General features: G+C 72.4%; 50 protein-coding genes and 1 pseudogene (1 of these 51 running past the window's edge). 32 read left to right on the top strand and 19 right to left on the bottom strand.

Annotation, left to right across the window (positions count from 1 at the left end):
* Window positions 1–320: 320 nt before the first annotated feature.
* Window positions 321–539 carry a hypothetical protein gene (locus ACFV8H_RS20730; RefSeq protein ID WP_375884638.1) on the bottom strand — a complete coding sequence of 73 codons (219 nt, stop codon included), beginning with the start codon at window positions 537–539 and terminating at the stop codon, window positions 321–323.
* A 134-nt stretch (window positions 540–673) separates the two neighbouring features.
* Between ACFV8H_RS20730 and ACFV8H_RS20735 the strand changes: the two genes are divergently transcribed.
* Window positions 674–1,432: a GntR family transcriptional regulator gene (locus ACFV8H_RS20735; protein WP_380401828.1), complete on the top strand. Its 759-nt coding sequence runs from the start codon at window positions 674–676 to the stop codon at window positions 1,430–1,432.
* Window positions 1,433–1,463: 31 nt separating this feature from the next.
* Here ACFV8H_RS20735 and ACFV8H_RS20740 read toward each other — a convergent pair whose 3' ends face one another.
* The 3 genes from ACFV8H_RS20740 to ACFV8H_RS20750 all read right to left on the bottom strand — a co-directional run bounded on the left by ACFV8H_RS20740 (window position 1,464) and on the right by ACFV8H_RS20750 (window position 3,812).
* A complete protein-coding gene (locus ACFV8H_RS20740; RefSeq protein ID WP_380401831.1) occupies window positions 1,464–1,724 on the bottom strand; it encodes a Txe/YoeB family addiction module toxin in 261 nt (86 codons plus the stop codon).
* The gene (locus tag ACFV8H_RS20745) at window positions 1,721–1,993 is read right to left on the bottom strand and encodes a type II toxin-antitoxin system Phd/YefM family antitoxin (RefSeq protein ID WP_380401834.1); all 273 of its coding nucleotides are present in this window, start codon (window positions 1,991–1,993) and stop codon (window positions 1,721–1,723) included. The genes ACFV8H_RS20740 and ACFV8H_RS20745 overlap by 4 nt, the downstream gene beginning before the upstream one ends.
* A 151-nt stretch (window positions 1,994–2,144) precedes the next feature.
* A complete protein-coding gene (locus ACFV8H_RS20750; protein ID WP_380401837.1) occupies window positions 2,145–3,812 on the bottom strand; it encodes a fumarate hydratase in 1,668 nt (555 codons plus the stop codon).
* Between the two features lie 296 nt (window positions 3,813–4,108).
* On the opposite strand from ACFV8H_RS20750, the gene ACFV8H_RS20755 reads away from it, so the two are divergent.
* Both ACFV8H_RS20755 and ACFV8H_RS20760 read left to right on the top strand, forming a co-directional pair.
* Window positions 4,109–4,807, top strand: coding sequence for a DUF1707 domain-containing protein (locus ACFV8H_RS20755; protein WP_380401960.1), 699 nt, complete (start codon window positions 4,109–4,111; stop codon window positions 4,805–4,807).
* A gap of 314 nt (window positions 4,808–5,121) precedes the next feature.
* Window positions 5,122–5,499 (top strand): WhiB family transcriptional regulator, encoded by a 378-nt coding sequence (locus ACFV8H_RS20760; RefSeq protein ID WP_375884878.1) that lies wholly within the window; start codon window positions 5,122–5,124, stop codon window positions 5,497–5,499.
* Window positions 5,500–5,635: 136 nt separating this feature from the next.
* Here ACFV8H_RS20760 and glpX read toward each other — a convergent pair whose 3' ends face one another.
* A complete protein-coding gene (gene glpX, locus ACFV8H_RS20765; protein WP_375884648.1) occupies window positions 5,636–6,676 on the bottom strand; it encodes a class II fructose-bisphosphatase in 1,041 nt (346 codons plus the stop codon).
* A gap of 214 nt (window positions 6,677–6,890) precedes the next feature.
* Between glpX and ACFV8H_RS20770 the strand changes: the two genes are divergently transcribed.
* Window positions 6,891–7,427, top strand: a complete 537-nt coding sequence (locus tag ACFV8H_RS20770) for a DUF4245 domain-containing protein (RefSeq protein WP_380401840.1) — start codon at window positions 6,891–6,893, stop codon at window positions 7,425–7,427.
* Between the two features lie 106 nt (window positions 7,428–7,533).
* Here ACFV8H_RS20770 and ACFV8H_RS20775 read toward each other — a convergent pair whose 3' ends face one another.
* Both ACFV8H_RS20775 and ACFV8H_RS20780 read right to left on the bottom strand, forming a co-directional pair.
* Entirely contained in the window at window positions 7,534–8,136 is a 603-nt protein-coding gene (locus ACFV8H_RS20775) for a malonic semialdehyde reductase (RefSeq protein WP_375884653.1), read from the bottom strand.
* A gap of 183 nt (window positions 8,137–8,319) precedes the next feature.
* A complete protein-coding gene (locus ACFV8H_RS20780; RefSeq protein WP_375884656.1) occupies window positions 8,320–8,577 on the bottom strand; it encodes an exodeoxyribonuclease VII small subunit in 258 nt (85 codons plus the stop codon).
* 94 nt (window positions 8,578–8,671) lie between these two features.
* Here ACFV8H_RS20780 and ACFV8H_RS20785 point away from each other — a divergent pair, with 94 nt between their 5' ends.
* Window positions 8,672–9,160: a GNAT family N-acetyltransferase gene (locus ACFV8H_RS20785; protein ID WP_380401843.1), complete on the top strand. Its 489-nt coding sequence runs from the start codon at window positions 8,672–8,674 to the stop codon at window positions 9,158–9,160.
* On the opposite strand, the gene xseA is transcribed toward ACFV8H_RS20785, so the two are convergent.
* Together xseA and ACFV8H_RS20795 are read right to left on the bottom strand one after the other, a co-directional pair.
* Entirely contained in the window at window positions 9,154–10,404 is a 1,251-nt protein-coding gene (gene xseA, locus ACFV8H_RS20790) for an exodeoxyribonuclease VII large subunit (RefSeq protein ID WP_380401846.1), read from the bottom strand. The genes ACFV8H_RS20785 and xseA overlap by 7 nt on opposite strands.
* 135 nt (window positions 10,405–10,539) lie before the next feature.
* Window positions 10,540–11,898, bottom strand: coding sequence for an APC family permease (locus ACFV8H_RS20795; protein WP_380401849.1), 1,359 nt, complete (start codon window positions 11,896–11,898; stop codon window positions 10,540–10,542).
* 121 nt (window positions 11,899–12,019) lie between these two features.
* Here ACFV8H_RS20795 and ACFV8H_RS20800 point away from each other — a divergent pair, with 121 nt between their 5' ends.
* Both ACFV8H_RS20800 and ppgK read left to right on the top strand, forming a co-directional pair.
* Entirely contained in the window at window positions 12,020–12,994 is a 975-nt protein-coding gene (locus tag ACFV8H_RS20800) for a 4-hydroxy-3-methylbut-2-enyl diphosphate reductase (protein WP_380401852.1), read from the top strand.
* A 169-nt stretch (window positions 12,995–13,163) separates the two neighbouring features.
* Window positions 13,164–13,910, top strand: a complete 747-nt coding sequence (gene ppgK / locus ACFV8H_RS20805) for a polyphosphate--glucose phosphotransferase (RefSeq protein ID WP_380401855.1) — start codon at window positions 13,164–13,166, stop codon at window positions 13,908–13,910.
* Window positions 13,911–13,942: 32 nt separating this feature from the next.
* Here ppgK and ACFV8H_RS20810 read toward each other — a convergent pair whose 3' ends face one another.
* Window positions 13,943–14,533: a DUF6542 domain-containing protein gene (locus ACFV8H_RS20810; protein ID WP_380401857.1), complete on the bottom strand. Its 591-nt coding sequence runs from the start codon at window positions 14,531–14,533 to the stop codon at window positions 13,943–13,945.
* A gap of 165 nt (window positions 14,534–14,698) precedes the next feature.
* Between ACFV8H_RS20810 and ACFV8H_RS20815 the strand changes: the two genes are divergently transcribed.
* The 4 genes from ACFV8H_RS20815 (at window position 14,699) to ACFV8H_RS20830 (ending at window position 16,959) form a co-directional block, all read left to right on the top strand.
* Window positions 14,699–15,091, top strand: coding sequence for a VOC family protein (locus tag ACFV8H_RS20815; protein WP_380401859.1), 393 nt, complete (start codon window positions 14,699–14,701; stop codon window positions 15,089–15,091).
* 84 nt (window positions 15,092–15,175) lie between these two features.
* Entirely contained in the window at window positions 15,176–16,249 is a 1,074-nt protein-coding gene (gene ychF / locus ACFV8H_RS20820; RefSeq protein ID WP_375884677.1) for a redox-regulated ATPase YchF, read from the top strand.
* Between the two features lie 177 nt (window positions 16,250–16,426).
* Complete coding sequence (locus ACFV8H_RS20825; protein WP_344325967.1) at window positions 16,427–16,708, top strand: type II toxin-antitoxin system prevent-host-death family antitoxin; 282 nt, start codon at window positions 16,427–16,429, stop codon at window positions 16,706–16,708.
* Window positions 16,705–16,959: a Txe/YoeB family addiction module toxin gene (locus tag ACFV8H_RS20830; RefSeq protein ID WP_350631555.1), complete on the top strand. Its 255-nt coding sequence runs from the start codon at window positions 16,705–16,707 to the stop codon at window positions 16,957–16,959. Before ACFV8H_RS20825 ends, ACFV8H_RS20830 begins: the two co-directional genes overlap by 4 nt.
* A gap of 180 nt (window positions 16,960–17,139) precedes the next feature.
* On the opposite strand, the gene ACFV8H_RS20835 is transcribed toward ACFV8H_RS20830, so the two are convergent.
* The 4 genes and pseudogenes from ACFV8H_RS20835 to ACFV8H_RS20850 form a co-directional block, all read right to left on the bottom strand.
* Window positions 17,140–17,400, bottom strand: a complete 261-nt coding sequence (locus tag ACFV8H_RS20835) for a Txe/YoeB family addiction module toxin (protein WP_375884679.1) — start codon at window positions 17,398–17,400, stop codon at window positions 17,140–17,142.
* Entirely contained in the window at window positions 17,397–17,654 is a 258-nt protein-coding gene (locus ACFV8H_RS20840; RefSeq protein WP_380401864.1) for a type II toxin-antitoxin system Phd/YefM family antitoxin, read from the bottom strand. Before ACFV8H_RS20840 ends, ACFV8H_RS20835 begins: the two co-directional genes overlap by 4 nt.
* An 88-nt stretch (window positions 17,655–17,742) precedes the next feature.
* Window positions 17,743–18,408: an HAD-IA family hydrolase gene (locus ACFV8H_RS20845; protein ID WP_380401867.1), complete on the bottom strand. Its 666-nt coding sequence runs from the start codon at window positions 18,406–18,408 to the stop codon at window positions 17,743–17,745.
* Between the two features lie 61 nt (window positions 18,409–18,469).
* Window positions 18,470–19,617, bottom strand: a pseudogene (locus ACFV8H_RS20850) (dihydrofolate reductase family protein).
* Between the two features lie 206 nt (window positions 19,618–19,823).
* On the opposite strand from ACFV8H_RS20850, the gene ACFV8H_RS20855 reads away from it, so the two are divergent.
* The 19 genes from ACFV8H_RS20855 (at window position 19,824) to ACFV8H_RS20945 (ending at window position 46,285) form a co-directional block, all read left to right on the top strand.
* Window positions 19,824–20,666: a methyltransferase domain-containing protein gene (locus tag ACFV8H_RS20855; protein ID WP_380401870.1), complete on the top strand. Its 843-nt coding sequence runs from the start codon at window positions 19,824–19,826 to the stop codon at window positions 20,664–20,666.
* A 153-nt stretch (window positions 20,667–20,819) separates the two neighbouring features.
* Window positions 20,820–22,250: a DUF4190 domain-containing protein gene (locus tag ACFV8H_RS20860; RefSeq protein WP_380401873.1), complete on the top strand. Its 1,431-nt coding sequence runs from the start codon at window positions 20,820–20,822 to the stop codon at window positions 22,248–22,250.
* 194 nt (window positions 22,251–22,444) lie between these two features.
* Window positions 22,445–22,609 (top strand): SPOR domain-containing protein, encoded by a 165-nt coding sequence (locus tag ACFV8H_RS20865; protein WP_380401875.1) that lies wholly within the window; start codon window positions 22,445–22,447, stop codon window positions 22,607–22,609.
* Between the two features lie 10 nt (window positions 22,610–22,619).
* On the top strand, window positions 22,620–23,066 hold the full coding sequence (locus tag ACFV8H_RS20870; protein WP_375884695.1) for an NUDIX domain-containing protein: 447 nt from the start codon (window positions 22,620–22,622) through the stop codon (window positions 23,064–23,066).
* Window positions 23,067–23,204: 138 nt separating this feature from the next.
* Complete coding sequence (locus tag ACFV8H_RS20875) at window positions 23,205–25,952, top strand: SpoIIE family protein phosphatase (RefSeq protein WP_380401878.1); 2,748 nt, start codon at window positions 23,205–23,207, stop codon at window positions 25,950–25,952.
* Between the two features lie 238 nt (window positions 25,953–26,190).
* A complete protein-coding gene (locus tag ACFV8H_RS20880) occupies window positions 26,191–28,818 on the top strand; it encodes a SpoIIE family protein phosphatase (protein WP_380401881.1) in 2,628 nt (875 codons plus the stop codon).
* A gap of 93 nt (window positions 28,819–28,911) precedes the next feature.
* Entirely contained in the window at window positions 28,912–30,735 is a 1,824-nt protein-coding gene (locus ACFV8H_RS20885) for an ABC transporter family substrate-binding protein (protein ID WP_380401883.1), read from the top strand.
* A 286-nt stretch (window positions 30,736–31,021) separates the two neighbouring features.
* Complete coding sequence (gene typA, locus ACFV8H_RS20890; protein WP_375884704.1) at window positions 31,022–32,890, top strand: translational GTPase TypA; 1,869 nt, start codon at window positions 31,022–31,024, stop codon at window positions 32,888–32,890.
* Between the two features lie 432 nt (window positions 32,891–33,322).
* Window positions 33,323–34,975 (top strand): ABC transporter substrate-binding protein, encoded by a 1,653-nt coding sequence (locus tag ACFV8H_RS20895; protein ID WP_380401886.1) that lies wholly within the window; start codon window positions 33,323–33,325, stop codon window positions 34,973–34,975.
* A 141-nt stretch (window positions 34,976–35,116) separates the two neighbouring features.
* Window positions 35,117–36,043 carry an ABC transporter permease gene (locus tag ACFV8H_RS20900; RefSeq protein WP_375884708.1) on the top strand — a complete coding sequence of 309 codons (927 nt, stop codon included), beginning with the start codon at window positions 35,117–35,119 and terminating at the stop codon, window positions 36,041–36,043.
* The gene (locus tag ACFV8H_RS20905; protein ID WP_380401890.1) at window positions 36,036–36,977 is read left to right on the top strand and encodes an ABC transporter permease; all 942 of its coding nucleotides are present in this window, start codon (window positions 36,036–36,038) and stop codon (window positions 36,975–36,977) included. Before ACFV8H_RS20900 ends, ACFV8H_RS20905 begins: the two co-directional genes overlap by 8 nt.
* Window positions 36,978–36,996: 19 nt before the next feature.
* Window positions 36,997–38,046 (top strand): ABC transporter ATP-binding protein, encoded by a 1,050-nt coding sequence (locus tag ACFV8H_RS20910; RefSeq protein WP_375884713.1) that lies wholly within the window; start codon window positions 36,997–36,999, stop codon window positions 38,044–38,046.
* On the top strand, window positions 38,039–39,055 hold the full coding sequence (locus tag ACFV8H_RS20915; RefSeq protein WP_380401893.1) for an ABC transporter ATP-binding protein: 1,017 nt from the start codon (window positions 38,039–38,041) through the stop codon (window positions 39,053–39,055). The genes ACFV8H_RS20910 and ACFV8H_RS20915 overlap by 8 nt, the downstream gene beginning before the upstream one ends.
* A 198-nt stretch (window positions 39,056–39,253) precedes the next feature.
* Window positions 39,254–40,879 (top strand): ABC transporter substrate-binding protein, encoded by a 1,626-nt coding sequence (locus tag ACFV8H_RS20920; RefSeq protein WP_380401896.1) that lies wholly within the window; start codon window positions 39,254–39,256, stop codon window positions 40,877–40,879.
* 99 nt (window positions 40,880–40,978) lie between these two features.
* Window positions 40,979–41,905 carry an ABC transporter permease gene (locus ACFV8H_RS20925; protein WP_380401899.1) on the top strand — a complete coding sequence of 309 codons (927 nt, stop codon included), beginning with the start codon at window positions 40,979–40,981 and terminating at the stop codon, window positions 41,903–41,905.
* Window positions 41,906–41,981: 76 nt separating this feature from the next.
* Window positions 41,982–42,896, top strand: a complete 915-nt coding sequence (locus ACFV8H_RS20930) for an ABC transporter permease (RefSeq protein ID WP_380401963.1) — start codon at window positions 41,982–41,984, stop codon at window positions 42,894–42,896.
* A gap of 16 nt (window positions 42,897–42,912) precedes the next feature.
* Complete coding sequence (locus ACFV8H_RS20935; RefSeq protein ID WP_380401902.1) at window positions 42,913–43,965, top strand: ABC transporter ATP-binding protein; 1,053 nt, start codon at window positions 42,913–42,915, stop codon at window positions 43,963–43,965.
* Complete coding sequence (locus ACFV8H_RS20940) at window positions 43,955–45,076, top strand: ABC transporter ATP-binding protein (RefSeq protein ID WP_380401905.1); 1,122 nt, start codon at window positions 43,955–43,957, stop codon at window positions 45,074–45,076. Before ACFV8H_RS20935 ends, ACFV8H_RS20940 begins: the two co-directional genes overlap by 11 nt.
* Before the next feature lie 159 nt (window positions 45,077–45,235).
* On the top strand, window positions 45,236–46,285 hold the full coding sequence (locus ACFV8H_RS20945) for an ABC transporter ATP-binding protein (protein WP_380401908.1): 1,050 nt from the start codon (window positions 45,236–45,238) through the stop codon (window positions 46,283–46,285).
* A gap of 20 nt (window positions 46,286–46,305) precedes the next feature.
* Here the strand turns inward: ACFV8H_RS20945 and ACFV8H_RS20950 are convergent, their stop codons facing one another.
* The 5 genes from ACFV8H_RS20950 to ACFV8H_RS20970 all read right to left on the bottom strand — a co-directional run bounded on the left by ACFV8H_RS20950 (window position 46,306) and on the right by ACFV8H_RS20970 (window position 52,577).
* A complete protein-coding gene (locus ACFV8H_RS20950) occupies window positions 46,306–48,027 on the bottom strand; it encodes an ABC transporter family substrate-binding protein (protein WP_380401911.1) in 1,722 nt (573 codons plus the stop codon).
* Between the two features lie 199 nt (window positions 48,028–48,226).
* A complete protein-coding gene (locus ACFV8H_RS20955; protein WP_380401914.1) occupies window positions 48,227–50,707 on the bottom strand; it encodes a peptidoglycan binding domain-containing protein in 2,481 nt (826 codons plus the stop codon).
* Between the two features lie 239 nt (window positions 50,708–50,946).
* Window positions 50,947–51,405 (bottom strand): DUF6113 family protein, encoded by a 459-nt coding sequence (locus ACFV8H_RS20960; protein ID WP_380401916.1) that lies wholly within the window; start codon window positions 51,403–51,405, stop codon window positions 50,947–50,949.
* A complete protein-coding gene (gene mshB / locus ACFV8H_RS20965; protein WP_380401918.1) occupies window positions 51,402–52,352 on the bottom strand; it encodes an N-acetyl-1-D-myo-inositol-2-amino-2-deoxy-alpha-D-glucopyranoside deacetylase in 951 nt (316 codons plus the stop codon). The genes ACFV8H_RS20960 and mshB overlap by 4 nt, the downstream gene beginning before the upstream one ends.
* A 30-nt stretch (window positions 52,353–52,382) precedes the next feature.
* Entirely contained in the window at window positions 52,383–52,577 is a 195-nt protein-coding gene (locus tag ACFV8H_RS20970) for a DUF2304 family protein (protein WP_380401919.1), read from the bottom strand.
* A 316-nt stretch (window positions 52,578–52,893) separates the two neighbouring features.
* Here ACFV8H_RS20970 and ACFV8H_RS20975 point away from each other — a divergent pair, with 316 nt between their 5' ends.
* The gene (locus tag ACFV8H_RS20975; RefSeq protein WP_380401922.1) at window positions 52,894–55,047 is read left to right on the top strand and encodes a prolyl oligopeptidase family serine peptidase; all 2,154 of its coding nucleotides are present in this window, start codon (window positions 52,894–52,896) and stop codon (window positions 55,045–55,047) included.
* Between the two features lie 145 nt (window positions 55,048–55,192).
* Window positions 55,193–55,781, top strand: the 5' portion of a protein-coding gene (locus ACFV8H_RS20980) for an ABC transporter ATP-binding protein (RefSeq protein ID WP_380401925.1). The gene runs 374 nt beyond the window's last position; only the first 589 of its 963 coding nucleotides appear in the window; its start codon is at window positions 55,193–55,195; its stop codon lies off the right edge, out of view.

Consider the following 55,781-nt stretch of genomic DNA (forward strand, 5'->3'; position numbering starts at 1 on the left):
GGGGCCCGCCCGCGCCGCCCCCCCCCGGCGGCCCGCCCCCCCCCCGCACGCCGGAGAGCACCAGCGGCGCCCACCCGTACGCGCCCCCCGCCGGGGGGGCCCCCCGCGTCCCCGGCGGGGCGGGGGGGCACTTCTGGTTCTGTGCGTGCCAATTCGTGTGCGGGTCCATCGGGTGGCCGATTCCCGCCCTCGATGCACGCATGGTGACCGCCGTTATCCGTAACGTGCCCGGCGGCGGGCCCCGGGCGTTCCGGAATTCCGGATTCACCGGGGGGATTACCCGGGTCCGAATGCCGTGGTTTGCGTGGATTTTGCCGCAATTACCGGGGCTGATCGCATTCAGCCGAATCGCGGGGCTCGGGGGCGGGTGAGACGTGGTTCGGTTCGGCCGTCCATTCGCGGCCGCCGTGCTCGGGGCGCAGGTAGTGCTCGCCGCCGATGGTTCCCATGTAGATGCCGGTGCGTCCGGTCCTCCGGTCGAGGACGAGGTCACCCACCTGTGGCCGGTAGGCCTTGGCGTTGCGCTGTCGGGTGCTCACCTCACCGCTCCTTCGCTCTGTCGCGACTGGCCAGCATCTCTAGAGAAGCTAATATCTCTAGAGATGTCAACGGTCGTATCTCCTTACCGGCGGCCGCGGGCGCGCCTAGGATTGTCCGAGGGAGAGGGAGCGCGATGACCGGCAGCAGTGGCGACAAACAGCCCAAGTACCAGCGGATCGCCGACTCCCTCAAGGCTGCCATCGACGACGGCCGCTACGGCGCGGGGGACCGGCTGCCCGGCGAGAACGACCTGATGGACGAGTACGGTGTGGCCCGGATGACGGCCCGTCAGGCGCTCGGCGTGCTGCAGAGCGAGGGCATCGCGGAGGCCCGCAAGGGGTCCGGGGTGTTCGTCCGGGACTTCCGGCCGCTGCGCCGGCGCGGCATCCAGCGGCTGGCGCAGGGGCAGTGGGGCTCCGGCCGGTCGATATGGTCCGCGGACATCGACAACCGCAGCCTGGTGGTCGACCAGGTCTCGGTCACCGAGCAGGGCGCGCCCGAGCACGTGGCCCGGGTGCTCGGGGTGGAGCCGGGCGTCCCGATGTGCGTGCGGCACCGCCGCTTCGTCCTGGACGGCAAGCCGGTGCTGCTCTCCACCTCCTACCTGCCGGCCGTCCTGGTCGCCGGCACCGCGATCACCCGCGAGGACACCGGCCCCGGCGGCACCTACGCCCGGCTGGCCGAGATCGGCGCCAAGCCCGTGCACTTCCGCGAGGAGGTCCGTTCCCGGATGCCCGCCGCCGAGGAGGCCACCCGCCTCGAACTCTCCGCCGGCACCCCGGTGATCCTGATCTGCCGCACCGCCTTCGCCGACGAGGGCCAGGTCGTCGAACTCAACGAGATGATCCTCGACGCCGCCTCCTACGTCCTGGAGTACGACTTCGACGCCTGACGCGGACGGAGGCGAGCCGGGGCGGCTTCTGCTACTGGTAGTGGTAGCGGGCCTTGAGGATCTTCACTTCCTTCTCGTCGGCGCGGTACACCAGGCGGTGTTCGTCGTCGATCCGGCGTGACCAGTAGCCCGCCAGGTCGCCCTTCAACGGTTCGGGTTTGCCGATTCCGGCGAAGGGGTCGCGCTGGATCTCACCGACCAGGCGGGCGATCCGCTGAGCCATCTTCCGGTTCGAACCGAGCCAGAAGAGGAAGTCCTCCCAGGCGTCCGGGTCGAAGTGGACACTCCTCACACCTCACCCGCCAGAGCTTCCAGTGCCTCCGGCGTCCTGGTGAGGTCGGAGGCGCCGCTCCTGTCGCGGGCGACTGCCGCCATGAGCCGCTGGGCGTTGGCGGGGGAACGCAGAAGGTAGATCGTCTCCTGCCAGGCGTCGTAGTCCTCGGCGGACATGAGGACCGCGTCCCCGCTCTTGGAGGTGATTCTTATCGGGGCGTGGTCGTCGTTGACCTTCTTGATCAGCGGGAACAACTGGGTGCGCGCCTCGCTCGCACTGATCGCCATGGTCAAGCCTCCGAGCTCGTACCGGAACGTGGTACTGCCATGGTACGAGGTTTCCGTACCACCAGCCAAAGCATTGTGACCATGCGGAACCGCCCCGGGCGCGAGGGCGGCCGGGGCGGTTCGGGGGTGTGCGGGGGCGTTCCGCCGGGGGTTACTCCTTGGAGCGGATCCGCAGGTTGGTGATCAGCGGGCCCTCGGTGGTCTCGCGGAAGAAGTCGTTGCCCTTGTCGTCGACGACGATGAAGGCCGGGAAGTCCTCGACCTCGATGCGCCAGACGGCCTCCATGCCGAGCTCGGCGTACTCCAGCACCTCGACCTTCTTGATGCAGTCCTGGGCGAGGCGGGCGGCCGGGCCGCCGATGGAGCCGAGGTAGAAGCCGCCGTGGGCGGCGCAGGCGTCGGTGACCTGCTTGCTGCGGTTGCCCTTGGCGAGCATGACCATGGAGCCGCCGGCGGCCTGGAACTGGTCGACGTAGGAGTCCATCCGGCCGGCCGTGGTGGGGCCGAAGGAGCCGGAGGCGTAGCCCTCGGGGGTCTTGGCCGGGCCGGCGTAGTAGACCGGGTGGTCCTGGAGGTACTTGGGCATGCCCTCGCCGGCGTCCAGGCGCTCCTTGATCTTGGCGTGGGCGATGTCGCGGGCGACGACGAGCGTGCCGGTGAGCGAGAGCCGGGTCTTGACCGGGTACTTCGACAGTTCGGCGCGGATCGCGGGCATCGGCTGGTCGAGGTCGATGCGCACCACGTCGTCGTCGAGGTGCTCGTCGGTGGTGTCCGGCAGGTACTTCGCCGGGTCGGTCTCCAGCTGCTCCAGGAAGACGCCCTCGGCGGTGATCTTGCCGAGCGCCTGGCGGTCGGCGGAGCAGGAGACGGCCATCGCGACGGGCAGCGAGGCGCCGTGGCGGGGGAGCCGGACCACGCGGACGTCGTGGCAGAAGTACTTGCCGCCGAACTGGGCGCCGATGCCGATCTTCTGGGTCAGCTCGGTGACCTTGGCCTCCAGCTCCAGGTCGCGGAAGCCGTGCCCGGTCCTGGCGTTGCCCTCGGTCGGCAGGTTGTCCAGGTAGTGCGCCGAGGCGTACTTGGCGGTCTTGAGCGCGAACTCGGCGCTGGTGCCGCCGATCACGATGGCCAGGTGGTACGGCGGGCAGGCGGCGGTGCCGAGGGAGCGGATCTTCTGCTCCAGGAACGAGAGCATGCTGGCCTCGTTCAGGATGGCCTTGGTCTCCTGGTACAGGTACGACTTGTTGGCCGAGCCGCCGCCCTTGGCCATGAAGAGGAACTTGTACGCGTCGCCGTCGGTGGCGTACAGCTCGATCTGGGCCGGCAGGTTGTTGCCGGTGTTCTTCTCGTCCCACATGGTCACCGGGGCCATCTGGGAGTAGCGCAGGTTGAGCTTGGTGTACGCGTCGTACACGCCGCGCGCGATGGCGGACTCGTCGGCGCCGGAGGTGAGCACGTTCTGGCCGCGCTTGCCCATGACGATGGCGGTGCCGGTGTCCTGGCACATCGGCAGGATGCCGCCGGCCGAGATGTTGACGTTCTTGAGCAGGTCGAGCGCGACGAAGCGGTCGTTCGGGCTGGCCTCCGGGTCGTCCAGGATGCGGCGCAGCTGGGCGAGGTGGGCGGGGCGCAGGTAGTGCGAGATGTCGTGCATCGCCTCGGCGGTGAGCAGGCGCAGCGCCTCGGGCTCGACCTGGAGGAAGGTGCGGCCGCCGGCCTCGAAGGTGGAGACACCCTCGGAGGTGAGCTTGCGGTACGGGGTCGGGTCAGCGCCCAGGGGGAGCAGGTCGCTGTACTCGAAGTCTGGCGTGGGAGCCATCGGGGCGGTCCTTAGGGGTCCAGTGGTCCGGCTGCGTCGGCGAAGCACCATCCAGGGTAGGACCCGGCTGCGGGACGCATGCGGACAGGTCAGCCTTGCGTGACGGGGCTCACTCGGCCAGGAGTGCGAGCGACTAGGCTTGGCCCGTGAACAACACGCCGGACAACACGCCGGAGAACTCGCCGTCGCAGGACGTTCCGGGGCAGCCGCCGGTGTCGGCGCCCGTTCCCCTGACCAAGCCCGAACCCGAGTCGCGGCCCGAGCCCGAACTGCGGCCCGCACCGGTGTCCGCCCCGGTGGCCGCAGCGGTGCCCGCCCCGGCGGCCGCCCCGCGGACGTCGCACGCCCCGGTGGCGGACGCGGACATGCGGGTCTCGGACGCCGACCGCGAGCGGATCGCGGAGCTGCTGCGGGACGCGTACGCCGAGGGGCGGCTGGACGCGGAGGAGCACGCCGAGCGGATCGGGGCCGCGTACGCCGCCAAGACCTTCGGCGACCTGGTCCCGCTGACCAGGGACCTGCCCGCGCACCGTTCGGTGTCCTTCGACAAGCCGCCGCTGGGCGCCGAGGCGCCGGCCCCCGCGCCCGCCAGGCCGCTGCCGCCGGCGCGGCACGAGGCGCCGTCGGTGGTGGCGATATTCGGCGGTGCCTCCCGCAAGGGCCGCTGGCGGGTGGGCTCGCACCTGACGGCCTTCACCGCGTTCGGCGGGGTGGAGATCGACCTCACCGACGCCGTCTTCGAGTCCCCCGAGGTGGAGATCACGGTGACGGCGGTCTTCGGCGGGGTCGACATCCGGGTGCCGGAGAACGTGACCCTGCTCGGTTCCGGGGTGGGCATCTTCGGCGGTTTCGACGTCCGGGAGCAGACCGCGGCGGACCCGTACGCTCCGGTCGTGCGGGTCAAGGGCCTTGCCCTGTTCGGCGGTTGCGAGGCCAAGCCGCGCCGGGGCAAGAAGATCAAGGAGTGGGTGCGCAAGCAACTCGGGACGGAATAGCCCGAATTGACCTGCTGAGTGCCCGGTCGGGGATCAACTCCCGGTCGGGCGCTCGGCGTTGTGTCCGGTGCACTCCGTAGTCGATTGCGTGCAGTGTGCATGAATCGCGGCCGGACGGGGTAGTTCCTTCCGCACATCGCTTCTTGTACGGCTGTGCACCGGAGGCGGCCCAGCGGCCGCCCCGGGCGTTGGACAGCGGGGGCTCGCAGCCGGGCAGGGGAGCGAGGTTCCCCGTGTCCGAGAGCCTCGTCAGGAGTACGGCCGTGCTGCATCCGATCGAGTCCCGCACCACCTCGCCAGTCGCCGCCGCCCAGTTGCTGGAGCGCCGTCCGGCCGTCCCCCCGCAGCCGCAGCCCCCGAGCGGTACGGCGGGTCAGGCCGCGGGTGAGGACAATCCGTGGCACACCGGTGCGGCCTGTCGGCGGGACGAGGTGGGGCTGTTCTTCGCGCCCTCGAAGGAGCCGACGGCGGCCCGGCTGTCGCGGGAGGAGCAGGCCAAGCAGGTGTGCGCCCGCTGCCCGGTGCTGCTGGAGTGCCGCGAGCACGCGCTGGCCCAGCCGGAGCCGTACGGGGTCTGGGGCGGGCTGACGGCCGCCGAGCGGCGGGTGGTGCTGGCCCGGCGCCGCCGCCGGGACGCGGAGCTGCGCGAGGCGGCCCGGGTGGCCACGGCCGGGCGCCGGATAGCGGGTTGACGGCGGGCCGAAGACCCGCGGCCGCGGTCGCGGCGGCGACCGCCGCGGTGACGAGCGGGACCGGTACGCCGCGCGGCCCCGGCGGAGGGGGGATCCCGCCGGGGCCGCGCGTTCGGACAACCGTTTCCGGGCCGGGTCAGTTGGCCCGGTCGAAGTCGATCGCGCTGTAGGCCCGCAGCTTCGACAGCTTGTGGACCGAGTTGATCTCGCGGATGGTGCCGCTCTTGGAGCGCATCACCAGCGAGCTGGTGGTGGCGGTCTCCGAGCGGTAGTGCACGCCGCGCAGCAGCTCGCCGTCGGTGATGCCGGTGGCGACGAAGAACACGTTCTCGCCGCTCACCAGGTCGTTGGTGGTGAGCACCCGGTCCAGGTCGTGCCCGGCGTCGAGGGCCTTCTGCCGCTCGGCCGCGTCCTTGGGCCAGAGCCGGCCCTGGATGACGCCGCCCATGCACTTCATCGCGCAGGCCGCGATGATGCCCTCGGGGGTGCCGCCGACGCCCAGCAGCAGGTCCACGCCGGTGCCCTCGCGGGCGGTCATGATGGCGCCGGCCACGTCGCCGTCGGTGATGAACTTGATCCGGGCGCCCGCCTCGCGGATCTCCCGGACCAGGCCGTCGTGGCGCGGACGGTCGAGCACCATCACGGTGACGTCCTCGACGGCGCTGCCCTTGGCCTTGGCGACCCGGCGGATGTTGACGGCCGCCGGGGCGGTGATGTCGACGTAGTCGGCGGCCTCGGGGCCGCAGACCAGCTTGTCCATGTAGAACACGGCGCTGGGGTCGAACATGGTGCCGCGGTCGGCGACGGCCAGCACGGCGACGGCGTTGGCCATGCCCTTGGCGGTCAGCGTGGTGCCGTCCACCGGGTCGACCGCGACGTCGCACTCGGCGCCGGTGCCGTCGCCGACCCGCTCGCCGTTGTAGAGCATCGGGGCTTCGTCCTTCTCGCCCTCGCCGATGACGACGACGCCGTTCATCGAGACGGTCGAGACGAGGGTGCGCATGGCCTTCACGGCGGCGCCGTCGGCCCCGTTCTTGTCGCCACGGCCGACCCACCGGCCGGCGGCCATCGCGGCCGCCTCGGTGACCCGGACGAGTTCGAGCGCGAGGTTCCGGTCCGGAGCCTCGGGCGCGACCTCCAGGGCACTGGGAAGGTGGTGCGGGTACTGCGTGGTCATCGTCGTTACCTCTCTGTACGCGACGGCCAGTGAGCGCCCGACTACTGCCAGGTCGAACGCCGTGGTGAGGGTAGTGCGATCGTATCTGCCCACGAGATGACTGTCTGTGGCGCGGGTCGCCACCCCGGGCGGAAGGCCCCGGTTCGTCCCGGTTCACCCGTACGTGCACACCCCGGGTGGCCGGGCCGTTGTGTGGATGAGTCACCATGGGTGGGTGGCTGCAGAGAGCAAGGGCATGAGGGGTCGGCAGACCGTACGGGACATGGTCCTGTCGATGCTGGCGGTCGGTTTCGTCGTCTGGATCGGTTACCTGTTCCTCCCGCACGACGCGAACGGCGATCCGGTGCACGTGGTCGCCTACAAGGTCGAGGCGGCCTCGGCGAAGCGCGCCGCGCCGTACCCGCTGCTGTCCCCGGAGGGGCTGTCCGACAAGTGGCGGGCCACCTCGGTCAGCTACACGCCGGCCGGCATCAACAACGGCAAGGGCAATGCCTGGCACCTGGGCTTCGTGACGCCCTCCGGCCAGTACGCGGCGGTCGAGCAGGCCGACGTCCCGCGCGAGAAGCTGCTCGCCGACAAGGTCGCGGGCGCCCAGCCGGACGGCACCGCGGACGCCGCCGGGCGCACCTGGGACCGGGTGCAGGGCGACAAGGCCCGCGCGCTGGCCGTCCAGACCGGTTCGGCCACCACCATGATCACCGGCACCGCCTCCTACGAGGAGATGGCCGAGCTGGCCCAGGCGCTCAAGTAGCGCGGGGCCCCGCCCGGGCGCGCAGGCCCCCGGCGCCCCCTCGGACACGCGGAAGGGCCCGCACCGGTACGAACCGGTGCGGGCCCTTCGCCGTCGCGGGGTGCGATCAGACCGTGGTGACGACCTGGTCGTACTCCAGGCGCGGGGAGCGCGGGAACCAGGCCTCGTCGCCCGGCTTGCCGATGTTGACCACGGCCAGCACCGAGTGCTCGCCGTCGCCGAAGAACTCCTTGTTGAGGCCCTCGGCGTCGAAGCCGGTCATCGGGCCGGCGGCCAGGCCGGCGGCGCGCACGCCGATGATGAAGTACGCGGCCTGCAGGGCGCCGTTCAGCGCGGCGGAGCGCTCACGGGTGGCGCGCTCGGAGAAGAACACGTCCTTGGCCTGCGGGAAGTGCGGGAACTGGGTCGGCAGCTCCTCGTGGAACTCGTTGTCCGCGGCCAGGATGGCGACCAGCGGCGCGGTGGAGGTCTTGGCCTTGTTGCCGTCCGCCAGGTGCTGGACGAGGCGCTCGCGACCCTCGGCGGAGCGGACCAGGACGACGCGCAGCGGCTGCTGGTTGAAGGCGGTCGGGCCGAACTTGACCAGGTCGTAGATGGCCTGGACCTGCTCCTCGGTGACCGGCTCGTCGGTGAAGGTGTTCGCGGTGCGGGCCTCGCGGAACAGCAGGTCCTGAGCGGCGGCGTCGAGTACCAGGGCGTCGGTGGTCATGCTTCTGCACCTCATGCGGGAGGGGGGTTCGTCGGTGTGACCGGCGGAGCCGATCAGTTCCTCCAACATAGGTGAAGATTCAACGATTCCCCAAGCCCTTGTGAGCTGCCTCACAGGGCGGGCCGTACTGCGCCCAGGCCGTGCGCCTGGGCTCGTGCGCCCGGGGGCGTGCGCGGGGCTTGGTCACTCCCCGCCCGGGCCCGCGCCCTCCTCGGCGGCCAGCGCGGCGTCCAGTCGGGCCCGGGCGCCGTCCAGCCAGCGCTGGCAGACCTTCGCCAGCTGCTCGCCACGCTCCCACAGGGCCAGCGACTCCTCAAGGGAGGTGCCGCCGTTCTCCAGCTGCCGGACCACGTCCAGCAGCGCGTCCCGGGCGTGCTCGTAGCCCAGCGCGTCGTCCGGGGTCGGCGCCGCCGCGTCCTGCTGCTCCTGCTGCTCTGCCATGCGTGCCAGCGTAGGGGCTGGCGCCGACAGGGGCGGGTTCCACCGGCCGAAACCCGGGTGCGGCCGCGCGGTCGGCGGCGCTAGCCTCCGCCGCATGATCGAAGTCCGCCCCGCCGCCCCCGCCGACGCGCCCGAGCTGGTCCGGCTGCGCAACCTGATGCTGCGGGCGATGCCCGGCATGGCCGCCTTGGCCGGCCCCGCCCCCTGGCAGGCCGCCGCCGAGCGGATGCTGCGCGAGCGGCTGGCCGCCCCGGCCGAGCGGTCGACCATGTCCGCCTTCGTGGTCGACGACCCGGAGCGCCCCGGCCGGCTCGCCGCCTGCGCCGTCGGCACCCTGGAGCACCGCCTGCCCTCGCCCGGCAACCCGGACGGCCTGTTCGGCTCCGTCTTCAACATCTGCACCGACCCCGACCGGCGGCTGCGCGGCTACGCCCGGGCCTGCACCGAGGCGCTGCTGGACTGGTTCGACGGCCGCCGGGTCGGCCGGATCGACCTGCACGCCAGCAGCGGCGGCGAGTCGCTCTACCGCAGCCTGGGCTTCGCCGAGTACTCGACGGCGCTGTCCCGGCAGCGCTCCTACTGAGACTCCGCCCGAGGGCCCGCCGGGGGCTCCGCCGCCCCGGGCGCCACGGTGACGTCGAAGCCGCCGCCCGCGACCCGGGCGTGCAGCCCCTCCCCGGCCGCGAGCCGCGCCGGGTCCGTCACCACCGTGCCGTCGGCCCGCTGGAGCACCGCGTAGCCGCGCTCCAGGGTGGCCGCCGGGGAGAGCGCGACCACCCGGGCCAGGGTGTGCCCGAGGTCGCTCTGGGCGTGGTCCAGCCGGTGCCGCAGGGTGCGCCGGGACCGCTCCACCAGGCCCTCCACCTCCTGGCCGCGCCCGTCCAGCATCCGGTGCGGGGCGGCCAGCGCCGGGCGGCTGCGCAGCCCGTCCAGCCCGTGCTGCTCGCGTTCGACCCGGGCCTGCACGTGCCGGCGGGCCCGGTCGCGCAGCTGGCGGACCTTGGCCAGCTCCTCGCCGACGTCCGGAACCACCCGTTTGGCGGCATCGGTCGGGGTGGAGGCGCGCAGGTCGGCGACGAAGTCCAGCAGCGGCTGGTCCGGCTCGTGCCCGATCGCGCTCACCACCGGCGTACGGGCGGCCGCGACCAGCCGCACCAGCCCCTCGTCCGAGAAGGGCAGCAGGTCCTCCACGCTGCCGCCGCCCCGGGCCACGATGATCACGTCCACCTCGGGGTGCTCGTCCAGCTCCCGCACCGCCGCGCTCACCCGCTCCACCGCGCTGACCCCCTGCACCGGGACGTTGCGCACCTCGAAGCGCACCGCCGGCCAGCGCCGCCGGGCGTTCTCCAGCACGTCCCGCTCGGCCGCCGAGCCGCGCCCGGTGACCAGCCCGACGCACTGCGGCAGGAACGGCAGCCGCCGCTTGCGCTCCGCCGCGAACAGGCCCTCCCCGGCCAGCCGCCGCTTGAGCTGCTCCAGCCGGGCCAGCAGCTCGCCCAGGCCCACCGGGCGGATCTCCGAGGCCCGCAGCGACAGCTGCCCGCGCGCCGCGTACCACTCCGGCCTGGCGTGCACGACGACCCGCGAGCCCTCCTGCACCACGTCCGCGACCTGCTCGAACACCGAGCGGAAGCAGGTCACCGTGAGGGACACGTCGGCCTGCGGGTCGCGCAGGGTCAGGAACACCACGCCCGCGCCGGGGCGGCGGCTGAGCTGGGTGATCTGCCCCTCGACCCACACCGCGCCGAGCCGGTCGATCCAGCCGCCGATCAGCGCGGAGACCTTGCCGACCGGGAGCGGGGCTTCGGGGGAGCTGGGGTTGGCCATGCGTACGAGGCTAGCGGCGTCCGCCGACACCGTCCCCGGCAACGCCCGCCGGCGCTGTTCCCGGCAACGCCCGCCGGCACCGTTCCTGGCAACGCCCGCCGGCACCGTTCCGGACGGCGCCCGCCGGCACCGTCGCTAGCGGTGCCCGCCGGCGCCGTGCGCCGTGCTGCCCTGCACGCCGAGCACCACCAGGCCGGCCGCCAGCCAGACCAGCCCGACGAGCTGTGCCGTGGTCGAGGCCTCGTAGACCACCGCGCCGATCACCGCGATCCCCAGCAGCGGGACGACCAGGTGCCGGAGCCGGTCGGGCGAGCCGTGCCGGACGGTGTACCAGCCGATCACCGAGGCGTGCAGCAGCGCGAAGGCGGTCAGCGCGCCCACGTTCACCACCGAGGTCAGCTGGTCCAGCCCGTCGTCCCGCTCGGCCGCCCAGACCGCCGCCGCCATGGTGACCACCGCGGCCGCCAGCAGCGCCCGGCGGGGCACCGCGCTGCCCGGGTCGACCGAGCCGAGCACGCGCGGCAGCCGTCCCTCCCGGCCCATCGCGAACACCAGCCGGCCGGCCGCCGCCTGCCCGGCGAGCGCGGCGAAGGCCGCGCCGATCGCCTTGCTGGCGGCCACCAGCAGGTGCAGCCAGTGGCCGATGCCGCCCTCCACGGTGTCGTAGAAGGCGGAGCCCTGGGCGGCCGGGTCGGCGGCCAGCTGCTGCGGGGTGGTGGGCTCCAGCACGGCCGCCAGGTAGGTCTGGGCGACGAACAGCAGCCCGGCCAGCGCCAGGCACCACAGCACCGCCCGGGCCACCGCGGCGGAGGCGCCGACCGCCTCCTCGACGAAGGTCGCGATCGCGTCGAAGCCCAGGTAGGAGAGCACCGCGACGGACACCGCGGAGATCACCGCGGTGAGCGAGAAGTCCCCGACGGCGGTGAAGGGCGTGTCCCAGCCGCGCCGCGCGCCGTCCCGCACCAGCACCACCACGGCCGCGACCACGAACACCGCCAGCACCGCGATCTCCAGTGCGAGCACCGCGAAGCCGACCGCGGCCGCCGTCCGCACCCCGACCAGGTTGAGCGCGGTGGTCACCAGCACGGCGACCGCCGTCCACACCCAGCGCGAGACCCCGGGCACCAGGGAGTTCAGCGCGATCCCGGAGAACAGGTAGGCCACCGCGGGGATCAGCAGGTAGTCCAGCATCGCCATCCACCCGGCGATGAACCCCGGCCCCTCGCCCAGCCCGGCCCGCGCGTAGGCGAACACCGAGCCGGTCTGCGGCACCGCGCGGACCATCTGGGCGTACGAGAACGCGGTGAAGCCCATCGCGACCGTCGCCGCCAGGTAGACGGCCGCCACGGCGCCGTGGCTCCGGGCGTCCAGCACGCCGAAGACGCCGACCGGGGCCATCGGGGCGATGAACAGCAGCCCGTAGACCATCAGATCGCGGACGCCCAGGGTGCGGCGCAGGCCGCTCGGCGTCGGCTGCTCGTTCACAGCGCTCATGGAGACCAGGTTTGAGCAACTTCCGACCCTTTGCGACCGGAAAGCGTCCGGGCCGGCGTCCGGGGCGGCGGTGCGGCCCGCCCCGGGCGGTGGGGCTCCCGGTCGCCCGTACGATGGGGGCATGTCCAACACCGCGCAGCGCCGTGTCCTGCTCGCCGCCCCCCGGGGCTACTGCGCGGGTGTCGACCGCGCCGTGATCGCCGTGGAGAAGGCCCTGGAGCAGTACGGGGCGCCCATCTACGTCCGCAAGCAGATCGTCCACAACAAGTACGTGGTGCAGACCCTGGAGAAGAAGGGCGCGATCTTCGTCGACGAGACGGAGGAGGTGCCCGAGGGCTCGATCGTCGTGTTCTCCGCGCACGGCGTCGCCCCGGCCGTCCACGACGAGGCGCGGGCCGGCAAGCTCGCCACCGTCGACGCCACCTGCCCGCTGGTCACCAAGGTGCACAAGGAGGCCGTGCGCTTCGCCGACGAGGGCTACGACATCCTGCTGGTGGGCCACGAGGGCCACGAGGAGGTCGTCGGCACCATGGGCGAGGCCCCGGACCGGATCCACCTGGTGGACGGTGCCGAGGACGTCGCCAACGTCCAGGTGCGGGACGAGTCCAAGATCGTCTGGCTCTCCCAGACCACGCTCTCGGTGGACGAGACGATGGCCACCGTCGGCGAGTTGAAGAAGCGCTTCCCGGCGCTGGTCAGCCCGCCCAGCGACGACATCTGCTACGCGACCCAGAACCGCCAGGTCGCGGTCAAGCAGCTGGCCCCGGAGACCGACCTGCTGATCGTGGTCGGTTCCAAGAACTCCTCCAACTCGGTCCGTCTGGTCGAGGTCGGCCTGGAGTACGGCGCCAAGGCCGCCCACCTGGTCGACTTCGCCGAGGAGATCCAGGAGTCCTGGCTGGAGGGCGTCACCACGGTCGGCCTGACCAGCGGCGCCTCGGTGCCGGAGATCCTGGTCGACGGTGTGCTGGAGTTCCTGGCCGCGCGCGGCTACGACACGGTGGAGACGGTCAAGACCGCCGAGGAGCACCTGATCTTCTCGCTGCCCAAGGAGCTGCGCCGCGACCTGCGTGCCGAGGCGGCCGGCAAGCTGTAGGGCCCCACGACGGACCCGGTGCCCCGCTGCGGGGTACCGGGTCCGTTGCGCTGTGCGGGCCCGTTTGTGCGGGCCCGTCGATTGCGGTGCGCCCCCGTCCGGGCTCTCGTAGCGTTGTGCACAGGCTGTGGACAAGCCGGTCGACGGCCGGACGGCGGAAGGCGGAACGATGACGGCGGTATTCGGCGTGGACATCGGCGGCTCGGGCATCAAGGGCGCCCCGGTCGACCTCGCCCGGGGAGCACTCACCCAGGAGCGGCACAAGGTGCTCACCCCGCAGCCGTCCGAGCCCGGGGCCGTGGTCGCCGCCGTCCGCGAGGTGGTCCGCCACTTCGACCACCAGGGGCCGGTCGGGCTGACCTTCCCCGGGGTGGTGGTCGGCGGCCGCACCCGGACCGCGGCCAACGTGGACAAGGGCTGGATCGGCCTGGACGCGGAGGGCCTCTTCCGCGACGCGCTGGGCATGCCCGCGACCGTGCTCAACGACGCGGACGCGGCCGGCCTCGCCGAGACCGAGCACGGCGCCGGGCGGGGCGAGTCGGGCGTGGTCCTGGTGCTCACCTTCGGCACCGGCATCGGCAGCGCGCTCTTCGTGGACGGCACCCTGGTGCCCAACACCGAACTGGGCCACCTGGAGCTGCGCGGCAAGGACGCCGAGCGCCGGGCCTCCTCGGCCGCCAGGGAGCGGCACGACCTGACCTGGGAGCAGTGGGCCGGGCGGGTCGACGAGTACCTGGACCTGGTGGAGATGCTGTTCTCCCCGCAACTGATCGTGATCGGCGGCGGGGTGAGCCGCAAGCACGAGAAGTTCCTGCCGCTGCTGAGGGACCGCGGGGCGCGGGTGGTGCCGGCGGAGCTGCGCAACGACGCGGGCATCGTCGGGGCCGCCATGGCGGCGGCCCGGGCGGCGGGCTAGGTCACGGCCCTCGGCGCCCGCCCGCCGGGCCGTCAGCGGGAGCGGTGGAAGCGGCGCTGGGCGACGAAGCGGGCGAGCACGATCAGCGCGGCCAGCCCGGTGCCGGAGAACAGCCAGCCGGCCCGCAGCGCCAGCCCGGTCGCCAGCGCCACCACCTGGGCGGTGATGCCGGAGGAGCTGACCGGGGCGAGCGCCAGCAGCGCCACGGCGAAGGCGATCGGCCCGCTGATCGGGGCGGCCAGCAGGTCGGCGTAGCGGACCCGGACGGCCAGCTGGAAGCAGACCACCAGGTAGCCGAGGCCGAACAGCCAGCCGAGGCCGTCGAAGAGCAGCCGGTCCAGGCCGGCCACCGCCAGCGTGGCCAGCACCGCGAGCACGCCGGTGCCGATCGCGGTCAGCCGGGTCGGCCGGCCGGTCCGGCGCCGTCCGTACACGCGCAGCCGGCGCTGCGGGGCGGGGCGCGCGGCGGGCCGGTCGGCCACCGGGCGCAGCCGGGACGGGGGAGCCGCGGGGGCTCGGGCGCTCTCGGGTGCCCGGCCGGGACCGGGGACGGCGGCCGGGGCCGTGCCGTTCGGCGGACGGCGTCTGGGCCCTGGCGGCTGGGTACGGATGCTCTGCTCCACCCGCCCAACGTACGGTCCGATCATCGCCACACTGTGTAATGGACCGTTCAGGTCTTGTTCCGTGTCCCCGGATGGCGTACTCCTGTGATCGTCACTCAAGGGGCTGACCTGCTCGGCCGAGTCGACACATCATGATCATCCGATGACCGTACGGGGGACCGCCGCATGACCGCCGACTTCACCTTCGAGCGCCTCGACCACGTCCAGCTCGACATCCCGGCCGGCGCCGAGGACGAGTGCCGCGCCTTCTGGTCCGGCGTGCTCGGGATGACCGAGCTCCCGAAGCCCCCGGTGCTGGCGGCGCGCGGCGGCTGCTGGTTCCGCGGCGGCGGGGTCGAGGTGCACCTCGGCGTCACCCCGGACTTCCGCCCGGCCCGCAAGGGGCACCCCGGCATCCTGGTGACCTCGCTGGACGCCCTGGCCGAGCGGCTCGCCGCGCACGGCCACGAGGTCACCTGGGACGACCACCACCCCGGCCACCGCCGCTTCTACTCCGCCGACGGGCTGGGCAACCGGCTGGAGTTCCTGGAGCCGCTGCCCGCGCCGACCGAGGCGTGAGCCCCGGCAGGCGCTGCCCGTAGACTTGGGGGTCGGCCCGTACGGTGCCGACCCAACTCCTCCAAGCCCACGGGACTGCGCTTCATGTCGCTCACGATCGGAATCGTCGGCCTGCCGAACGTCGGCAAGTCGACCCTGTTCAACGCCCTGACCAAGAACGACGTGCTGGCGGCCAACTACCCGTTCGCCACCATCGAGCCGAACGTCGGCGTCGTCGGCGTCCCGGACGCGCGGCTGGCCAAGCTCGCCGAGATCTTCGGCTCGCAGCGCATCCTCCCGGCCACCGTCGACTTCGTCGACATCGCCGGCATCGTGCGCGGTGCCAGCGAGGGCGAGGGCCTGGGCAACAAGTTCCTCGCCAACATCCGTGAGTCGGACGCGATCTGCCAGGTCGTGCGCGCGTTCACCGACCCGGACGTGGTGCACGTGGACGGCAAGGTGTCGCCCAAGGACGACATCGAGACCATCCACACCGAGCTGATCCTGGCCGACCTCCAGACCATCGAGAAGGTCCTGCCGCGGCTCCAGAAGGAGGCGCGCCTCAAGAAGGACACCGCCCCCGTGCTGGCCGCCGCCGAGGCCGCCCAGGCGGTCCTGGAGACCGGCAAGACCCTCTTCGAGGCCGGCTTCGACACCGCCCCGATCCGCGAGCTGCACCTGCTGACCGCCAAGCCCTTCCTCTACGTCTTCAACGTGGACGAGGACGAGCTGGCCGACGAGGACTTCAAGAACGCCCAGCGCGCCCTGGTCGCCCCGGCCGAGGCGATCTTCCTCAGCGCCAAGATCGAGTCCGAGCTGATCGAGCTCGACGACGCCGAGGCCCTCGAACTCCTCCAGTCCATGGGCCAGGAGGAGCCCGGCCTCGCCACCCTCGCCCGCGTCGGCTTCGACACCCTCGGCCTGCAGACCTACCTCACGGCCGGCCCGAAGGAGACCCGCGCCTGGACCATCAAGAAGGGCGCCACCGCCCCCGAGGCCGCCGGAGTCATCCACACCGACTTCCAGAAGGGCTTCATCAAGGCCGAGGTGATCTCCTTCGACGACCTGGTCGAGACCGGCTCCATCGCCGAGGCCCGCTCCAAGGGCAAGGCCCGCATCGAGGGCAAGGAATACATCATGCAGGACGGCGACGTCGTGGAGTTCCGCTTCAACGTGTAATCGTTTGATTACTTTGAGATAGATAGATCTGTCAACTGCGCAGGTCGCACGGGGCCCGCCTCCCTTGAGGCGGGCCCCGACTGCTTTTCCGTGCTGACTTGGTGCTGACTTCTTCGGCCCGCCGTGCTCGCATGAGTGGTACGTTATGTGGTACCAGCCATGGAGGGAGTTCAGTCGATGTCGATCACTGCCAGCGAGGCGCGCAAGGCTCTCTTCCCGTTGATCAAGAAGGTCAACGACGATCACGAGGCCATCGAGATCGTCTCCAAGCATGGAAATGCCGTACTCGTCTCGGCCGAGGACTATGCCGCTCTGCGTGAAGGCTCCTACCTGTTGCGCTCGCCGGTGAACGCCCGCCGCTTGCTCAAGGCGTACGAGAACGCCCTTGGCGGCATAGGGCTTTCCGAGCGGGAGCTCATCGACCCTGATGCGGCGGATGGCGAGAAGGGTGCCGCGTGAGGCTCGTCTTCGAGGAGACCGGCTGGGAGGACTACACCTCCTGGCTCAAGAACGACCGCAAGATGCTCGCCCGGATCAACAAGCTCATCGAGGACGTCCTGCGCGACCCGTTCACCGGGATCGGCAAGCCCGAGCCGCTGAAGTACCACCTGCCCGGCGCCTGGTCGCGGCGGATCGACGACGAGCACCGCCTCGTCTACTTGGTGACGGACCGGGAGATCATCGTTCTGGCCGCCCGCTACCACTACTGATGGCCGGCGTCGAGTTCGAGTCACCGTGCTGATTCTGTGCTGACTTGGGTCGCCGGGATCAGCATCTTCGCAGGTCACAGCCGCATGGTGAGCATTCCGCTTCAACGTCTGACCGGCCGTCATGCCCGAAGGGGCCGGACTCCCACGGGAGTCCGGCCCCTTCGGGGTGGTCCGGGCGGCTCAGTTCTCGTAGTGGTAGCGGCACTGGGCGATCAGGACCGCGTCGTCGGTGACCTTGTAGATCAAGCGGTGCTCGTCATTGATCCGGCGTGACCAGTAGCCCTGGAACCCGTGCTTGAGCGGTTCCGGTTTGCCGATCCCCTCGTTGCCGTTGCGCGCGACATCGGCGATGAGTGTGTTGATCCGCTTGAGGGTCCTGCGGTCCTGGGTCTGCCACCACAGGTAGTCCTCCCAGGCCCGGGAGGCGAAGGTGATCTTCACTCCGGGTCCGCCAGCTCCCGCACGGTCCCTCCACCGCTCTCCAGCTCCTCGATGGAGGCCAGCAGGCGGCGGGCGTTCGCGGGGCTGCGCAGGAGGTAGGCGGTCTCCTTGAGGGACTGGTAGTCCTCCAGCGAGACGATGACCACCGGTTCGCGCCCGGCGCGGGTGATCACTATCTCCTCGCGGTCGTCCGTGACCGCGTTGAGCACCTCGGCGTAGTGTGCGCGGGACTCCGAGTAGGTCATCGTCTTCATGGCTCGACTCCCCTTCGATAGGTACAAGAAACTGTACGCCCGTGCTCGGTGCGGCGACAAGCCGCGGATCCGCCGTCCGGGTCGGTGGTCAGGGGTGGACGGTGAGGGTGAGGGTGCCGTCGGGGGACGGGGTGACGGTGACGGCGGTGAGGGTGGGCGCGAGGGCGTCCGGGTGGTGGGCGGCGGCGCGGGGGCCGATGCCGATGACGCGCATGCCGGCGGCGCGGGCGGCGGCGATGCCGGCGCCGGAGTCCTCGAAGGCCACGCAGTCGGCGGGGGCGAAGCCGAGGGCGGCGGCGCCCTTGAGGAAGCCCTCGGGGTCGGGCTTGCTGGCGCCGACGGACTCGGCGGTGACCAGGACGGGCGGCATCGGCAGGCCGGCGGCGTCCATCCGGACCCGGGCGAGCGGGAGGTCGGCCGAGGTGACCAGGGCGTGCGGCAGGCCGGCCAGCGAGGCGAGGAAGGCGTCGGCGCCCGCGACCTGGACGACGCCCTCGGTGTCGGCCCGCTCCTCGGCGAGCATCAGCTCGTTCTCCGCGAGGTTCTCCTCGACGGGGCGGTGCGGCAGCAGTTCGGCCATGGTCGCGTGGCCCTGGCGGCCGTGGACGACGGTGAGCGCCGCTACGGGGTCGAGGCCGTGCCGCTCGGCCCAGCGGGTCCAGCAGCGCTCGACCACGGCGTCGGAGTTGACCAGGGTGCCGTCCATGTCGAGGAGGAAGGCGCGGGTGGTGAACCGGACGGGGGTGGCGGTCATGGGGCGGCTCCTGGAGGCGGGGTGGAGAGGTGAGCTCTTTGTTCCTTGATGATACAAAAGATCACGGGAGCAGGTGGGCGTTGACCGCCCGGGCCTCCTCGGCCAGCTCCGGCAGCTCCACCACCTCGACCCCGGCCGCCTCCAGCAGTGCGGTGCCCTGGCAGTCGGTGACGAAGAGGTCCGGCTCGCGCCAGGCGACCACGACCCGGGGCACGCCCGCCGCGATGAGCAGCCGGGCGCACGGCACCGGGCGGGAGGCGCGCTGCCCGCAGGGCTCCAGGCTGCTGTAGACGGTCGCCCCGCGCAGCCGGGGGTCGCCCGCCGGGAGCTTGGCCAGGGCCGCCTCCTCGGCATGGTCGTGCGCGTCCGCCTCCCGGCTGTAGCCCTCCGCCAGCACCTCGCCGTCGGCGCCGACGACCACCGCCCCGACCGAGAAGGCCGTCCCCGAGGGCGGGCAGCGGCGGGAGAGTTCGACGGCCCGGCGCAGGTGGTCGAGGTCGGTGGCGGCGGGGTGGGTCACGGCGCGGGCTCCTTCGGGGCGTACCTGAGCAGGACGACGTCGCCCACCGTACGTGCCTCCAGCAGCCGCATCCGCCGGGTCGGGCCGCCGGGGAACACGGCCGGGCCGACGAACCGCGGCGCTGCGGGCTGGCCGACCAGCAGCGGGGCGACGGCCAGCTGGAGCTCGTCCGCCAGGCCCTGGGCGAGGAACTGGGTGTGCACCCCGCTGCCGCCCTCGACCATCAGCCGGCGCACCCCGCGCGCGCCCAGGTCGTCCAGCACCGCGCCGGGGTCGACCGAGTCGCCGAGCGCGACCACCTCGGCCAGCCCGTCGAGCCGGGGCCGCAGCACCGCCGCCCCGGCCGCGGTGGTGTAGGCGAGCTTCGCGCCGCCGGTGTGCCAGAACCGCAGGTCGGCGCCGAGGGCGCCGCTCGCGCTGAGCGTCACCTTCAGCGGGTGCTCCGGCCGCCCGGCGGCCGCCCGGGCGGCCCGTCGCGCGGGGTCGTTGACCAGCAGGCGCGGGTTGTCGGCGCGCAGGGTGTTGCCGCCGACCAGGATCGCGTCGGCGGCCGCCCGCTCCTGGTCGACCCGGTCGAAGTCGGCGGCGCCGGAGAGCAGCAGACGGTCGGGGGAGGCGTCGTCGAGGTGGCCGTCGAGGGAGACGGCGGCGCTCAGCAGGACGAAGGGGCGCTGGCCGGGGCCGGGCATGGGCGGACCGTTCTGTCGGGACCGTTCGGGACCGCTCGGGACCGCTCGGGGCGGTTCGGTCGGGCGCCTCCACGGTACGGCCGCCGGTGCCGGCGGGGCCGCCCTCCGATCGCTATGTGAGACGGTTCTTCTCGCCATGCGGGATGGAGCGTAGCGTCGGGGCATCGCGGAAACGGAAACGCCGACCACGTCTCAGGGGGGACCCCATGCCCGGACCGCAGCCTGCCGCCGCCTACACCCACGGCCACCAGGAGGCCGTGCTGCGCTCGCACCGCTCCCGTACCGCCGCCGACTCGGCCGGCTACCTGCTGGCCGAACTGCGGCCCGGCCAGGCGCTGTTGGACGTCGGCTGCGGCCCGGGCACGATCACCGCCGACCTGGCCGAGCTGGTCGGCCCCACCGGGCGGGTGGTGGCCGTGGACGCCTCCGCCGAGGTGCTGGAGCAGGCCGCCGAGTACGTCGCCGGGCGCGGTCTGGGCAATGTCGTGTTCGAACTGGCCGACGTGCACCGACTGCCGTACCGGGACGGCGAGTTCGACGTGGTGCACGCCCACCAGGTGCTGCAGCACGTGGCCGATCCGGTGGCCGCGCTGCGCGAGATGGGCCGGGTGACGGCGCCCGGCGGGCTGGTCGCCGCCCGGGACGTCGACTACGCCACGATGACCTGGTTCCCGCAGGCGCCGGCGCTGGACCGCTGGCTGGAGCTCTACCGGCGGACCGCCCGGGCCAACGGCGGCGAACCGGACGCCGGACGGCGACTGCTGTCCTGGGCCCGGGCGGTCGGTCTGACCGACGTCACCGCGAGCACCGGCACCTGGACGTTCGCGACGCCCGAGCGGCGCGCGTGGTGGGCCGGGATGTGGGCGGACCGGGTGACCGGGACGGCCTTCGGCCGGACGGCGGTGGAACGGGGCTTCGCGGAGCCCGCCGAGCTGGAACGGATCGCGGCCGGCTGGCGGGAGTGGAGCGCCGCCGGCGACGGCTGGTTCTCGATGATCCACGGCGAGATCCTGGCCCGGGTCGGGGCGGAACGGCCGGGGCCGTCATGACGGAGCGGCCGGGGCGGTAACGGCGGGGCGGCCGTTCGGAAAGATCAGGTAAAGTCGCGCGACCGTTCAGCTCGGGCCCGTCCGGCCCGGGCGGCGGTGTCGAGAGCCGAAACGCCGAGTCGAGGCCCGCCCCGGCGGGCCGGGGGAGTCCACGTGTCCGAGCCTGAGTCCGCGCCGCCCGCCGCTCCTGGGCCGGACCCGCGGGTGGACTTCCGCAAGGACCCGGGGCCCGCCGAGGAACAGGCCGCGGCCGCGCGGCAGCCGGGCCCGGCGGAGGCCGGTCCGGCCGACCCCTGGGCCCCGCCCGTCGAGGCCGGCCCCCCGTCCCCGCCGGCCCCGTCCCCGTCGGCCCCGCCCCAGCCGCCGCCCCCGCCGCTGCCCGCCGGCGGCTGGGCCTCGGTGCCGCCCTCCGCCGAGTCCGGCCTGCGGCCCGGCCACCCCCACGCCCACCCCCAACCCCAACCCCACCCCCAGCCGGGCTCGCCCGCGCAGCCGTACCCGCACCCCTACCCGCCGTACGTCCTCGACCCGTACGCCCCCCGGCCGGAGCCGCGCACCAACGGCTTCGCCGTCGGCTCGCTGGCGACCGCGCTGAGCCTGCTCTCGCCGGTGGCCCTGGTGTTCGGGATCCTCGCGCTGGTCCAGATCAAGCGCACCGGTCAGCGCGGCCGCGGCATGGCGGTCACCGGCCTGGTGCTCGGGGTGGCGGGCACCCTGCTGCTGTCGCTCGCGCTGGGCGCTGGGGACTTCGGCCCCGCGCGGAACGGACGGGGCGACCGGTACGCCGCCAAGCCGCCCGCCGGGTCGGTCCGCTGGTCGGCGTTGAAGGCGGGGGACTGCTACCTCTCCTCCGGGACGAGCGGGCAGCCGGACGAGAACGGCGACGAGACGGTGTACTGGGTGCGCCGGGTGGCCTGCGCGGAGCGGCACAACGGCGAGGTGGCCGGCACCGTGAAGGTCCCGGAGAGCAGCGGGGCCTACCCGGGCGCGACGGTCGTCCGCGAGCGGGCCGCCGCCCTGTGCCGCAGGGTGCTCGACGACTACGCGCTGGACCAGTGGGCCGTGCCGGACGGCATGGACGACGTCTACCTCTACCCGAGCGCGGGCAACTGGGCGGCCGGTGAACGGTACGTCACCTGCGGCTTCGAGGACCCGGACGACCAGCACCTGGGGACGGTCCGCACCGACCGCCGCAGTCTGACCTCCGTCCAGCTGGCCTACCTGGAGGCCGTCCGGGGCTTCAACGCGGCCTACCTGGACACCCCGAAGCAGGACGTGGCGGTCGCCGAGGCCGAGTACCGGTCCTGGGCCCGCCGGATGGCCGCCGCCTCCCGGGCCGAGGCCGCCGCGCTGCGCAAGCCGACGGCGGAGTGGCCGACCGACGTCCAGGCGAAGATGGACAAGCTGGCCGAGACCCAGTCCCAGGCGGCCGTCGCCTGGGACGCCACGGCCTCCGGCAGCGACGTGGCGGGCGACCTGCGCCGGGCCCGGGCGCTGGTCGCCAGGACGGTGCCGGTCAGCGTGGACATCCGGCGCTCGCTCGGCCTGTCCACCGGCGAGCAGGTGCCCGACCTCCGGGTCTGAGCCCGCCCGCCCCGAGAGGGCGGGGCCGGTCGCCGGGTTACTCGGCGTTAACCCCGCCCGTACCTGCCGGTAGCGCGGGAGCCGTAGGGTCACCCGGGTGTCCCCGGCCCGACCCCCACGCCGGCCGGGGACACCGCGCCGGGCCCGAACCCAGGCCCGAGCCCGAACCGGGCCCCACCCGCTACCCTCCCGCCATGGGCACCTTTCGGGTGATGCGGCAGGACGACAACGGCAACCGCTTCCTGGTCGCCGGGAACCTGGCCGAGGCCGAGGCGCACCGCCTGGCGGCCGAGTTCGAGGCGCGCGGCCACAAGCAGCTGTACTGGGTCGAGGCCCAGGCCCAGGACCCGGCCCCGTAGGGTCGGGGGCATGGAACAGGCCGGTGAGACCACTGTCGGAACCCCGCCGAGGATCGTCGTCGGCGGGGTGCTGATCCGCGGCGGCCGGGTGCTCGCCGCCCGCCGCAACGCGCCCGCGTCGGTCGCCGGCCGCTGGGAGTTCCCCGGTGGCAAGGCCGAGCCCGGCGAGACCGAGGCGCAGGCGCTGGAGCGCGAGCTGCTGGAGGAGCTGGGCGTACGGGCGAGGGCGCTGCGGCGGCTGTCCGGCGGGTGGGCCGTGCGGCCGGGGCTGGAGCTGCGCTTCTGGGCCGCCGAGCTGCTGTCCGGTGAGCCGAGCGCGCTGGAGGACCACGACGAGCTGCGCTGGCTGGGCCCGGCCGAGCTGGATTCGGTGGACTGGATCGGGCACGACCGCGAGGTCCTGCCGCAGGTCGCCGAGCTGCTCGCGGTGGCGGGCGACGCGCAAGCCGCCGGATAGGTCAATCGGACAAGACGACCCGGCGGCCGGGATAGCCTGGGTTCTGCTGGGTATGTCGCCTTTCGACACCATTCGTCACCATCGGTGAGCCGCCCCAGCCGGCGACGCCGATCCCGACCAGAGCCGGAGGCCCCGTCGGTGTCGACAACCGGGAACGGCGGCGGGGGAGCGCGCCGGGCAGGCACCGCGGGAGGCGCCGCCGCCCGCGCCCGGCTGCGCCGCGCCGCCCCCGCGGCCGCCCCGCAGCCGCCGTCGTCCGGCCGCCGCCGCCGCGGCTCCGACGTCCCCGGCAGTGCCCGGCCGGTCCAGCCGGCGCCGACCCTGGCCGTCCCCGAGCCCGGCGTCCGGCCCGCCCTGCGCGGCCGCCCCGGCCGGCCGTTCCCCGGCGGCCCGGCGGACGCCCGGCAGGGCCTGGCCGCGCCGCCCGGGGGCAGCCTGCTGGACATGCTCAAGGTCGCCATCGCGATCCTGGACACCGCGGGCCGGGTGGTGCTGTGGAGCCCGGCCGCCGAGGAGCTGCTCGGCTGGCCGAGCGAGCTGCTGGTCGGCCGCCGGATCGACGAGCTGATCCCGGACCAGGAGCAGGTCGCCCGGATCCGGACCGCGGTCCAGGACACCCTGCGGCACGGCCGCTGGGCGGGCAACGCCGAACTGCGCGACCGGGACGGCGTGCCGGTCGCCGTGGACGCCCGGATCTCCCTGCTGGTGGACGGCGACGGCACCCCGTTCCTCCAGGTCAACCTGGCCGAGGCGGCCGCCGTACGGGCCGTCGAGCGGGACCTCGCGGTGCGCGACGCGCTGTTCGAGCAGTCCCCGCTGGGCATCGCCATCCTGGACACCGACCTGCGCTACACCGCTGTCAACCAGACCCTGGCCGAGATGAACGGCGTCGCCCTGGAGGACCACGTCGGCCGTACCACCGGCGAGACCCTGCCCGAGCGGGCCGCCGACGAGATCACCGCGATCCAGCGCCAGGTGCTGGCCACCGGCGAGCCGGTCATCGACGTCACCCTCGCCTCCCCGGTCACCACCCGGGCCGGCTACCGCTCGATCTCCTACAGCCGGATGACCGACCGGGCCGGCCGGGTGCTCGGCATCTCCGGCACCGTCATGGATGTGACGGAGCGTTACCGGGCGGTGGCCAAGGTCGAACACGCCCGGCGGCGGCTCTCGCTGCTCAACGAGTTCGGCTCCCGGGTCGGAGACCTGCTCGACGCCGCCCGGATCGCCCAGGAACTGGCCAACTCGGTGGTGCCCCGGCTGACCGACCACTCCGCGGTGATCCTGCTCCAGGCCGTCGCGCACGGTGACGACCTGCCCCGGCACGGCCACGACCGGCGCACCTCGCTGCTCCAGCTCGGCACCGCCTCCGTCCAGGACGGCCCCGAGGTCGAGGTGATGCTCCGGCGCGGCGCCCGGATCACCTTCGCCGAGGACTCCGCCTGCGGCCGGGTGCTGCGCACCGGGGTGCCCGAACTGCTGTCCGGCGCCGACCAGCTGGACGACGTCACCTATCCCGGCGACCCCAAGATGCAGGCCGCCCACGACCTGGGCGTGCACTCGATGCTGGTGGTCCCGCTGCGCGCCCGCGGCATCGTGATCGGCCTGCTGCTGGTCAGCCGGGCCGGCTACCGCGAGGGCTTCGACCGGGACGACCTCGCCTTCACCGTCGAACTCGCCGACCGGGCCGGCAGCTCGCTGGACAACGCCCGGCTGTACGCCCGCGAGCGCACCGCCGCGCTCACCCTCCAGCGCACCCTGCTCCCGCAGCAGGTCCCCCAGCCCACCGGCGTCGAGGTCGCCTACCGGTACGTGCCCGGCAGCAGCGGCACCGAGGTCGGCGGCGACTGGTTCGACGTCATCCCGCTGCCCGGCGACCGGACCGCGCTGGTGGTCGGCGACGTGATGGGCCACGGCCTGCGGGCCGCCGCCACGATGGGCCGGCTGCGCACCGCCGTCCGGGTGCTGGCCGCCCTCGACCTGCCGCCGGACGTCCTGCTGCGGCACGTCCACGAGCTGGCCGACGACCTCGCCCAGGGCCCGGACGAGGCGCTGCTCGCCACCTGCGTCTACGCCGTCTTCGACCCGGGCACGGCGAAGCTGACGGTGGCCAAGGCCGGGCACATCCCGCCGGTGCTGGTGGTGCCGGGCGAGGAGGCGGTGGAGCCGACCCGCACCGGTGGCCCGCTGCGCGGCGGCGCCGGGCGGATCCTCGACCTGCCCTCCGGCGCCCCGCTCGGCGTGGGCGGGGTTCCGTTCGAATCGGTCGAACTGAAGATCCCCGAGGGCAGCCTGCTCGCGCTCTGCACCGACGGCCTGGTGGAGTCCCGGGACAAGGACCTCGACGTCGGCCTGGGCCGGCTGGTCACCGTGCTCCAGGAGCCGCACGCCTCCATCCAGGCCGCCTGCGAGGCGGTGCTGGACACCATGGAGCAGGGCCGCGAGCCGGACGACGTCGCCCTGCTGCTGGCCCGGCTCGGGCACGGCCAGGCCGGCACCCCGACGGCCGGCTGGACGCTGCCCGCCGAGCCGACCGCCGTCTCCCGGGCCCGTCGGCTGGTCCGCGCCGCGCTCGCCGAGTGGGGCGTCGAGGACCTCACCGACACCGCGGAGCTGCTGGTCAGCGAGCTGGTCACGAACGCCGTCCGGTACGCCAGCGCCCCGATCGGGGTCCGGCTCACCCTCGGCGAGACCCTGCTGGTCGAGATCTCCGACCCGCTGCCGGACCCGCCCCGGGAGCGCCACGCGGCCGAGGCCGACGAGGGCGGCCGGGGCCTGGAGCTGGTGCACCGGCTCGCGCTGCACTGGGGTGCCCGGGCCGAGGGGATCGGCAAGGTGGTCTGGTTCGAGCTGGCACTGCCGGGTAGTGACACCGGCGAGGAGTGACGCGAGTAGAGCGTCCGGACCGTCAGGAGAACCGTGCTGCATATGCCAACGGGCGCTCAGGGGGAGCGCGCGCTCCGGAAGGGGGCGCGGGCGTGGCATTGTGGTTGCGCGGGCGGTAGGACAAAAACCTTCGCCCGATCTGATGTTGTGATGTTGAGGGCGTGTGAACGTACCCCTCGATGATGAATACTCGGTCTTCTCGACATCCGGACGGTCGCGGGTTGGAGGGGTCGGTCCGTTGAACAGCACTCCGGCGCGGAACGCGCCGAGCAGCAGCGGTCATGCCGCTGTGCCCGGGCAGGCCGGTTCCCCGCACCTGCCCGTACCGGCGCCGCCGCCGGCCCACGCCGCCGCCGGCCCGGGCCGCGAGGACCGCGCCGCGGCCCACCCGGCGGCCGAACCCCGGCCCTGGGGCGCCGGGGACCCGGGCTCGATCTACGACTACATCCGGGTCGCCACCTTCGCGATCGGCCCCGACGGCCGGATCAGCCAGTGGAGCGAGCGCGCCGCCGAGTTCTTCGGCGTCCCCGCCGCCGAGGCCGTGGGCGCCGACCCGATCAGCACCTTCGTCCCCCGCGAACTCTGGCGCCGCGGCCGCGCCCGGCTGGAGCGCACCCTGGCCGGCGAGGAGTGGGTCGGCACCACCCCCTACCGGGACGCCGCCGGCGGCGAGGGGCTCGCCGAGCTCTACCTGATGCCCGACAGCGCCCTGCCCACCGCGGGCGCCACCTGTCTGGCGGTCGACCTCGGCCGGCTGCGCCGGATCGAGACCGACCTCGCCGCCTCCGAAGCCGTCTTCGGGCAGACGCCCACCGGCTTCGTGCTCTTCGACGACCGGCTGCGGCTGCAGCGGGTCAACGACGCCTTCGCCTCCGGAATGGGCCTCGTCCCCACCGACCTGGAGGGCCTCACCCCGCACGACCTCTTCCCGCCGTCCGAGGCCGACCGGCTCAGTGCCGCCCTGCGCAAGGTCCTCGCCACCGGGGAGCCCGTCTTCGACCTGCGCTTCCACAGCGCCGTCCCGACCCGCGAGGGCAACCGGCTCTGGGCCGTCTCGCTGTACCGGCTCAACGGCTCGGCCGGTCAGCCGATGGGCGTGGCCGGACAGGTCTCCGACGTCACCAGCCGGCACGTCGCCGAGCGCGAGGCCGACGGCGTGCGCCGCAACCTCGCCCTGCTCAACGAGGCCAGCGCGCACATCGGCTCCACCCTCGACCTGGAGACCACCGCCAAGGAACTCCTGGACGTGGTCGTCCCGCCGTTCTGCGACCTCGCCACCGTCGACCTGTACACCGCGCTGCTCTCCGGCGAGACCGTCCCCAGCGCCGGCCGCCTCGGCGACACCGTGCTCACCGACGGCAGCGGCGAACTGCGCCGGGTCGCCGTCTCCAGCGTCATCGGCGGCGCCTCCTCGGTGCTCGGCTCGGTCACCGGCCTGCCGATCGCCGAAGCCGGCGGCACCCTCTGCTACCCGCGCCGCTCCCCGCACGCCCGGGCGCTGCGCACCGGCCGCAGCGTCGTCCCCGAGCCCGGCCGCGACCCGCTGCTGCGTTCCACCCTGATCGTCCCGCTGGTCGCCCGCGACCAGGTGCTGGGCCTCGTCCAGCTCTCCCGGGCGATCGGCAGCGAGCCCTTCGACGCCCGCGACGTGGCGATCGCCGAGGAGCTGGTGGCCCGCGCCGCCGTCTGCATCGACAACGCCCGGCTCTACCGCCGCGAGCACGAGCGGGCGCTGATCCTCCAGCGCAGCCTGCTGCCCCCGGGCAACCCGGCCGCCAGCGGCCTGGAGATCGCCTGCCGCTACCTGCCCAGCAACAACAACACCGAGGTCGGCGGCGACTGGTTCGACGTCATCCCGCTGCCCGGCAACCGCACCGCCCTGGTCATCGGCGACGTGATGGGCCGCGGTCTGCGCGCCGCCGTCGCGATGGGCCAACTGCGCACCGCGGTACGGACCCTGGCCATGCTCGACCTCGACCCGGCCGAGGTGCTCGGCGCGCTGGACGAGATCGCCCGCGGCCTCGGCGACGACTCCGTCCCGGCCGGGCCGCCCACCCAGTACGGCCGGCTCACCTCGACGGCCGACGAGGAGGCCCGCGAGGTCTACCTGGCCACCTGCGTGTACGCGGTGTACGACGCCGTCACCCGCCGCTGCGTGTTCGCCAACGCCGGCCACCTGCCGCCCGTGCTGCTCAGCCCGGGCGAGCCCGCCCGGATGCTCGACGTGCCGCCCGGCCTGCCGCTCGGCGTCGGCGGCGAGCCCTTCGAGGAGGTCGAGCTGACCCTCCCGGACGGCGCCTTGCTCGGGCTCTACACCGACGGCCTGGTGGAGAGCCGCAAGCACCAGCTGGACGAGGGCCTGCGCGCCTTCCGGGCCGCGCTCAGCGACCGCGGCAAGGGCCTGGAGGACCTCTGCGACCACGTCCTCGGCGAGCTCGACCCGCACCACGGCGAGGACGACATCGCCCTGCTGATGGCCAAGGTGCACGCCTTCCCCGAGGACGCGGTCGGCAACTGGTTCCTGCCGCCCGAGCCGACCTCCGTCGCCAAGGCCCGTGAACTGGCCTGCAGTTGGCTGCTCGCCCGGGGACTGGACGAGCTGGTCGACACCACCGAGCTGCTGGTCAGCGAGCTGGTGACGAACGCGCTCAAGCACGGCCGGGGCGAGATCCGGCTGCGGCTGCTGCGCGAGCGCAGCATGGTCTGCGAGGTCTGGGACGACGGCTACGCCCAGCCCCGGCAGCGGCGCGCCCAGGAGACCGACGAGGGCGGGCGCGGCCTGCAGCTGGTCAGCCTGCTGGCCGAGCGCTGGGGCAGCCGGCGCACGCCCAAGGGCAAGATCGTCTGGTTCGAGCTGGGGCTGTAGCGCCCGGCGGGGCTGGGCCGTACGGGTGCAGTCGCCCGGCGGCCCGCCGTGTCGGCGCGGGCCGGGCGGGGCGGGCGGCGTTCGATGGCCGCCATGCGCGTCCGCCAGCTCACCGCCGCAGCCGCCGCACTGCTGCTCGCCGCCGGGCTCGGCGGCTGCTCCGACGACCGGGGCCGCGGCCCCTCGCCCGCACCGGCCCGGGCCGAGCCCACCGCCACCACCGGGGACGTCCGCGCCGCCGAGCGCGGCGCCGTCCGGGACGGCGGCACGCTGCGCTGGGCGCTGGACGGCGTCCCGGCCACGCTCAACGTCTACCAGCGCGGGGCCGGCGCCGACTCGGCGCTGCTCGCGCACGCGCTGTACCCCTCGCTGTTCCGGCCCGACGAGCGCGGGCGGCTCGTCCCGGACCCGGACTACCTGGTGGGTGCCGAGTCCACCCCGCCCGGGCAGCAGCCGCAGGTGGTCACCTACCGGCTCAACCCGCACGCCGTCTGGACCGACGGCACCCCGCTGTCGGCCGCCGACCTCGGTGCCCAGCGGGCCGCCCTGTCCGGCTTGGACCCGGCCTACCGGGGCGGGCCGGCGGCCGGGTACGAGGCCGTGGACTCGGTCGCCGAGGGCGCCGACCCGCACGAGGTCAAGGTGACCTTCCGGCGGCCGTACGCCGAGTGGCGGGCCCTGTTCGGGCCGCTCTACCCGGCCGCCGAGACGGCCACGCCGGCCGCCTTCAACCGGGCGCTGACCGGCACCGGCCACCTGAGCGCCGGGCCGTACGCGCTCACCCGGTACGACGAGGACGGCGGGAGGGTCACCGTGGAGCGCAACCCGCTCTGGTGGGGGGAGCGGCCGAAGACCGACCGGATCGACTTCCTGGCCACGCCGCCCGAGCGGCGGCTGGACGCGCTGGACCAGGGCCGGCTGGACGTCGCCCCGCTCACCGCCGCGGTGGACCGGGCGGTGCCGCCGCCCGCGCCGTCGCCCGCACCGTCGTCCCCGGCCCCGTCCAAGGGCGGCTCCGCGGCCGCCGCCCCGCCCGAGGCGGTGCCCGAGGCGGTGCCCGAGGCGGCGGCGTCGGCGCTGCGGCGGGCCGAGTCGCTGCCCGGGGTCACCGTGCACCGGGCGGCCGCCCCCTCGCTCACCCAGCTCACCCTCAACGCCACCCGCGGCCCGCTCGGCGACCCGGCCCTGCGGCGGGCGGTGGCCCGGGCGGTGGACCGGCGGTCGATCGCCGAGGCCGCGCTGGCCCCGCTCGGCCTGCCCGGCGCCCCGCTCGGCAGCCACCTGCTCGCCGGCGACCAGGAGGGCTACCGGGACGACAGCGCCGCGATCGGACCGGCCGACGCCGCGACGCTGCTGGACGAGGCCGGCTGGAAGCTGTTGAACGGGAGCACCCGGACCAAGGACGGCAAGGAGCTCGTCCTCACCCTGCTCGTCCCGGCCGGCTCCGCGACCGCCCGGCGCACCGCCGACGCGCTCACCGCGGACCTCGACGGGTTCGGCATCGCGGTGAGGACGCTGACCGCGCCCGCCGACACCTTCGTCCCGGAGCAGCTGGCCGACGGCGACTACGACCTCGCGCTGTTCTCCTGGCCGGTCGGCCCCAGCCCGGCGGTGGAGCAGCGCGCCGCGTACGCCAAGCCCCGGCCGGACGCCGACGGCGCGCTCGAGTCCGGCGGCAACTACGGCCGCAGCGGCACCGAGGAGATCGACCGGCTGTTCGACCGGGCGGTCACCGAACTCGACCCGGCGGCCCGGCTGGACCTGTTGCAGGAGGCGGACGTCCGGATCTGGCAGCTCGGGCACTCCGTCCCGCTCTACCAGCGGCCGGAGCTGGTGGGGGTGCGGACCGGCGTGGCCGGGGCGGGGGCCTTCGGCTTCGGCTGGCCGCGCTTCCAGGACGTGGGCCGGAGCCGGTAGCGGGGCCGTGCTGCCGGGCCACCGGAGCGCGAACGGGGGAGTGTCGGAAGGCGACCGCGGGGTGACGGGGACGTGACTCCTCTGTGATCTTGATCCCGCCCGACCTGCTCGTTTCTGCCGCCTTGGGCGGTTCCCCGTACCATAGGGAAAAGCCGAGGCATGTCCAGATGCCCGGCGGGTGGACCGGTAGTAGCAGGCGGAACGGGTGGCGCGGCCGAAGGGCCGCCGGTGCGCGTCTCGCGGCCGGGCCCGCCGTAACCCACGATTCCGGGAGAATCCGCAAGGCATGCCCACGCGCAACGACATCCGTAACGTCGCCATCGTCGCCCACGTCGACCACGGCAAGACCACGCTGGTCGACGCCATGCTCAAGCAGGCCGGCGCCTTCGCGGCCCACCAGCACCTCGATGACCGCATGATGGACTCGAACGACCTGGAGCGCGAGAAGGGCATCACCATTCTCGCGAAGAACACCGCCGTCAAGTACCACCCCAAGGAGGGTGGCGCGCCGGTCACGATCAACATCATCGACACCCCGGGCCACGCCGACTTCGGTGGCGAGGTCGAGCGCGGCCTGTCGATGGTCGACGCGGTCGTGCTGCTGGTCGACGCCTCCGAGGGTCCGCTGCCGCAGACCCGCTTCGTGCTGCGCAAGGCGCTGACGGCCAAGCTGCCGGTCATCCTGTGCATCAACAAGACCGACCGTGCGGACTCCCGGATCGACGAGGTCATCAACGAGACCTACGACCTGTTCCTGGACCTCGACGCCACCGAGGACCAGATCGAGTTCCCGATCGTCTACGCCTGTGCGCGTGACGGCGTCGCCTCGATGACCAAGCCGGAGAACGGCACCGTGCCGGCCGACAGCGACTCGCTGGAGCCGTTCTTCTCCACCATCCTGGCGCACGTCCCGGCCCCGACCTACGACGAGGAGGCACCGCTCCAGGCGCACGTCACCAACCTGGACGCCGACAACTTCCTCGGCCGTATCGCGCTCTGCCGCGTCGAGCAGGGCGAGCTGCGCAAGGGCCAGCAGGTCGCGTGGATGAAGCGCGACGGCTCGGTCCAGCAGGTCAAGATCACCGAGCTGCTGATGACCGAGGCGCTCACCCGCAAGCCGGCCGAGGTGGCCGGCCCCGGCGACATCTGCGCCGTCGCGGGCATCCCGGAGATCATGATCGGTGAGACCCTGGCCGACCTGGAGAACCCGGTCGCGCTGCCGCTCATCACGGTGGACGAGCCGGCCATCTCGATGGTCATCGGCACCAACACCTCGCCGCTGGTCGGCAAGGGCGGCAAGGGCCACAAGGTCACCGCCCGCATGGTGAAGGACCGCCTGGACCGCGAGCTGATCGGTAACGTCTCGCTCCGCGTGCTGCCGACCGAGCGTCCGGACGCCTGGGAGGTCCAGGGCCGTGGCGAGCTGGCGCTGGCCATCCTCGTCGAGACCATGCGCCGGGAGCTGTTCGAGCTGACCGTCGGCAAGCCGCAGGTCGTCACCAAGGTCATCAACGGCAAGACCCACGAGCCGGTCGAGCGGATGACCATCGACAGCCCCGAGGAGTACCTCGGCGCGATCACCCAGCTGATGGCGACCCGCAAGGGCCGCATGGAGACCATGACGAACCACGGCTCCGGCTGGGTCCGCATGGAGTTCATCGTCCCGTCGCGCGGCCTGATCGGCTTCCGGACCCAGTTCCTGACCGACACCCGCGGCACGGGTATCGCGCACAGCATCTTCGAGGGCCACGAGCCGTGGTTCGGCGAGCTGCGGATGCGCAACAACGGTTCGCTGGTGGCGGACCGCGCGGGCGTCGTGACGCCGTTCGCGATGATGGGCATCCAGGAGCGCGGCACGCTGTTCGTCGAGCCCACCACCGAGGTGTACGAGGGCATGATCGTCGGCGAGAACTCGCGCCAGGACGACATGGACATCAACATCACCAAGGAGAAGAAGCTCACCAACATGCGTGCGGCCTCCTCCGACACCACCGAGAACCTGGTGCCGCCGCGCAAGCTCTCGCTGGAGCAGTCGCTGGAGTTCTGCCGCGAGGACGAGTGCATCGAGGTGACCCCGGAGACGGTTCGCATCCGTAAGGTCGTGCTGGACCAGAAGGACCGCGGACGTAGCGCCTCGCGCGCCAAGAAGGCGTGATCCGGACGGCTTGAGCGGCCTTTGGCCGGAATGCTTCGCCCCCCTTTCCGATGGAGAGGGGGGCGAACTTTTTCAACTACTCCAAGTTGTCGGGGCCGCTATTAACGGAATAGCGCTCATCACACCCAGGTGTCCGCTGAGCGAACGTGACAGTTCGTCATCCGTGACGACTGTCCGTTTGGTGCCTGTCTGGCTATGTCTCATATGTCCGGTTTTCGAAACTTACCGACTGTTCATGTGACCTAATTGAGATCGTCACTGGTCACTTTCGTGTCCGTGCGTGACGGATAGTGGGTGCAGTCAGGCTCGGGTCAAGGGTGAACGCGCAGGGGTGCGCGCCGAAACCACGAGCGCGGACGGCATTGCGGGTCCGGTGAACACCGTTCCGCGTTGCCCTCCTCGTCGCAAACGTCGAATTCAGGAGGCACACCGATGCGTGGTGTGAGCCAGGCCAAGTGGGTTGTCGCAGCTGTTGCTGTCGCGCTCGCCGCGACTGCTTGTAGCAGCAGCGGCAGCAGCGACACCTCCGGGAGCTCGGACAGCGCCGCGGTCGACCCCTCGGGCACGTTCAGCTTCCAGAGCGCGGAGCCGCAGCGTCCGCTGCAGCCGGCCAACGCCATGGAGAACCAGGGCGGCCGTATCGTCAAGCAGCTGTTCACGGGCCTCGTCGACTACGACCCCGCGACCGGTGCTCTTCGCAACCAGGTGGCCGACAAGATCGAGACCACCGACGCCAAGAACTACACCGTCACGCTGAAGTCCGGCTGGACCTTCCACGACGGCACCCCGGTCACCTCGAAGTCCTTCGTGGACTCCTGGAACTGGTCCGCCAACCCGGCCAACAACCAGATCAACTCCGACTGGTTCTCGGACATCGTCGGCTACGACGCCGTCCACCCGGACAAGGGCGACCCGACCGCCAAGGAGATGGCCGGCCTCAAGGTCGTCGACGACACCCACTTCACCATCGAACTGGCCCAGCCCGTCTCGTACTTCACGTACAAGCTCGGCTACTCGGCCTTCTTCCCGCTCCCCACCGGGTTCTTCGCGGACCCGAAGGGCTTCGGCGAGAAGCCGGTCGGCAACGGCCCGTACCAGTTCGTGTCGTGGGAGCACAACAAGGCCATCACGCTCAAGGCCTACGACAAGTACAGCGGCACCAACAAGGCGAAGAACGGCGGGATCGTCTTCCGCAGCTACACCTCGCCCGAGGCCGCGTACAAGGACCTGATGTCCGACACCCTGGACGTGCTGGACCAGGTCGACTCGACCGACCTGCCCAAGTACAAGGACGACCTGGGCAAGCGCGCGATCGACCAGGCCCAGGGTGCGATCCAGAACATCTCCTTCGCGCTGTACAACGCGGACTGGTCCTCCATGGACAAGGACAAGGCCGCCAAGGTGCGCCAGGGCCTGTCGATGGCGATCGACCGCGACACCATCACCAAGACCGTGCTGAACAACAGCCGTCAGCCCGCCGACTCGTTCGTGGCGCCGGGCGTCATGGGCTACAAGGCCGGCGTCTGCGGCGACGCCTGCAAGTACGACCCGGCCAAGGCCAAGCAGCTCGTCACCGACAACGGTGGCGTTCCCGGCGGCAAGATCACCATCCTGTACAACTCCGACGGTGGCCACAAGGAGTGGGTGGACGCGGTCTGCAACTCGATCCGCCAGGCGACCGGCGTCGAGTGCCTCGGTGACCCGAAGCCGGACTTCAAGACCTCGCGTGACATCGTCACCAAGAAGCAGGTCCAGAGCATGATGCGGACCGGCTGGGTGCAGGACTACCCGCTGAACGCCAACTTCCTGCGGGACGTCTACGGCACCGGTGCCGCCGCGAACGACGCCGGCTACTCCAGCCCGGAGTTCGACAACCTGGCGAAGCAGGCCGACGCGGCCACCACGGTCGAGAAGACCGCCGAGCTCTACCAGCAGGCCGAGGCCGTTCTGGCCAAGGACATGCCGGCGATCCCGCTCTGGTACTACAAGACCAACTCGGGCTACTCGAACAACGTCCAGAACGTGAAGTTCAACTCCTTCGGCGACCCGGTCTACACCGACGTCGAGGTCAAGAAGAAGAAGTAATCGGTCGGCACCGCCTGACCCGGTGACAACGGCCGGTGCCCGTCCCATCCCCACAAGGGCGAGGACTGGCACCGGCCGTTGGCACGCCGACTTATCTCTTGCCGGGTTGACGGGCCCGGCAGAGCCATACATGGAGGCACGATGGGGCGCTTTGTCGCGAGGCGACTGCTCCAGATGATTCCGGTGTTCCTCGGAACGACCGCACTCATCTTTTTCATGGTGCACTTGCTGCCCGGTGACCCGCTGGCAGCACTGTGGGGCGACAAGGCGCCGGACCCGGTGCAGCTCGCGGCCCTGAAGCACCAGCAGCACCTGGACCAGCCGCTGGTCCAGCAGTACCTCTCCTACATGGGGGGCCTGCTCACCGGCGACTTCGGCACGGCACTGGACGGACGTCCGGTGCTCGACAAGATCACCGAGGCCCTTCCGGTCACGGTCCGGCTGGCGCTGTTCGCGTTCGCCATCGAGATCGTGGTCGGCATCGGCATCGGCCTGATCGCGGGCCTGCGCCGCGGCAAGATCTTCGACAAGGGTGCGCTGGTCTTCACCCTGCTGCTGATCTCGATCCCGGTCCCCGTGCTGGGCTTCCTGTTCCAGACGATCTTCGGCATCAACCTCAAGTGGGTCACGCCGACCGTCCAGCACAGCGACGACATCACCCAGCTGGTGCTGCCGGCCGTCGTGCTCGGCTCGCTGTCGCTGGCCTACGTCGCGCGCCTCACCCGTACCTCCATCGCCGAGAACATCAAGGCCGACTACGTCCGCACCGCGGTGGCCAAGGGCCTGCCGCGCCGGAAGGTCATCGGCACCCACCTGCTGCGCAACTCGCTGATCCCGGTGGTCACCTTCCTCGGCACCGACCTCGGCGCCCTGATGGGCGGCGCGATCGTCACCGAGGGCATCTTCAACGTCCAGGGTGTCGGCCACGCGCTCTACCAAGCGATCAACATGAAGGAGGGCGCGACCGTCTCCGGCTTCGTGGCCTTCCTGGTGATCGTCTACCTGGCCGCCGGCCTGATCGTCGACCTGCTTTACGCGGTCCTGGACCCGAGGATCCGGTATGCCTGACCTGACCGAGAAGAAGACGGCCGGGAAGATCCCGGCCCAGACCACCGTCGCGGCGGCCGCCAAGCCGGAGAAGGCGCGCAGCCTCGGCTCCGACGCCTGGCACGACCTCCGGCGCAAGCCGATCTTCGTGATCTCCGCGCTGCTGATCCTGCTGCTGATCGTGATCGCGATCGCCCCCGGGCTGTTCACCTCGGTGGACCCGCGCGCCGGCGACCTGCGCAACCACTTCCACACCCCGCCGGTCTACGACCACTTCTTCGAGGGTGACTGGTTCGGCTACGACGGCCAGGGCCGCAGCATCTACGCCCGCATCATCTACGGCGCCCGCGCCTCGGTCGTGGTCGGCATCTGCGTGACCCTCGGTACGACCATCCTCGGCGGCATCGCCGGCATGGTCGCCGGCTACTTCGGCGGCTGGGTCGACACGATCATCTCCCGCATCACCGACATCTTCTTCGGCATCCCGCTGCTGCTCGGCGCGCTGGTGATCCTGAACGCCTTCCCCACGCGCACCATCTGGAGCGTGGTCTTCGCCCTGATCGCCCTGGGCTGGACCCAGATGACCCGTGTCATGCGCGGTTCGGTGATCACGGTCAAGCAGTCGGACTTCGTGACGGCGGCCAAGGCGCTCGGCGCCAGCACCAGCCGGATCATGTTCCGGCACATCCTGCCGAACGCGATCGCCCCGGTGATCGTGGTCGCCACCATCTCCCTCGGCGGCTACATCGCCCTGGAGGCGACGCTGAGCTTCCTGGGCATCGGTCTGCAGGACCCGACCATCTCCTGGGGCATCGACATCTCGTCGGCCCAGAAGCTGATCCGTACGGCGCCGTTCGCGCTGTTCTTCCCGGCAGGCATGCTGAGCCTCACCGTGCTGGCCTTCATCATGCTCGGCGACGCGGTGCGCGACGCCCTCGACCCGAAGCTCCGCTGAGAGAAGAGGTGACGACCCGATGACCACCGTGATCGAGAACAACCAGAAGAGCGATCGTCTCGAAGTCGGAACCCCGCTCCTGGAGGTCAAGGACCTCCACGTGGAGTTCCACACCCGGGACGGCGTCGCCAAGGCCGTCAACGGCGTCAACTACTCCGTCGCGGCCGGCGAGACCCTCGCCGTCCTCGGCGAGTCCGGCTCCGGCAAGTCCGTGACGGCCCAGACCATCATGGGCATCCTGGACATGCCCCCGGGCAAGGTGACCCAGGGCGAGATCCTGTTCCGCGGCCGGGACATGCTCAAGATGAGCAACGAGGAGCGGCGCAAGATCCGCGGCCAGAAGATCGCGATGATCTTCCAGGACGCGCTCTCGGCGCTCAACCCGGTGCTCAGCGTGGGCTACCAGCTGGGCGAGATGTTCCGGGTGCACCAGGGCGCCTCCAAGTCCGAGGCCAAGGCCAAGGCCATCGAGCTGATGGACCGGGTGCGCATCCCCGCCGCCAAGCAGCGGGTGAACGACTACCCGCACCAGTTCTCCGGCGGCATGCGCCAGCGCATCATGATCGCCATGGCGCTGTCGATGCAGCCCGACCTGATCATCGCCGACGAGCCCACCACCGCCCTGGACGTCACCGTCCAGGCCCAGGTGATGGACCTGCTGGCGGAGCTCCAGGCCGAGTACAACATGGGCCTGATCCTGATCACCCACGACCTCGGCGTGGTCGCCGACGTCGCGGACAAGATCGCCGTGATGTACGCGGGCCGGATCGTCGAGACCGCCCCGGTGCACGAGCTGTACGCGAACCCCGCGCACCCGTACACCAAGGGCCTGCTGCGCTCGATCCCGCGCCTGGACCAGAAGGGCCAGGAGCTGTACGCGATCAAGGGCCTGCCCCCGAACCTGCTCAAGGTTCCGGCCGGCTGCGCGTTCAACCCCCGCTGCGACGTCGCCACCGACCTGTGCCGCACGGAGGTCCCGCTGCTGCACCACGTGACCGACGAGGACGGCACGGAGATCACCGGCCGCCGCAGCGCGTGCCACCTCTGGAAGGAGACCCTCCATGGCTGAGAACATCCTGGAGGTCAAGGACCTGGTCAAGCACTACCCGCTGACCCAGGGCGTCCTGTTCAAGAAGCAGGTCGGCGCGGTCAAGGCCGTCGACGGCATCAGCTTCGAGCTCAAGAAGGGCGAGACGCTCGGCATCGTCGGCGAGTCCGGCTGTGGCAAGTCCACGCTGGCCAAGGTGCTGATGAACCTGGAGCGGGCCACCTCCGGTCAGGTGCTGTTCAAGGGCGAGGACATCTCCACCCTGAGCGGCGCGGCCCTCAAGGCCGTCCGACGCAACATCCAGATGGTGTTCCAGGACCCGTACACCTCGCTGAACCCGCGCATGACGGTCGGCGACATCATCGGTGAGCCGTTCGAGATCCACCCCGAGGTGGCGCCCAAGGGCGACCGCCGCAAGGCCGTCCAGGACCTGCTGGACGTCGTGGGTCTGAACCCGGAGTACATCAACCGGTACCCGCACCAGTTCTCCGGCGGCCAGCGCCAGCGCATCGGCATCGCCCGCGGCCTCGCGCTCAAGCCGGAGATCATCATCTGCGACGAGCCGGTCTCGGCCCTGGACGTGTCCGTCCAGGCGCAGGTGATCAACCTGCTGGAGCAGCTGCAGGGCGAGTTCGGCCTGTCGTACATGTTCATCGCGCACGACCTCTCCATCGTCCGGCACATCTCCGACCGCGTCGGCGTGATGTACCTGGGCAAGATGGTCGAGATCGGCTCCGACGAGCAGATCTACGAGAACGCCACCCACCCGTACACCCAGGCGCTGCTGTCGGCCGTGCCGGTGCCGGACCCGACGGCGCGCGAGAACCGCGAGCGGATCATCCTCACCGGGGACATCCCCTCGCCGGCCAACCCGCCGTCCGGCTGCCGCTTCCGCACCCGCTGCTGGAAGGCGGAGGAGCGCTGCGCCGAGGAGATCCCGCTGCTGGCGATCCCGACCACGCTGGAGGGCCCGGCCGCCCACGAGTCGGCCTGCCACTTCGCCGAGGTCCGGGAGTCGGCCGCGGCCTGACGTCCCGTACGCACCAGGAAGGGTCCGCGGCTCCGGCCGCGGGCCCTTCCGGCGTTCCGGGCGCCGGGAGGACCCGGCGCCGCGTCAACTCGGCAGGGGGGTCACGGCACCCGTCCGGGTGCACCCGGCTCGCGCCGTCGCCGGGGCGCGCTTCTCATGGGGTGTGATGCGACACACACCCCTTGAGGAGGGACCTCCATGCCCGTAGCCGCCCGTGCTCGCCTGGTCCTCGCCGCTGCGACGTCCGTGGTCCTGGTGGCCACCGGGTGCGGCAGCAGCGGGGGAGGTGGTGGCAACGGCTCGTCGGACGCCGGCAAGTCGTTCAGCTACCAGAGCAATGAGCCGCAGAACCCGCTGCAGCCCGCCAACGCCAACGAGGTGGGCGGCGGTCGCATCATCCAGAACCTGTTCAAGGGGCTGGTCGACTACGACCCCAGCAACGCCAAGATCCGGATGCAGGTCGCGGACAAGATCGACACCAGTGACTCGCAGACCTTCACCATCACCCTGAAGGACGGCTGGAAGTTCCACGACGGCACCCCGGTGCACGCCAAGAACTTCGTGGACGCCTGGAACTGGGGCGCCAACCCGGCCAACGCCCAGATCAACAGCTCCTGGTTCTCCGACATCGAGGGCTACCAGGACGTCCACCCGGCCACCGGCAAGGCGACCACGGACAAGATGTCCGGCCTGAGCGTCACCGACGACCTGCACTTCACCGTCAAGCTCAGCCACAAGGTCTCGTACTTCGAGTACAAGCTCGGCTACATCGCCTTCTCGCCGCTGCCGGACGCCTTCTTCAAGGACCCGGCCGGGTACGGGCAGAAGCCGGTGGGCAACGGCCCGTACCAGTTCGTCAGCTGGTCGCACAACACCGAGGTGGTCACCAAGACCTTCCCGGACTACCAGGGCGTGGACAAGCCGAAGAACGGCGGCATCGTCTTCAAGATGTACACCACGTCCGAGGCCGCCTACGCGGACCTCCAGTCCAGCAACCTCGACGTGATGGACCAGGTGCCGCCGTCGGCGCTGGCGAACTACAAGAACGACCTCGGCGACCGGGCCGTCGACGCCCCGCAGGGCGCGATCCAGAACATCGGCTTCACGCTCTACCAGGCCGACTGGTCCTCGCCGGACAAGGCGAAGGTGCGCCAGGGCCTGTCGATGGCGATCGACCGGGACATCATCACCAAGACGGTGCTCCAGGGCTCCCGCAAGCCCGCCACCGCCTGGGTCGCCGAGGGCGTCGAGGGCTACAAGGACGGCGCCTGCGGCGACTTCTGCAAGTTCGACGCGGCCAAGGCCAAGCAGCTGATCCAGGAGGGCGGCGGCGTCCCCGGCAACAAGCTCCTGATCACCTACAACGCGGACGGCGGCCACAAGGAGTGGGTCGACGCCGTCTGCAACTCGATCCGGCAGAGCACCGGCGTGGACTGCCTGGGCGACCCGAAGCCCGACTTCAAGACCGCCCGCGCGGCGATCACCGCCCACCAGCTCAACGGCGCCTTCCGCACCGGCTGGGTGCAGGACTACCCGCTGAACGCCAACTTCCTCTCCGACGTCTACCGCACCGGCGCGGCCTCCAACGACTTCGGCTACAGCAACCCGCAGTTCGACGACGCCGCCACCAAGGCCGACGAGGCCGCCAGCGTCGCCGACACGGTGACCGGCTACCAGCAGGCCGAGGCGGTGCTGCCGAGCGGCATGCCGGCCATCCCGCTCTGGTACTACCGCACCAACTCGGGCTACTCGAACAAGGTGCAGAACGTGAAGTTCGACTCCTTCGGCAACCCGGCCTGGACCCAGGTCGAGGTCAAGGGCTGACCCGCCCCCCACGCGGCCCCGCCCTCCCCGCACGGAGGGCGGGGCCCGGTCCTCCCGGTCGGTCGCCCCCGGCCGGTCACGCCCTGGAAGGAGGCTCGGATGGGCAGTTACGTGCTGCGGCGGGTGCTGCAGATGATCCCGGTGTTCTTCGGCACCACGCTGCTGATCTTCCTGATGGTCTACACGCTGCCCGGAGACCCGGTGACGGCGCTGTTCGGGGAGAAGGCGGCCGACCCGGCCGTGGTGGCCAGCATCAAGCACAAGTACTTCCTCGACCAGCCGGTCTGGAAGCAGTACCTGCACTACATGGCGAACCTGTTCCAGGGCGACTTCGGCACCAGCTTCACCGGCCGCCCGGTCTCCGACATCATGGCCGGGGCCTTCCCGGTCACCATCCGGCTCGCGCTGCTGGCCTTCGTGTTCGAGCTGGTCCTCGGCCTCGCCCTCGGCCTGGTCTCCGGACTGTGGCGCGGCAGCATCGCGGACACCCTGGTGCTGGTGCTGACCCTGGTGGTGATCTCGATCCCGGTCTTCGTGCTGGCGTACATCGCGCAGACGATCTTCGCCACCAATCTGGGCTGGGTCACCCCGACCGTGCAGGACAGCTACGACCTCTCCCAACTCATCCTGCCCGCCGTGGTGCTGGGCTCGCTCTCGCTCGCCTACGTGGCCCGGCTGACCCGGACCTCGATCGGCGAGAACCTGCGGGCCGACTACATGCGCACCGCCGTCGCCAAGGGCCTGCCCCGGCGCACCATCATCCTGCGCCACCTGCTGCGCAACTCGCTGATCCCGGTGGTCACCTTCCTCGGCACCGACCTGGGCGCCCTGATGGGCGGCGCGATCGTCACCGAGGGCATCTTCAACGTGCAGGGCATCGGCAACGTCCTGTACCGGGCGATCAACACGAAGGAAGGGCCCACCGTGGTCGGCATCGTGACCGTCCTGGTGATCGTCTACCTGGTCGCCAGCCTGCTCGTCGACCTGCTCTACGCGGTCCTGGACCCGAGGATCCGCTATGCCTGACATCCACGACGAGGACTCGCCCAAGCCGCACCCCAAGCCCGGCGTCGCGCGCCTGGACTACGCGGGCGAGCAGGGCATGGCGGTCGAGCAGGAGACCCTGGTCGAACCCGACGTGGAGAAGCGGGAGGAAGCCCGCAGCCTCTGGGGCGACGCCTGGCGGGACCTGCGCCGGCGGCCGATCTTCCTGATCTCCGCGGTGCTGATCCTGCTGCTGGTGGTGATGGCGGTCTTCCCGTACGCCTTCACCGACGCCGACCCGCGCAAGGCCGACCTGGTGAACGACTACCTGCGCCGGCCCGCCTGGGGCGACGTCTTCGGCGCCGGCTGGTTCGGCTACGACGCCCAGGGCCGCTCCATCTTCGCCCGGGTCATCTACGGCGCCCGCGCCTCGATCACCGTCGGCATCTTCGTGACCGCCGCGGTCACCGTGCTCGGCGGGCTGACCGGCATGGTCGCCGGGTACTTCGGCGGCGCCGTGGACGCGGTGATCTCCCGGATCATCGACATCTTCTTCGGCATCCCGCTGCTGCTCGGCGCCCTGGTGCTGCTGAACGCCTTCGCCACCCGCACGGTCTGGAGCGTGGTCATCGCCCTCGGCGTGCTCGGCTGGACCCAGATCGCCCGCGTCATGCGCGGCGCGGTGCTGACCGTCAAACAGGCCGACTACGTGGTGGCGGGCCGGGCGCTCGGCGCCGGGACGGGGCGGCTGATGTTCCGGCACATCCTGCCGAACGCGATCGCCCCGGTGATCGTGGTCGCCACCATCGCGCTCGGCGGCTACATCGCGGCCGAGGCCACGCTGAGCTTCCTCGGCATCGGCCTCCAGGACCCGACCATCTCCTGGGGCATCGACATCTCCTCCGCCCAGAAGGTGATCCGCACGGCGCCGTACGTGCTGTTCTTCCCGGCCGCGGCGCTCTCCGTCACCGTGCTGGCCTTCATCATGCTGGGCGACGCGGTGCGCGACGCCCTCGACCCGAAGCTTCGCTGAGCGAGGGGAGCGCATCGTGAGTACAGCTGTGGACGCCACCGGGCAGGAACGGCAGACGCCCTACGAGGGGCCGCTGCTCGACGTGCGGGACCTGCACGTCGAGTTCGTCACCCGGGACGGCGTCGCCAAGGCCGTCAACGGGGTCAACTACAGCGTCCGGGCCGGGGAGACGCTGGCGGTGCTGGGCGAGTCCGGCTCCGGGAAGTCGGTGACCGCCCAGGCGATCATGGGCATCCTGGACATGCCGCCGGCCCGGATCCCGCGCGGGGAGATCCGCTTCCGCGGCCAGGACATGTTGAAGATGGGCAAGGAGGAGCGGCGCAGGATCCGCGGCCGGAAGATCGCGATGATCTTCCAGGACGCGCTGTCCGCCCTCAACCCGGTGCTCAGCGTGGGCTACCAGCTGGGCGAGATGTTCCGGGCGCACCAGGGCGTCTCCCGGGCCGAGGCGAAGGCCAAGGCCGTCGAGCTGATGGAGCGGGTGCGCATCCCGGCGGCCAAGCAGCGGGTGAACGACTACCCGCACCAGTTCTCGGGCGGCATGCGCCAGCGCATCATGATCGCGATGGCGCTGGCCCTGGAACCGGACCTGATCATCGCCGACGAGCCCACCACCGCGCTGGACGTCACCGTCCAGGCCCAGGTGATGGACCTGCTGGCGGAGCTCCAGGCCGAGTTCCACATGGGGCTCATCCTGATCACCCACGACCTGGGCGTGGTCGCCGACGTCGCGGACAAGATCGCCGTGATGTACGCGGGCCGGATCGTCGAGACGGCGCCCGTGCACGAGCTGTACGCCCGGCCCGCGCACCCGTACACCCGCGGCCTGCTGGACTCCATCCCCCGGCTGGACCAGAAGGGCCACGAGCTCTACGCCATCAAGGGCCTGCCGCCCAACCTGCTGCGGATCCCCCCGGGCTGCGCCTTCAACCCCCGCTGCCCGCGGGCGCAGGACGTCTGCCGGGCCGAGGTGCCGGAGCTGTTCCCGGTCACCGAGGAGGACGGCACCCCGCTGGAGGGCCGCGGCAGCGCCTGCTTCTTCTGGAAGGAGACCCTCCATGGCCGTTAACGGGGCCAGTGCGATGGGCGTGGCGGTGCCGGAGGAGGTCGCCTTCGAGCAGCCGGTGCCGCGCGGCGAGCCGATCCTGGAGGTCCGGGACCTGGTCAAGCACTTCCCGCTGACCAAGGGTGTGCTGTTCAGGAAGCAGGTCGGCGCGGTCAAGGCGGTGGACGGGGTCAGCTTCGACCTGATGCAGGGCGAGACGCTCGGCATCGTCGGCGAGTCCGGCTGCGGCAAGTCCACGCTGGCCAAGGTGCTGATGAACCTGGAGCCGGCCACCGGAGGGTCCGTCCGCTACAAGGGCGAGGAGATCTCCCGGCTCTCCGGGGCCGGGTTGAAGGCCGTCCGGCGCAACATCCAGATGGTGTTCCAGGACCCGTACACCTCGCTGAACCCGCGGATGACGGTCGGCGACATCATCGGTGAGCCGTTCGAGATCCACCCCGAGGTGGCGCCCAAGGGCGACCGCCGCAAGGCCGTCCAGGACCTGCTGGACGTGGTCGGGCTCAACCCGGAGTACATCAACCGGTACCCGCACCAGTTCTCCGGCGGCCAGCGCCAACGCATCGGCATCGCAAGGGGGTTGGCGCTCAAGCCGGAGATCATCATCTGCGACGAGCCGGTCTCCGCGCTGGACGTGTCCGTCCAGGCGCAGGTGATCAACCTGCTGGAGCAGCTGCAGGGCGAGTTCAACCTCTCGTACATGTTCATCGCCCACGACCTCTCCATCGTCCGGCACATCTCGGACCGGGTGGGGGTGATGTACCTGGGGAAGATGGTCGAGCTCGGCAGCGACCTGGAGATCTACGACCACGCGACCCACCCGTACACCCAGGCACTGCTGTCGGCGGTGCCGGTGCCGGACCCGACGGCGCGCGAGAGCCGGGACCGGATCGTGCTCACCGGGGACGTGCCCTCGCCGGCCAACCCGCCCTCGGGGTGCCGGTTCCGCACCCGCTGCTGGAAGGCGCAGGAGCGGTGCTCGGTGGAGGTGCCGCTGCTGGCCGCGCCGGGCTGGCTGGACGGGGCGGCGGTGCACGACTCGGCGTGTCACTTCGCGGCGGAGCGCGGGAGCGGGCAGGCCACGGCGCAGAACGGGAGCGGGCCGGGCACCCCCTGACCCCCTGCCACCGAAGGGCGCGTCCTCGCGAGGAGGGCGCGCCCTTCGCCGTGATGGAACCGAGATCTGCCGCGCACTCCCCAAGTGCACGCCGTTCCTTGATAGTTGCACTGCGCCTGGCTGTCGATGGTCGCTGCTGCGCTGAGGAGGCCTGCCCGGATGGATGCGGTCGAGGTGGTCGGCGGCGGACGGGAGAACCTGGTGCCCGGGACGCCGTTGCTGGAGGTCGAGGACCTGCACATCGAGTTCCACACCCAGGACGGCGTCGCCAAGGCCGTCAACGGGGTGAGCTACTCGGTGGCGGCGGGGGAGACGCTGGCGGTGCTGGGCGAGTCCGGTTCGGGCAAGTCGGTGACGGCGCAGGCGATCATGGGCATCCTGGACGTGCCGCCCGGCCGGATCACCTCGGGCCGGATCCTGTTCCGGGGTGACGACCTGCTGACCATGAGCCCCCGGCTCCGGCGGACCGTCCGGGGCCGGCAGATCGCGATGATCTTCCAGGACGCGCTGTCCGCGCTCAACCCGGTGCTCAGCGTGGGCTACCAGCTGGGCGAGATGTTCCGGGCGCACCAGGGGCTGTCGCGCGCCGAGGCGAAGGTGAAGGCCGTCGAGCTGATGGACCGGGTGCGCATCCCGGCGGCCAAGCAGCGGGTCGGCGACTACCCGCACCAGTTCTCCGGCGGCATGCGCCAGCGCATCATGATCGCGATGGCGCTGTCCCTGGAGCCGGACCTGATCATCGCCGACGAGCCCACCACCGCGCTGGACGTCACCGTCCAGGCCCAGGTGATGGACCTGCTGGCCGAGTTGCAGGCCGAGTTCAACATGGGCCTGATCCTGATCACCCACGACCTCGGTGTGGTCGCCGACGTCGCGGACAAGATCGCCGTGATGTACGCGGGCCGGATCGTCGAGACCGCCCCCGTGCACGAGCTGTACGCGCGCCCGGCCCACCCGTACACCCGGGGACTGCTCGCCTCCATCCCCCGGCTGGACCAGAAGGGCCAGGACCTGCACGCCATCAAGGGCCTGCCGCCCAGCCTGCTGCGCATCCCGGAGGGCTGCGCGTTCAACCCCCGCTGCGACCGGGTGCAGGACCGCTGCCTGACCGAACTCCCGCCGCTGGTACCGGTGGCGACCGCGGAGGGGGCCGAGCTGCCCGGCCGCCGCAGCGCCTGCCACTACTGGCGGGAGACCCTGCACGGCTGAGACCGGGCGGAGCCGGGGCGCTACTTGGTGAAGCCGACGTTCTCCCAGACGATGTCGGACAGGCCCTGGGCGCCGATGTTGGCGAGGTCGGCGCGGGCGCCGTACAGCTGCGGGCGCTGGTAGAGCGGCAGGACGCCGGCCACCTTCCAGAGCTCGCCGTCGGCCTGGTTGATCGCCTCGGAGGCGGTGCCGGCGTCGGTGGCGCCTGCGGCCCGGTCGAGGGCGGCGTCCACCGCGGAACTGCCGGCGCCGGCCCGGTTGGTGGAGCTGTTCTGGACGTAGCTCGCGCGACTGCCGCTGGCCGGGAACGGGGTGCCGAGCAGCGCGTAGACGGCGATGTCGAAGTCGTTGCGGTTGACGTACTTGTCGAAGAACTCGTTGGGGGCGGCGGTCACCGGGGTGACCTTGATGCCGACGTCCTTGAGCATCCTCGACACCGAGGCCGTCTCGTTCTGGGCCACGGCCACCCCGGCGGGGACGACCATCCGCAGGTTCAGCTCGTGGCCGTCCTTCTTCCGCACCTCGCCGTCGAGCTTCCAGCCCGCCGCGTCCAGCTTGCGGGCGGCCTCGGCCGGGTCGAAGCGGGACAGCCCCAGGGAGTTGTCGCGGTAGCCGTTCTGGTTGGCGACCAGCAGGTGGTTGTTGAGCGGGACGGCGGGCCAGTCCAGGCCGTTGAGGTCGGTGCGGATCAGGGCGTCCCGGTTGATCGCCTGGAGGACGGCCTGGCGCACGGTCGCGTCGGCGAGCACGGGGTTGCGGGCGTTCAGGGTGAGCTGGCGGAAGTCCGGCCCGCCGGCCCGGCGCACGGCCGCGCCCTTGGTGTTCTTGATGACCTGGTAGCCGGCCAGGTCCGGGCCGTTGTTGAGGAGGTCGATCTCGCCCTTGGCGAAGGCGGTGCGCATCGCGTCGGGCAGCATGGCGTGGAAGACGATCCGGTCCAGCACCGGCTTGTCGCCCCACCAGGTCGGGTCGGCGACCAGGGTGACGGTCTGCGCCGACGGGTCCAGCCGCTCGACCTTGAAGGGGCCGGCGGTGAGCGGGATGGCGTCCAGGTAGGCCGAGTTGAACGACTCCGGGGTGGACACCTTGCTCGCGGGCAGCAGCGGCGCGTTGGCGGCGCCGTTGAACATCGACTGCCACTCGGAGAACGGCCGGTCGAAGGTCATCACGGCCTGGAAGTCGTCCTTGCCCCGCTCGACCGAGCTGACCAGCTCGAAGCCGGAGGTGCTGGACGGCCGGTACGCCGGGTCCTTGCCGTTCATGGCGCGCCAGTTGGCCTCGATGTCGCGCCAGGTGATCGGGGTGCCGTCGGACCAGTGGGCCTTCGGGTTGAGCGTCCAGGTGACCACCTGGCGGCCGTCCCTGAGCTCGGCGTGGGCCTCCTGGAGGTAGGCCGGGTTGACGGTCTGGGTGCCCGCCGCGTCGGAGCGGAAGAAGGTCGGCAGCAGCGGCTTGCCGACCGCGACGGTCGAGGACTCGGTGCCGTCGGTGTGGATCGGCGACCACTGGTGGGAGAACTGGGAGATCGCCAGGTTCAGGGTGCCGCCCTGGCGCAGCCGGGCGCGGTCGTGGGCGTTGATGTCGACCGAGGTCAGCTTGGGCACCCCGGTGGCGGCGACCGGGGCGTCCGCGACGGTGCCGTCCGACCCCGCGGAGCAGGAGCAGAGCGCGAGGGAGAGCGTCAGGACGGTGAGGCCGGCGAGCAGTGCCGTCCGGTGGTGCTGGAGGCTGCGGCGGCCCATCGGCGTGGCTCCCGGGGTGACTGTGACGGATGGTGTGGCGTCACATCTTGCTGACGGGAGGGGGAGTTGTCGAGGGGCGGGACGGCCGCGACCGTGCGGTGCGGCGGCCCCGCCCCTCGTTCGTGCCCGGCTCGTCGGCCGATGCCGCCGGACGGTGGTGCCGTCCGGCGGCCGGGCGTCCGGCGTCAGGCGTCAGGCGTCAGGCGACGGTGAACTTGAAGGTGCGTTCCTTGTCACCGGTCTTGTCGAACAGCGAGGTGACGGCGTCCGCGACGTCCTGCGTGGTGATCGCGGCGGTCTGGCCGTTCTTCTTGGCCTTCACCTTGTCGAACGCGCCGTTGAGCAGGGAGCCCAGCGCGTCGAGGTCCCACTTGGGCGCGATCTTGCCGGAGGCGTCCGGGGCCAGGGTGAGCGCCTTGGCCGCGGTCTTCGGGCCGAAGTCCCAGGTCTTGGCGCCGGCCACGATGTGGATCTTCCCGCTGGTGACCTGCTTGCCGAGGCTGTCCGCGGCGGCCTGGAGGGCCTGGGTGGAGACCTTCGGCTGGGCGGCCGTGACGGCCAGGGCGATCGGCTGGTCCGGCTTGCCGGCGGCGCGGTCGCGGTAGGCCTGCTCGATCACGTCCAGCGCGGCGTTGGTGTCCACCGCCTGGCCGGCCTTGCCGGGGACCACGACCGGGTCGCCGTTGTCGGCGAACTTGACGTAGCCCTCCTGCAGGCCCTGGCCCGAGCCGACCGCCAGCGAGTCCAGCGCGGCCTTGAGCTTGGCGCGGTCGACCCGGACCTCCGGGGCGACGGCCTTGGTGCCGCCCTGGATCGACTTGATCACGGTGACCGGGTTGTAGCTGTGCGCGGCGAGGCCGTCCACGGTGGCCGTGGTGTCGAAGCTCAGGCCGGCGACCGTCGGGTCCAGGTCGAGGCTCTGGTCGCCGATCTTGAGCTTGAGCGGCTGCTGCCCGGCCTTGCCGACCGAGGCGTCCAGCGCGTGGATCGCCTGGTCACGGCCGTTGCCGCCGATGTCCGTGCCGAGCACCACGGTGCCCTTGGGGATGTCGGACTGGTTGAGCATCAGGCCGGTGCCGTACGCGGCGGCGCCGAGGAAGAACACCCCGCCGACGGCGTAGACGCCGAGCTTGACCAGCTTCTTCGGGCCGCCGCGCTTGGCCTTCGCCTTGCCCTTGCCCTTGCCGTTGGCCGGGGCGGCCGGCTCGGCCTTGGCGGGTGCCGGGCCGGACGCGGGAGCCGGCCCGGGGACGGCGCCGGGGAGGAACGGGGCGGCGTCGACCTGGGGGCCGGGACCGCCCGCCGCGCCCTGGGGGCCGGGGGTGGGCAGCGGGGTGACCTCGGTGGCCTCCGGGTCGCGACCCGCCCGCCGGGGTCCGCCGGGGGCGGGCTGCGGGGCCGGCTGGGAGCCGGGCTGGGGCGTGCCGGGGAAGAGCCCGCCGGGGCCCGCCGGGGTGGCGAAGGGGTCCTGGCCGGGGGCGGCCGGGCGCTGGGTGGCGAACGGGTCGGCGCCGGTCGGGGCGGAGGCGAACAGGCCCGGCTGCGGACGGCCGTCGAAGCCGTTCGGGCCGCCGCCGTGCGGCGCGGTGCCGTTCGGGGCGGTGCCGTTCGGGACAGCGCCGTTCGGGGCGGTGCCGTTCCGGGGCAGGCCGGGTATGGCGGCCGGGGGCGCGCCGTGCTCGCGGATCGGCGCGAAGCCGTCCACCGAGGTGTCCTCCGGGCCGGGCTCGGCCTGCGGGAAGCCGTTCTGCGCCAGCCCGCCCTGGGGGAAGCCGCCCTGCGGGGCGCCGGAGTGCTGGTGCGGCGACGGCTGCTGCGGACGGCTGCCGCGCGGGCCGCGCTGGTCGCTGCGGCCGCGCGCGCCGGCGGCGGGGCCGGTCGGGCCGGTCGGGGCGAACGGATCGGCGACCGGTGCGAACGGGTCGGCGCTCTCGTACACCCCGGGCTCCTCGGCCGGGCCCCCGGCGCCGTAGGGCGAGGCGGGGGCGGCCGGGGCGGCGCCCTGGTGCGGGGCCTGGCCCCGGGTGGGCAGCGGGCGGCCGTTCGGCCGGGCGGCGCCGGCGTCCGGAGCCGGGCGGGCACCGTTCGGGGCGGCCTGCGGCCGGGCCTCGGCGCCGGGGCCGGGCACGGCCGGGGCCTCCGGCGTGCTCGGGACGCCGGGGGCGCCGACCGGCACGGCGGCCGGGGCGGGTTCGGCGGCCGGGGCCTTCTTCTGCCGCGGCCGGAACCACGCGCCGGTGGACTCGGACTCCGAGGTCGCCGGCGGGATCGGCGGGATCTGCCACTCCGGCGGCAGGTTCGGCGGGGTGGCGGAGCCGGAGCCGCCCTCCATCACGCCGAGGACGGGCGAGGCGGGCGCGGAGCGGTGTCGCGGGCCGCCCGGCTCGGCGCCCGGCGCGAACGGGTCGGCCGGGCCGTCGTCGCCCCGGGCGGTCTCGTTCTTGACGGTGCTGCGGACGACGACCGGCGGGATCGGGCGCGAGCCGGGGATGTTGATCCGGACCCTGGTGGTCAGGGTCGTCTCGGTCTTCGGACCGTCGTCCTCGCCGCCCGACCCGGTGTCGGCCCGGTCACCGCCGGGGCCCGCCGGGGTGCCGTAGGGCGGCGTGCCCGACGGGTAGGCGTCCGGACCCGTGCGCCGGGGCGTCGGGTTGGCGTTGTCAGATTCGCGGCTGCTCAATGCTGCTCTGCTCCGGGTTCGCGGGCGGGCCGTGCGGCGCGACCGCGGTTCGTGGTCGCCGGGCCTGGGGCAAACGGCGGTCGGGTACGACGTACTGCGGGACCACCATACTGGGAAGAACTGAGCGGTGAACGGCTTCGGACAGATCCTGATACGTCCGGTTCCTCCGGTATGAGAGTACGGCGGAGTGGTCCTGACTGCGCGTTGTGCGCGCTACCGTACGCGGCCGCCCGCCGGGTTCAGCGCTTGGGGTTGGGGACGCCGGGGAACCAGCTGGTGCGGGTGGGCAGGGTGGCGCAGATCACGCCCAGGATCGAGCCGACGAACAGCCAGGCCAGCGATGTGGCATTGGACCAGAGCACGTTGTCGCCCTCCGGCCGGGGCACCATCAGCAGCAGCATCGCCAGGAACCAGCCGCCGGCGGGCATCGCGGCGCCCAGCTTGGTGCCGGTGACCCGCAGGCCGGCGTAGAAGGTCGCGGCGGTGGCGGCGAGCGCCAGCAGAACTCCCACGGGCGGCCACAGGGCCTGCACAAAGGATCCGCACACCGACACCGCGATGCCCAGCAGGAAGAACAGGACATACGCCGCGATCCGGGCGGCGCGCGGGGGTTGGGGCTCGGCCAGCCGCTCCTCGCGGGTGCCGAGCACGGTGGCCGCGACCGATCGGGTCCTCGGCTTGGCGGCGGGCGCGGTCATCGGGCGTTCCCCTCGCTCGGGGCCGGGTCGGTTCCCGGGCCTGTCGGGTCGGTTCCCGGGCCCGTGGCGTTGGCGCCGAGGCCCGCGAAGAGGTCGTGCTCGGGCCGCTCCGGCCCGGCCTGGCCGCGCACCAACTGGTAGTACTCGGTGGTGAACAGGGGCTGGCCGAGGTGGTTGGAGAGCGCGAAGGAGTCGCCGGCCACGGTGATCTGGGTGGCGTGCGCGGTCAGCGCGGCGGTCTTGGGGGCGGCGTAGCCGGTGCCGTCCAGCACGGTGGTGACCACCTCGTCGGCCACCACCCCGGGGACGTCGCCGGGGTGGGCGACGCCCGGGAAGCGGGCCTCGGCGGCGGTGGCGGCGAGGCCGGCGGCCAGCACCGAGCGGGGCATCCGGTTCCAGTACACCTTGGCGATCCGCCAGGGAGCGCCCGCCTCCGGGGCGTGCGCCGGGTCGGCGGCCAGCTCGTACGCGCGCATCGCGACCCGGTGCGCCTGGATGTGGTCCGGGTGCCCGTAGCCGCCGTTCTCGTCGTACGTGACCAGCACCTGCGGCCGCACCTCGCGGATCACCGCGACCAGGTGGCCCGCCGCCTCGTCGACGTCCGCCCGCCAGAAGCAGCCGGGGGCGTCGTTCTCGGGCACGCCCATCATCCCGGAGTCGCGGTAGCGCCCCGGCCCGCCGAGGAAGCGGAAGTCCGTGACGCCGAGGGCGCGCATCGCCGCGGTCAGCTCGCCGATCCGGTGGGCGCCGAGGGTGTCGTCCCGATCGGCCGTCAGGTGGGCCAGCGCGGGCGGGATCACCTCGCCGCCCTCGCCGAGGGTGCAGGTCACCAGCGTCACCCGGGCGCCCTCGGCGGCGTACCTGGCCATGGTGGCGCCGTTGCCGATCGACTCGTCGTCGGGGTGGGCGTGCACCAGGAGGAGGCTGCGGCCGGTAGTCGCGGTCATGGGAGGAAGCCTAACGACCGCGCTGCGGGGTCAGAGCTTGAGGCCGTTGATCATCCCGGCGAGGTTGCTGGTGACCTGGCTGATCGACGGCGCGATCGAGCTGGAGGCCAGGTAGAAGCCGAGCAGCGCGCAGACGATGGCGTGCGACAGCTTGAGGCCGGAGCGGCGGATCATCACCACCACGATGACGAGCATCAGCACGGCTGCGGAGATGTTCATGGCCATGTGGGCTCACACCCCTTCTCGGGCGCCGGCCCCCGGGGGGAGGGCGGCGGTGGGACCGTACGGGAATCGGGGCCGGGTGGCCGGCGGGCCCGGGACGGGGCCCGACGATCACTCGCCTGACCAGTCATACCCGATGGGTAAGGGGAGCATTACATTCAGTGAGTCCGCGCGCGCCGGGGCAAGGAGGCACTCGTGGGGCGCACGGGCCGGTCGGAGGGGGTGCGGGGCCCTTCGGGGCGTACTCGGGGGTGATGCTCCGAACGAGTGATCGTCAGTCACCCGGCCGTGGCAGTCGCCCGTCGTAGGGTCTGGTGCCATGACCTCCCACACTCCTGCGGACACCTTCCCCCGGCAGTACGCGCGGACCCTGCGCTACACCGTCGGCGCCCCCCGCTCCTTCTCCGTCGTACCCGACGGCTCGCGGGTCGTCTTCCTGCGCTCGCGCTCGGGCGGCGACCGGGCCAACCTGCTCTGGACCCTCGACACCGCCACCGGCGAGGAGCGGATCGCCGCCGACCCGGCGGTGCTGCTCGGCGGCGGCGAGGAGGACCTCTCGCCGGCCGAGAAGGCGCGCCGCGAGCGCAGCCGGGAGAGCTCGGCCGGCATCGTCGGCTACGCCCTGGACGCCGCCGGCGACCGGGCCGCCTTCGCGCTCTCCGGCCGGCTGTTCACCGCCGACCTGGCCGCCGGCACCACCGCCGAACTGCCCGCCGTGGGCCCGCTGCTGGACCCGCGGCTCTCCCCGGACGGCGCCCACGTCGCCTACGCCAACACCGCCGGCGAACTGCGGCTGACCCGCACCGACGGCGGCGGCGACCGGGCGCTCGCCGAGCCGGACGGCCCGAACGTCACCTGGGGCCAGGCCGAGTTCATCGCCCAGGAGGAGATCGACCGCACCCGCGGCTTCTGGTGGTCCCCGGACGGCGAGCGGCTGCTGGCCGAGCGCGCCGACGACAGCCCGGTGCGCCGCTGGTGGATCGCCGACCCGGCCAACCCGGACCGCGAGCCCGCCGAGGTCGCCTACCCGGCGGCCGGCACCGCCAACGCCGAGGTCGGGCTCTGGGTGCTCGACCTGCACGGCGGACGCACCGAGGTCTCCTGGGACCACGCGGCGTTCCCGTACCTGGCCCGGGTGCACTGGTCCGAGGGCGGCGTGCCGCTGCTGCTCGTCCAGTCCCGGGACCAGCGCGCCCAGCGGGTCCTCGGCCTGGACGTGACCACCGGCGCCACCGAGGTGCTGTTCGAGGAGCACGACGAGGTCTGGCTGGAGGCCTTCCCGGGCGTGCCGGCCTGGACCCCGGACGGCAAGCTGGTCCGGATCTCCGACCAGGGCGGGGTGCGGGCGCTGGTGGTCGGCGACCAGGCCGTCACCGGGGCCGACCTGCACGTGCGGTCGGTGGTCGCGGTCACCGCGCGGGAGGTGTTCTTCAGCGCCTCCGGCGGCGCCGAGGAGACCGACCCCGAGCCCGGCTGGATCGCCGTCGGCCGGATCAGCCACGACGGCAAGGAGCTGGCCTGGGAGTCCGCCAACGGCCGCCCGTTCACCTCCGTCACCAGCGCGGTGCACGCCGGCGGGATCACCGTCCGGGCCACCGCCGAGCCCGACCTGCCCGGCACGCTGGTGCAGGTCGCCCGCGACCTGCCGGAGGGCGTCGTGGTCGACGACGTCGCCACCGTCGCCTCGTACGCCGAGACCCCGGCCATCACCGCCCGCCCGGTCTTCCGCTTCGCGGGCGAGCGCCGCATCCCGGCCGCCGTGTTCCTGCCCACCGGCTACGACCGCGAGCGCGACGGCCTGCTGCCCGTCCTGATGGACCCGTACGGCGGCCCGCACGGCCAGCGCGTCGTCCAGGCGCACAACCCGCACCTCAACTCGCAGTGGTTCGCCGACCAGGGCTTCGCGGTGGTCGTCGCCGACGGCCGCGGCACCCCCGGGCGCGGCCCGGCCTGGGAGAAGTCCATCGCCTTCGACTTCGCCGGGGCCACCCTGGACGACCAGGTGGAGGCGCTGCGGGCGCTGGCCGGCGAGTTCCCGCTGGACCTCGACCGGGTCGCGATCCGCGGCTGGTCGTACGGCGGCTACCTCGCCGCGCTCGCCGTGCTGCGCCGCCCCGACGTGTTCCACGCGGCGGTGGCCGGGGCCCCGGTGACCGACTGGGAGCTGTACGACACCCACTACACCGAGCGCTACCTGGGCCACCCGGCCGAGCGGCCCGAGGTGTACGCGGCGAACTCGCTGAACGGGTACGCGGCCGGGCTGGAGCGCCCGCTGATGATCATCCACGGCCTGGCCGACGACAACGTGGTGGCCGCCCACACCCTGCGGCTCTCCTCGGCGCTGCTGGCCGCCGGGCGCCCGCACACCGTGCTGCCGCTGTCGGGCGTCACCCACATGACCCCGCAGGAGGAGGTCGCGGAGAACCTGCTGCTGCTCCAGGTCGACTTCGTGAAGCGCTCGCTGGGCCTGTAGCCGCCCGGGCCGTCGTGCCTTCGGCATGACATCCGTCATACCGAAGGCACGACGGCCGACACTGCCGCCGGACCCGGCCCCGGCGGGACCCTGGGGTGGTGCGGACAGCTCCGCACCGGACCCCACCAGGGAGAGGAGCCGGGCGATGGTTACCGAGGTGGCCGCCTTCCGCGGCGTCGGCAAGAGCTACGGGCGGGTGCGCGCCGTGGACGGCCTGGACCTCGTGCTGCGGCCGGGCGAGACCGTCGCCCTGCTCGGCCCGAACGGCGCCGGGAAGTCCACCAGCCTGGACCTGCTGCTCGGCCTGCGCGAACCCGACCAGGGCAGCGTCACACTGTTCGGCGCCACCCCGCGGGCGGCGATCGCGGACGGCCGGGTCGGCGCGATGCTGCAGAGCGGCGGGCTGATGACCGACGTCAAGGTCCGCGAGATCGTCGAGCTCGCCTGCAAGGTGCACCCGCGCGGCCGGTCGGTCACGGAGGTGCTGGCCGACGCCGGGATCGAGGAGATCGCCGAACGCCGGGTCGACAAGCTGTCCGGCGGCCAGGAGCAGCGGGTCCGCTTCGCCCTGGCGATCGCCGGCGACAGCGACCTGATCGTGCTGGACGAGCCCACCACCGGCATGGACGTCAGCGTCCGGCAGGCGTTCTGGGCGAGCATGCGCGCGCAGGCCGACGCCGGGCGCACGGTGCTGTTCGCCACCCACTACCTGGAGGAGGCCGACTCGATCGCCG

This window comes from Kitasatospora sp. NPDC059827 (assembly GCF_042731675.1).
Taxonomy (GTDB): Bacteria; Actinomycetota; Actinomycetes; order Streptomycetales; family Streptomycetaceae; genus Kitasatospora.

What these genes read in the sequence shown, in the direction of transcription:
- ppgK (WP_380401855.1), top strand. Translation starts at nt 13,164, where the DNA reads ATGACGGCGGTATTCGGCGTGGACATCGGCGGCTCGGGCATCAAGGGC.
- ACFV8H_RS20930 (WP_380401963.1), top strand. Translation starts at nt 41,982, where the DNA reads ATGGCGGTCGAGCAGGAGACCCTGGTCGAACCCGACGTGGAGAAGCGG.
- ACFV8H_RS20840 (WP_380401864.1), bottom strand. Translation starts at nt 17,654, where the DNA reads ATGAAGACGATGACCTACTCGGAGTCCCGCGCACACTACGCCGAGGTG.
- ACFV8H_RS20945 (WP_380401908.1), top strand. Translation starts at nt 45,236, where the DNA reads ATGGATGCGGTCGAGGTGGTCGGCGGCGGACGGGAGAACCTGGTGCCC.
- ACFV8H_RS20905 (WP_380401890.1), top strand. Translation starts at nt 36,036, where the DNA reads ATGCCTGACCTGACCGAGAAGAAGACGGCCGGGAAGATCCCGGCCCAG.
- ACFV8H_RS20920 (WP_380401896.1), top strand. Translation starts at nt 39,254, where the DNA reads ATGCCCGTAGCCGCCCGTGCTCGCCTGGTCCTCGCCGCTGCGACGTCC.
- ACFV8H_RS20745 (WP_380401834.1), bottom strand. Translation starts at nt 1,993, where the DNA reads ATGGCGATCAGTGCGAGCGAGGCGCGCACCCAGTTGTTCCCGCTGATC.
- ACFV8H_RS20970 (WP_380401919.1), bottom strand. Translation starts at nt 52,577, where the DNA reads ATGGCCATGAACATCTCCGCAGCCGTGCTGATGCTCGTCATCGTGGTG.
- ACFV8H_RS20885 (WP_380401883.1), top strand. Translation starts at nt 28,912, where the DNA reads ATGCGCGTCCGCCAGCTCACCGCCGCAGCCGCCGCACTGCTGCTCGCC.
- ACFV8H_RS20910 (WP_375884713.1), top strand. Translation starts at nt 36,997, where the DNA reads ATGACCACCGTGATCGAGAACAACCAGAAGAGCGATCGTCTCGAAGTC.
- xseA (WP_380401846.1), bottom strand. Translation starts at nt 10,404, where the DNA reads ATGGCCAACCCCAGCTCCCCCGAAGCCCCGCTCCCGGTCGGCAAGGTC.
- ACFV8H_RS20795 (WP_380401849.1), bottom strand. Translation starts at nt 11,898, where the DNA reads ATGAGCGCTGTGAACGAGCAGCCGACGCCGAGCGGCCTGCGCCGCACC.
- ACFV8H_RS20845 (WP_380401867.1), bottom strand. Translation starts at nt 18,408, where the DNA reads ATGACCGCCACCCCCGTCCGGTTCACCACCCGCGCCTTCCTCCTCGAC.
- ACFV8H_RS20855 (WP_380401870.1), top strand. Translation starts at nt 19,824, where the DNA reads ATGCCCGGACCGCAGCCTGCCGCCGCCTACACCCACGGCCACCAGGAG.
- ACFV8H_RS20960 (WP_380401916.1), bottom strand. Translation starts at nt 51,405, where the DNA reads ATGACCGCGCCCGCCGCCAAGCCGAGGACCCGATCGGTCGCGGCCACC.
- mshB (WP_380401918.1), bottom strand. Translation starts at nt 52,352, where the DNA reads ATGACCGCGACTACCGGCCGCAGCCTCCTCCTGGTGCACGCCCACCCC.
- ychF (WP_375884677.1), top strand. Translation starts at nt 15,176, where the DNA reads ATGTCGCTCACGATCGGAATCGTCGGCCTGCCGAACGTCGGCAAGTCG.
- ACFV8H_RS20940 (WP_380401905.1), top strand. Translation starts at nt 43,955, where the DNA reads ATGGCCGTTAACGGGGCCAGTGCGATGGGCGTGGCGGTGCCGGAGGAG.
- ACFV8H_RS20900 (WP_375884708.1), top strand. Translation starts at nt 35,117, where the DNA reads ATGGGGCGCTTTGTCGCGAGGCGACTGCTCCAGATGATTCCGGTGTTC.
- ACFV8H_RS20785 (WP_380401843.1), top strand. Translation starts at nt 8,672, where the DNA reads ATGATCGAAGTCCGCCCCGCCGCCCCCGCCGACGCGCCCGAGCTGGTC.
- typA (WP_375884704.1), top strand. Translation starts at nt 31,022, where the DNA reads ATGCCCACGCGCAACGACATCCGTAACGTCGCCATCGTCGCCCACGTC.
- ACFV8H_RS20925 (WP_380401899.1), top strand. Translation starts at nt 40,979, where the DNA reads ATGGGCAGTTACGTGCTGCGGCGGGTGCTGCAGATGATCCCGGTGTTC.
- ACFV8H_RS20750 (WP_380401837.1), bottom strand. Translation starts at nt 3,812, where the DNA reads ATGGCTCCCACGCCAGACTTCGAGTACAGCGACCTGCTCCCCCTGGGC.
- ACFV8H_RS20950 (WP_380401911.1), bottom strand. Translation starts at nt 48,027, where the DNA reads ATGGGCCGCCGCAGCCTCCAGCACCACCGGACGGCACTGCTCGCCGGC.
- ACFV8H_RS20870 (WP_375884695.1), top strand. Translation starts at nt 22,620, where the DNA reads ATGGAACAGGCCGGTGAGACCACTGTCGGAACCCCGCCGAGGATCGTC.
- ACFV8H_RS20780 (WP_375884656.1), bottom strand. Translation starts at nt 8,577, where the DNA reads ATGGCAGAGCAGCAGGAGCAGCAGGACGCGGCGGCGCCGACCCCGGAC.
- ACFV8H_RS20815 (WP_380401859.1), top strand. Translation starts at nt 14,699, where the DNA reads ATGACCGCCGACTTCACCTTCGAGCGCCTCGACCACGTCCAGCTCGAC.
- ACFV8H_RS20800 (WP_380401852.1), top strand. Translation starts at nt 12,020, where the DNA reads ATGTCCAACACCGCGCAGCGCCGTGTCCTGCTCGCCGCCCCCCGGGGC.
- ACFV8H_RS20915 (WP_380401893.1), top strand. Translation starts at nt 38,039, where the DNA reads ATGGCTGAGAACATCCTGGAGGTCAAGGACCTGGTCAAGCACTACCCG.
- ACFV8H_RS20735 (WP_380401828.1), top strand. Translation starts at nt 674, where the DNA reads ATGACCGGCAGCAGTGGCGACAAACAGCCCAAGTACCAGCGGATCGCC.
- ACFV8H_RS20865 (WP_380401875.1), top strand. Translation starts at nt 22,445, where the DNA reads ATGGGCACCTTTCGGGTGATGCGGCAGGACGACAACGGCAACCGCTTC.
- glpX (WP_375884648.1), bottom strand. Translation starts at nt 6,676, where the DNA reads ATGACCACGCAGTACCCGCACCACCTTCCCAGTGCCCTGGAGGTCGCG.
- ACFV8H_RS20825 (WP_344325967.1), top strand. Translation starts at nt 16,427, where the DNA reads ATGTCGATCACTGCCAGCGAGGCGCGCAAGGCTCTCTTCCCGTTGATC.
- ACFV8H_RS20975 (WP_380401922.1), top strand. Translation starts at nt 52,894, where the DNA reads ATGACCTCCCACACTCCTGCGGACACCTTCCCCCGGCAGTACGCGCGG.
- ACFV8H_RS20895 (WP_380401886.1), top strand. Translation starts at nt 33,323, where the DNA reads ATGCGTGGTGTGAGCCAGGCCAAGTGGGTTGTCGCAGCTGTTGCTGTC.
- ACFV8H_RS20775 (WP_375884653.1), bottom strand. Translation starts at nt 8,136, where the DNA reads ATGACCACCGACGCCCTGGTACTCGACGCCGCCGCTCAGGACCTGCTG.